General features: G+C 65.1%; 54 protein-coding genes and 1 tRNA gene (2 of these 55 only partly in view). 34 read left to right on the top strand and 21 right to left on the bottom strand.

Annotated elements, in window-relative coordinates:
• The 6 genes from C493_RS23800 to C493_RS08780 form a co-directional block, all read left to right on the top strand.
• Positions 1-50: the 3' portion of a cation:proton antiporter gene (locus C493_RS23800; RefSeq protein WP_241430890.1), read on the top strand. It extends 1051 nt beyond the left edge of the window; only the last 50 of its 1101 coding nucleotides appear in the window; its start codon lies beyond the left edge, outside the window; it ends in the stop codon at positions 48-50.
• A gap of 92 nt (positions 51-142) precedes the next feature.
• Positions 143-649: an NAD-binding protein gene (locus tag C493_RS23805; RefSeq protein WP_241430891.1), complete on the top strand. Its 507-nt coding sequence runs from the start codon at positions 143-145 to the stop codon at positions 647-649.
• Complete coding sequence (locus C493_RS08765) at positions 642-2288, top strand: cation:proton antiporter (RefSeq protein WP_007259070.1); 1647 nt, start codon at positions 642-644, stop codon at positions 2286-2288. The genes C493_RS23805 and C493_RS08765 overlap by 8 nt, the downstream gene beginning before the upstream one ends.
• Before the next feature lie 120 nt (positions 2289-2408).
• Positions 2409-4511: a glycoside hydrolase family 15 protein gene (locus C493_RS08770; protein ID WP_007259071.1), complete on the top strand. Its 2103-nt coding sequence runs from the start codon at positions 2409-2411 to the stop codon at positions 4509-4511.
• A 132-nt stretch (positions 4512-4643) separates the two neighbouring features.
• Positions 4644-6455: a cation:proton antiporter gene (locus tag C493_RS08775; protein WP_007259072.1), complete on the top strand. Its 1812-nt coding sequence runs from the start codon at positions 4644-4646 to the stop codon at positions 6453-6455.
• Complete coding sequence (locus C493_RS08780; protein WP_007259073.1) at positions 6448-8142, top strand: cation:proton antiporter; 1695 nt, start codon at positions 6448-6450, stop codon at positions 8140-8142. Before C493_RS08775 ends, C493_RS08780 begins: the two co-directional genes overlap by 8 nt.
• Before the next feature lie 12 nt (positions 8143-8154).
• Here C493_RS08780 and C493_RS08785 read toward each other — a convergent pair whose 3' ends face one another.
• The 4 genes from C493_RS08785 to C493_RS08800 all read right to left on the bottom strand — a co-directional run bounded on the left by C493_RS08785 (position 8155) and on the right by C493_RS08800 (position 12405).
• On the bottom strand, positions 8155-8598 hold the full coding sequence (locus C493_RS08785) for a universal stress protein (RefSeq protein ID WP_007259074.1): 444 nt from the start codon (positions 8596-8598) through the stop codon (positions 8155-8157).
• A gap of 110 nt (positions 8599-8708) precedes the next feature.
• Positions 8709-8903: a hypothetical protein gene (locus C493_RS08790; RefSeq protein ID WP_049889256.1), complete on the bottom strand. Its 195-nt coding sequence runs from the start codon at positions 8901-8903 to the stop codon at positions 8709-8711.
• Between the two features lie 63 nt (positions 8904-8966).
• Entirely contained in the window at positions 8967-10658 is a 1692-nt protein-coding gene (locus tag C493_RS08795; RefSeq protein WP_049889237.1) for a cation:proton antiporter, read from the bottom strand.
• Positions 10651-12405 carry a cation:proton antiporter gene (locus C493_RS08800; RefSeq protein WP_007259077.1) on the bottom strand — a complete coding sequence of 585 codons (1755 nt, stop codon included), beginning with the start codon at positions 12403-12405 and terminating at the stop codon, positions 10651-10653. Before C493_RS08800 ends, C493_RS08795 begins: the two co-directional genes overlap by 8 nt.
• 216 nt (positions 12406-12621) lie before the next feature.
• Here C493_RS08800 and C493_RS08805 point away from each other — a divergent pair, with 216 nt between their 5' ends.
• The 3 genes from C493_RS08805 to C493_RS08815 all read left to right on the top strand — a co-directional run bounded on the left by C493_RS08805 (position 12622) and on the right by C493_RS08815 (position 16629).
• The gene (locus C493_RS08805) at positions 12622-13089 is read left to right on the top strand and encodes an NAD(P)-binding protein (RefSeq protein WP_007259078.1); all 468 of its coding nucleotides are present in this window, start codon (positions 12622-12624) and stop codon (positions 13087-13089) included.
• 84 nt (positions 13090-13173) lie between these two features.
• The gene (locus C493_RS08810) at positions 13174-13845 is read left to right on the top strand and encodes an HAD family hydrolase (protein ID WP_007259079.1); all 672 of its coding nucleotides are present in this window, start codon (positions 13174-13176) and stop codon (positions 13843-13845) included.
• Between the two features lie 240 nt (positions 13846-14085).
• Positions 14086-16629: a hypothetical protein gene (locus C493_RS08815; protein ID WP_152421122.1), complete on the top strand. Its 2544-nt coding sequence runs from the start codon at positions 14086-14088 to the stop codon at positions 16627-16629.
• 68 nt (positions 16630-16697) lie between these two features.
• On the opposite strand, the gene C493_RS08820 is transcribed toward C493_RS08815, so the two are convergent.
• The 3 genes from C493_RS08820 to C493_RS08830 form a co-directional block, all read right to left on the bottom strand.
• Positions 16698-17090 (bottom strand): hypothetical protein, encoded by a 393-nt coding sequence (locus C493_RS08820; protein ID WP_007259081.1) that lies wholly within the window; start codon positions 17088-17090, stop codon positions 16698-16700.
• Positions 17091-17150: 60 nt separating this feature from the next.
• Positions 17151-17630 (bottom strand): DUF2240 family protein, encoded by a 480-nt coding sequence (locus C493_RS08825; RefSeq protein ID WP_007259082.1) that lies wholly within the window; start codon positions 17628-17630, stop codon positions 17151-17153.
• 85 nt (positions 17631-17715) lie between these two features.
• Complete coding sequence (locus C493_RS08830; protein ID WP_007259083.1) at positions 17716-18360, bottom strand: ribonuclease H family protein; 645 nt, start codon at positions 18358-18360, stop codon at positions 17716-17718.
• Between the two features lie 154 nt (positions 18361-18514).
• On the opposite strand from C493_RS08830, the gene C493_RS08835 reads away from it, so the two are divergent.
• From C493_RS08835 to C493_RS08865, 7 genes are all read left to right on the top strand, one after another.
• Entirely contained in the window at positions 18515-20134 is a 1620-nt protein-coding gene (locus C493_RS08835) for an ABC transporter substrate-binding protein (protein ID WP_007259084.1), read from the top strand.
• A 112-nt stretch (positions 20135-20246) separates the two neighbouring features.
• Positions 20247-21236 (top strand): ABC transporter permease, encoded by a 990-nt coding sequence (locus C493_RS08840; RefSeq protein WP_049889238.1) that lies wholly within the window; start codon positions 20247-20249, stop codon positions 21234-21236.
• Entirely contained in the window at positions 21233-22240 is a 1008-nt protein-coding gene (locus C493_RS08845; RefSeq protein WP_007259086.1) for an ABC transporter permease, read from the top strand. Before C493_RS08840 ends, C493_RS08845 begins: the two co-directional genes overlap by 4 nt.
• 1 nt (position 22241) lies before the next feature.
• Positions 22242-23519 (top strand): ABC transporter ATP-binding protein, encoded by a 1278-nt coding sequence (locus C493_RS08850; RefSeq protein WP_049889239.1) that lies wholly within the window; start codon positions 22242-22244, stop codon positions 23517-23519.
• Positions 23516-25123, top strand: a complete 1608-nt coding sequence (locus C493_RS08855) for an ABC transporter ATP-binding protein (protein ID WP_007259088.1) — start codon at positions 23516-23518, stop codon at positions 25121-25123. Before C493_RS08850 ends, C493_RS08855 begins: the two co-directional genes overlap by 4 nt.
• Before the next feature lie 192 nt (positions 25124-25315).
• Complete coding sequence (locus tag C493_RS08860; protein WP_007259089.1) at positions 25316-25681, top strand: DUF7344 domain-containing protein; 366 nt, start codon at positions 25316-25318, stop codon at positions 25679-25681.
• Between the two features lie 150 nt (positions 25682-25831).
• On the top strand, positions 25832-26758 hold the full coding sequence (locus C493_RS08865) for a DMT family transporter (protein WP_007259090.1): 927 nt from the start codon (positions 25832-25834) through the stop codon (positions 26756-26758).
• A 72-nt stretch (positions 26759-26830) separates the two neighbouring features.
• Here C493_RS08865 and C493_RS08870 read toward each other — a convergent pair whose 3' ends face one another.
• Both C493_RS08870 and C493_RS08875 read right to left on the bottom strand, forming a co-directional pair.
• Positions 26831-27145 carry a hypothetical protein gene (locus C493_RS08870; RefSeq protein ID WP_007259091.1) on the bottom strand — a complete coding sequence of 105 codons (315 nt, stop codon included), beginning with the start codon at positions 27143-27145 and terminating at the stop codon, positions 26831-26833.
• 335 nt (positions 27146-27480) lie between these two features.
• A complete protein-coding gene (locus tag C493_RS08875; RefSeq protein WP_007259092.1) occupies positions 27481-29712 on the bottom strand; it encodes a CDC48 family AAA ATPase in 2232 nt (743 codons plus the stop codon).
• Between the two features lie 363 nt (positions 29713-30075).
• Between C493_RS08875 and larC the strand changes: the two genes are divergently transcribed.
• Positions 30076-31443 (top strand): nickel pincer cofactor biosynthesis protein LarC, encoded by a 1368-nt coding sequence (gene larC, locus C493_RS08880; protein WP_049889240.1) that lies wholly within the window; start codon positions 30076-30078, stop codon positions 31441-31443.
• Between the two features lie 25 nt (positions 31444-31468).
• Here the strand turns inward: larC and C493_RS08885 are convergent, their stop codons facing one another.
• From C493_RS08885 to C493_RS08895, 3 genes are read right to left on the bottom strand one after another with little or no spacing between them, the layout of a single operon-like run.
• On the bottom strand, positions 31469-31789 hold the full coding sequence (locus C493_RS08885) for a hypothetical protein (RefSeq protein WP_007259094.1): 321 nt from the start codon (positions 31787-31789) through the stop codon (positions 31469-31471).
• A gap of 3 nt (positions 31790-31792) precedes the next feature.
• Positions 31793-32125, bottom strand: coding sequence for a hypothetical protein (locus C493_RS08890; protein WP_082681733.1), 333 nt, complete (start codon positions 32123-32125; stop codon positions 31793-31795).
• A gap of 8 nt (positions 32126-32133) precedes the next feature.
• Entirely contained in the window at positions 32134-32451 is a 318-nt protein-coding gene (locus C493_RS08895; protein ID WP_086009960.1) for a hypothetical protein, read from the bottom strand.
• Between the two features lie 574 nt (positions 32452-33025).
• Between C493_RS08895 and C493_RS08900 the strand changes: the two genes are divergently transcribed.
• The gene (locus C493_RS08900; RefSeq protein ID WP_007259097.1) at positions 33026-34474 is read left to right on the top strand and encodes a hypothetical protein; all 1449 of its coding nucleotides are present in this window, start codon (positions 33026-33028) and stop codon (positions 34472-34474) included.
• 222 nt (positions 34475-34696) lie between these two features.
• On the opposite strand, the gene C493_RS08905 is transcribed toward C493_RS08900, so the two are convergent.
• Complete coding sequence (locus C493_RS08905; protein ID WP_007259098.1) at positions 34697-35482, bottom strand: hypothetical protein; 786 nt, start codon at positions 35480-35482, stop codon at positions 34697-34699.
• A gap of 155 nt (positions 35483-35637) precedes the next feature.
• Here C493_RS08905 and C493_RS23030 point away from each other — a divergent pair, with 155 nt between their 5' ends.
• Both C493_RS23030 and radB read left to right on the top strand, forming a co-directional pair.
• Positions 35638-35790, top strand: coding sequence for a hypothetical protein (locus C493_RS23030; protein WP_007259099.1), 153 nt, complete (start codon positions 35638-35640; stop codon positions 35788-35790).
• Between the two features lie 131 nt (positions 35791-35921).
• Complete coding sequence (radB, locus tag C493_RS08910) at positions 35922-36629, top strand: DNA repair and recombination protein RadB (RefSeq protein WP_007259100.1); 708 nt, start codon at positions 35922-35924, stop codon at positions 36627-36629.
• A 126-nt stretch (positions 36630-36755) separates the two neighbouring features.
• Here radB and C493_RS08915 read toward each other — a convergent pair whose 3' ends face one another.
• Positions 36756-37913 carry a CBS domain-containing protein gene (locus tag C493_RS08915; RefSeq protein ID WP_007259101.1) on the bottom strand — a complete coding sequence of 386 codons (1158 nt, stop codon included), beginning with the start codon at positions 37911-37913 and terminating at the stop codon, positions 36756-36758.
• 104 nt (positions 37914-38017) lie between these two features.
• On the opposite strand from C493_RS08915, the gene C493_RS08920 reads away from it, so the two are divergent.
• The 4 genes from C493_RS08920 (at position 38018) to C493_RS08935 (ending at position 41055) form a co-directional block, all read left to right on the top strand.
• Positions 38018-38317: a lycopene cyclase domain-containing protein gene (locus tag C493_RS08920; protein ID WP_007259102.1), complete on the top strand. Its 300-nt coding sequence runs from the start codon at positions 38018-38020 to the stop codon at positions 38315-38317.
• 78 nt (positions 38318-38395) lie between these two features.
• Positions 38396-39199 carry a CAP domain-containing protein gene (locus C493_RS08925; RefSeq protein WP_007259103.1) on the top strand — a complete coding sequence of 268 codons (804 nt, stop codon included), beginning with the start codon at positions 38396-38398 and terminating at the stop codon, positions 39197-39199.
• 130 nt (positions 39200-39329) lie between these two features.
• Positions 39330-40112 carry a YihY/virulence factor BrkB family protein gene (locus C493_RS08930; RefSeq protein WP_007259104.1) on the top strand — a complete coding sequence of 261 codons (783 nt, stop codon included), beginning with the start codon at positions 39330-39332 and terminating at the stop codon, positions 40110-40112.
• A 106-nt stretch (positions 40113-40218) separates the two neighbouring features.
• Positions 40219-41055: a hypothetical protein gene (locus C493_RS08935; RefSeq protein WP_007259105.1), complete on the top strand. Its 837-nt coding sequence runs from the start codon at positions 40219-40221 to the stop codon at positions 41053-41055.
• 90 nt (positions 41056-41145) lie between these two features.
• Here the strand turns inward: C493_RS08935 and C493_RS08940 are convergent, their stop codons facing one another.
• On the bottom strand, positions 41146-41469 hold the full coding sequence (locus C493_RS08940) for a hypothetical protein (protein WP_007259106.1): 324 nt from the start codon (positions 41467-41469) through the stop codon (positions 41146-41148).
• Between the two features lie 444 nt (positions 41470-41913).
• Between C493_RS08940 and C493_RS08945 the strand changes: the two genes are divergently transcribed.
• Both C493_RS08945 and C493_RS08950 read left to right on the top strand, forming a co-directional pair.
• A complete protein-coding gene (locus tag C493_RS08945; RefSeq protein WP_007259107.1) occupies positions 41914-42885 on the top strand; it encodes an HhH-GPD family protein in 972 nt (323 codons plus the stop codon).
• Positions 42886-42975: 90 nt separating this feature from the next.
• The gene (locus tag C493_RS08950; RefSeq protein ID WP_007259108.1) at positions 42976-43629 is read left to right on the top strand and encodes an NADPH-dependent FMN reductase; all 654 of its coding nucleotides are present in this window, start codon (positions 42976-42978) and stop codon (positions 43627-43629) included.
• Between the two features lie 57 nt (positions 43630-43686).
• On the opposite strand, the gene C493_RS08955 is transcribed toward C493_RS08950, so the two are convergent.
• Positions 43687-44331, bottom strand: a complete 645-nt coding sequence (locus C493_RS08955; RefSeq protein ID WP_007259109.1) for a hypothetical protein — start codon at positions 44329-44331, stop codon at positions 43687-43689.
• 466 nt (positions 44332-44797) lie between these two features.
• Here C493_RS08955 and C493_RS08960 point away from each other — a divergent pair, with 466 nt between their 5' ends.
• From C493_RS08960 to C493_RS08980, 6 genes are all read left to right on the top strand, one after another.
• Positions 44798-45475, top strand: coding sequence for a hypothetical protein (locus tag C493_RS08960; RefSeq protein ID WP_007259110.1), 678 nt, complete (start codon positions 44798-44800; stop codon positions 45473-45475).
• A gap of 185 nt (positions 45476-45660) precedes the next feature.
• The gene (locus tag C493_RS08965) at positions 45661-46746 is read left to right on the top strand and encodes a DNA-methyltransferase (RefSeq protein ID WP_007259111.1); all 1086 of its coding nucleotides are present in this window, start codon (positions 45661-45663) and stop codon (positions 46744-46746) included.
• Between the two features lie 56 nt (positions 46747-46802).
• A complete protein-coding gene (locus C493_RS08970; RefSeq protein WP_049889257.1) occupies positions 46803-47132 on the top strand; it encodes a cupin domain-containing protein in 330 nt (109 codons plus the stop codon).
• A 78-nt stretch (positions 47133-47210) separates the two neighbouring features.
• Positions 47211-49898, top strand: coding sequence for a PAS domain-containing protein (locus C493_RS08975; protein WP_338042050.1), 2688 nt, complete (start codon positions 47211-47213; stop codon positions 49896-49898).
• The gene (locus C493_RS24135; protein ID WP_338042052.1) at positions 49823-50269 is read left to right on the top strand and encodes a helix-turn-helix domain-containing protein; all 447 of its coding nucleotides are present in this window, start codon (positions 49823-49825) and stop codon (positions 50267-50269) included. Before C493_RS08975 ends, C493_RS24135 begins: the two co-directional genes overlap by 76 nt.
• A 113-nt stretch (positions 50270-50382) precedes the next feature.
• Positions 50383-50682, top strand: a complete 300-nt coding sequence (locus C493_RS08980) for a HalOD1 output domain-containing protein (RefSeq protein WP_049889244.1) — start codon at positions 50383-50385, stop codon at positions 50680-50682.
• Between the two features lie 434 nt (positions 50683-51116).
• Here the strand turns inward: C493_RS08980 and C493_RS22620 are convergent.
• Positions 51117-51270, bottom strand: a tRNA-Met gene (locus tag C493_RS22620).
• A 102-nt stretch (positions 51271-51372) separates the two neighbouring features.
• Between C493_RS22620 and C493_RS23810 the strand changes: the two genes are divergently transcribed.
• Positions 51373-52899, top strand: a complete 1527-nt coding sequence (locus C493_RS23810; RefSeq protein ID WP_007259114.1) for a DUF7115 domain-containing protein — start codon at positions 51373-51375, stop codon at positions 52897-52899.
• An 86-nt stretch (positions 52900-52985) separates the two neighbouring features.
• On the opposite strand, the gene C493_RS08990 is transcribed toward C493_RS23810, so the two are convergent.
• Complete coding sequence (locus tag C493_RS08990) at positions 52986-53384, bottom strand: DUF5830 family protein (protein WP_007259115.1); 399 nt, start codon at positions 53382-53384, stop codon at positions 52986-52988.
• Between the two features lie 98 nt (positions 53385-53482).
• On the opposite strand from C493_RS08990, the gene C493_RS08995 reads away from it, so the two are divergent.
• Positions 53483-54271 carry a TVP38/TMEM64 family protein gene (locus C493_RS08995; protein ID WP_007259116.1) on the top strand — a complete coding sequence of 263 codons (789 nt, stop codon included), beginning with the start codon at positions 53483-53485 and terminating at the stop codon, positions 54269-54271.
• A gap of 80 nt (positions 54272-54351) precedes the next feature.
• Here C493_RS08995 and C493_RS09000 read toward each other — a convergent pair whose 3' ends face one another.
• The 3 genes from C493_RS09000 to C493_RS09005 all read right to left on the bottom strand — a co-directional run.
• The gene (locus tag C493_RS09000) at positions 54352-54888 is read right to left on the bottom strand and encodes a response regulator (RefSeq protein WP_007259117.1); all 537 of its coding nucleotides are present in this window, start codon (positions 54886-54888) and stop codon (positions 54352-54354) included.
• An 82-nt stretch (positions 54889-54970) separates the two neighbouring features.
• Entirely contained in the window at positions 54971-55144 is a 174-nt protein-coding gene (locus C493_RS23385) for an HVO_2523 family zinc finger protein (protein ID WP_162832290.1), read from the bottom strand.
• A gap of 126 nt (positions 55145-55270) precedes the next feature.
• Positions 55271-57671, bottom strand: partial view of an intein-containing adenosylcobalamin-dependent ribonucleoside-diphosphate reductase gene (locus C493_RS09005; protein WP_007259119.1) — the 3' portion only. 1853 nt of this gene lie beyond the right edge of the window; 2401 of the gene's 4254 nt are visible here — the last part of the coding sequence; the start codon falls outside the window, past its right edge; the stop codon is at positions 55271-55273.

Raw genomic sequence — 57671 nt, forward strand, 5'->3', positions numbered from 1 at the left:
GATCTCGACGTATTACGTCATCTACAACCGACAGATCTACGCGCGCGTAAAGCCCTATCTCGAGCGATTCGAGCGCGAGGATACCATCGACGCCCAGCCCGTTGAGTACGAGGATCACGCCGTCGTCGTCGGCTACAGCCGGTTGACCGGCGAACTCGCGGACGTCCTCGAGCGAGCGGACGCCGTCGACGAGATCGTCTTCGTCGAGGACCGCGCCGAGTACGTCGAGGAACTGAACGACGCCGACGCCGGCTTCATCTTCGGCAACGCCAGACACGGTGACGTCAGACAGGACGCGAACCTCTCCGGCGCCGACGTCGTCGTCAGCGCCGCCGAGCGGACGGACGTCAACCGCCGGCTGCTCGAGGACGCCGAAGACGCCCTCACGATCGTCACGGCGCCGACGGAAGCGGCGGCGACGCGACTCGCCGAAGAGGGCGCCGACTACGTCGTCGTCGGCCGCGGCCTCGTCGGCGCGGAACTCGCCGACCTGCTCGCCGACCTCGACGATCCGGACGCCCTCGAGTCGCGGCTCGCGGCGCTGAACGACCGCGCCCGAAGCGGGTCGCCGCGGCTCGCCGACGAGGCGGCGGGCGATCGCGGAATCGAGGACGAGCGTGAGAGAGACGGAGGTGAGACCGATGTATGAGATCCTGTTCGCGCTGACGTTGATTTTCGTTCTCGCGTCGATCCTGCTGATCGTCGCGGCCCAGAAAGGGCTCCCGGTGATCCCCTTTTACCTGCTCGCGGGGATCGTCGCCGGTGCGGTGATCGACGAGACCGAACTGCTCGACCTGGCCCAGTGGGGGATCGCGTTCCTCGTGTTCCTCTTCGGGGTTCACGTCGATTTCGAATCGGTTCGCGAACGCGGTCGCATCAGCGTCGCGGTCGGGACCGCACAGGCGCTTCTCGTCGGCGCGCTCACGTTCGGCGTCGGAACGCTGCTCGGCCTGGACGCGCTGAACGCGGCGTACGTCGCGATCGCCGCCGCATTGAGTTCGTCGCTCGTGGCGACCAGCTACCTCGACGGAATTCGGTCCGCCCGCCCGACCTACGAACGCCTCGCCGAGTCCATCCACTTCACCGAGGACGTCATCGGCGTCCTCGTCATCCTCGGCCTGAGCGCGTTCGTCTACGCCGAGACGCCGGCCGTCGAGCAGTTCGGCGTCGCGGCCGGCCTCCTCGCGCTCGCGTTGCTGATTCGGTACGTCGTCTTCCACCGCCTGACGGCGAAGCTCCGCGGCGACTCCGAGGTGTTGATGCTCGTCGGCATCTCCTTCGTCGTCGGCTTCATCGCCCTCGCCGAACTCGCGAACCTCTCGATCATCGTGGGTGCGTTCGCCGCGGGGATCGCCGTCGCCGACGACTACCCCCACTCCCTCGAGCTAGTCGACACCGTCGACGACCTGGAGGACTTCTTTACGCCCATCCTCTTCGTCACCGTGGGCGCGTTGCTCACCGTCCCCTCCCCCGAGTCGCTCGGCTACACGGCCGTGTTGCTCGCGGCGGTGCTCGTCGTGAACCCCCTGTTCGTCGCCGCGATCCTCGTCCGGAGCGGCTTCGACGGACGAACGGCGATTCTCACCGGGCTGACCCTCGATCAGCTCAGCGTCTTCTCGCTGTTCGTCGCGATCGAGGCGCTCGCGGCCGAGACGATCGCAAGACCGGTGTTCGACGCGATCGTCCTCGCCGCCGCGGCGACGATGGTCGTCGCGACCTACACCGGTCGTCACGCCGACGTGATCGCCCGCCGGCTTCGCGACCGCGGCGTCGTCGACGCGCTCGGCGAGTCCGTCGACGACCGCGCGCAGGTCGCCGACGGGATTACCGACCACGTGATCGTCGTCGACGTCGAACACGGCGGCTGGAGCGCCCTCGAGGCCTGCGACGCGCTCGACCGACCGGTCGTCGTCATCGAGGACAACCCCGCCACGTTCGAGACGATCCAGGACGAGTGCGACAACTACGTCTACGGCGACGTCGCCGACGAGCGCGTCTGGGAGCTGGCGCGCCTCGAGGAGGCCGCGGCCGTCGTCTCGCTGACGCCCGAACGCGACCGAGCCGAGGCGATTCTCGACCTCGAGACGGACGTCCCGCGGATCGTCCGCGTCGAGGAGACCGACGCGGCCGAGGAGTTCGTAGAACGCGGCGCCGCCGGCGCCATCTACCCCGACGCGATCGCGGCCGAACGCGTCGGCGACGACCTCGAGGCGCTGCTCGCGGGCGAGATCTCCCGCGAGGAGTTCGCGGAGCGCGGTCGGCGACACCTCGAGAGGGCGTCGGAGTAGCGCGATCGAACCGACAGACCGTGTGCTCTCCGGGTCCACTCTTTTGCCGATCCGCGTGGAACGAGACCTACTGGCCGACAGTACGGTGACGACGCCGAATCACGCATCCGTTTCGCATCCATGGACGACGAATTCCTTCCCATCGATTCCTACGGCGTTATCGGAAACGACGACCGCTGTGCCCTCGTCGGGCGCAACGGATCGATCGACTGGTGTTGCTTCCCGCACGTCGAGTCGCCGAGCGTGTTCGCGGCGATCCTCGATCCCGAGGCCGGCGGCCGATTCGCCGTTCGCCCCGCCGGCGAGTACGAGGCGAGCCACGAGTACGTCGAGCGGACGAACGTCCTCGAGACGACGTTCGAGACCGACGACGGTGCGGTGACGGTGACGGACTTCATGCCGATGGCGGGAGCCGAGGCCGTGCGCCACTCGAAGCACGATTCCAACGGCGACGGCGGCGAGGCCGAATCGACCGACGAACGGTTCCAGCACGCGATCTATCGCAAGGTCGAGGCCGTCTCGGGTGCCGTCGAACTGGACGTCGTTTTCGAACCGCGGTTCGGCTACGGACGGTCGACGACCCTCCTCGATCGCACCGACGACGGCGACCTCGTGGCCCTCGAGGACGTGGACGATCGCGAAGATAGGGTGGACGTGCCGAGAAACGGCGACGAGGGCGACTGGGCGCCGACGCCCGAAGACGACCGGACGCAAGATCACGAACGCGGCGTGCTCTACCTCCACTCGACTCCCGCCCTCGACCTCGAGATCGAGTCCGGCGGCGAGGGCGGGACCGAATCCGAAAACGAAGACGACGAGGGCGAGGCGCGAACCGAGCGCGGCGACGGGGTCGCCACGGCGACGGTGACCGTCGAGGACGGAGCGACCGAGTGGCTCTGTCTCCAGTACGGCGCGCCGAACCGGCGGTCTCCGGACGAGTACGAGACGCTGCGCGAGGAGACGATCGAGTTCTGGCGAATGTGGCTCGACAACTGCGAGGAGTCGGCGACGGACATCTTCGAGTTCGAGGAGAAGTGGCGGGACGTCCTCGTCCGCTCGGCGCTCGTGCTCAAGCTGTTGATCCACGACGAGACCGGCTCCATTCCGGCCGCGCCGACGACGTCGCTCCCCGAGGAGATCGGCGGCGAACTCAACTGGGACTACCGGTACAACTGGATCCGGGACGCGAAGTTCACCATTCAGGCGCTCCACAGCGTCGGCCAGACGACGGAGGCCGAGCGCTACTTCGAGTGGTTCCGAGAGATCGGCCACGAGACGCCCGCGGAGATCCAGCCGCTGTACGGCCTCCACGGCGAGTCCGACCTCGAGGAAGAGTACCTCGAGCACCTCTCGGGGTACCGCGACTCGACGCCGGTCCGGATCGGTAACGCCGCCGCGGAACAGAAACAACTCGACATCTACGGGACGATCGTCCAGGGGATCTACGAGACGATCCGCTACGAGAACGGGCTCACCGACTACGACTGGGAGTCGGTCCGCGCGTTAGCCGAGTACGTCTGTGACCACTGGGACGAACGCGGCGAGGGCATCTGGGAGTTCCGAGACCTCAACGAACACTTCGTCCACTCGAAGCTGCTGTGCTGGGTCGCCCTCGACCGCGCGATCCGGCTGGCCGACGAGTACGACCGCGAGGCGCCCCTCGAGCGCTGGCAGCGAGAGCGCGGCGAGATCCGGGACGCGATCGAACAGCGGGGGTACGACGAGGACCGCGAGAGCTTCGTCCAGTTCTTCGGCGCGGACGAGGCGCTGGACGCGACCGCTCTCCTGATTCCGATCTACGACTTCCTCCCGGCCGACGACGAGCGCGTCCAGAACACGATCGATACGATCCTCGAGGAGCTGACGACCGACGACGGGCTCGTGTTCCGGTTCGCGGACAGCCCCGCGCGGCCGCGAGAGCCCGGCGGGTTCGTCCTCTGTTCGTGCTGGCTCGTCGACGCGCTGGTCCTCTCGGGACGGATAGAGGAGGCAAACGAGATCTTCGAGAGCCTCCTCGAGCACACGTCGCCGCTCGGCCTCCTCTCCGAGATGGTCCACGCCGACGACGGCACCCTCCTCGGAAACTACCCGCAGGCGTTCAGCCACATCGGGCTGCTCAACAGCGCGATCTACCTCGCGAGCGCGAACGACACCGACCAGCTTCCACCCGAGGAACTCGAGCGCGGCGCGGCGTCGCCCCTGTTCCAACAACACGGCTCTTGATCGCGCGGTGGACCGGAAATCGAGAGCGAACGTCGCCGCTCGAACCATCGGATGACAACGCCGAACAACCGATTCCGAGAAGACAACGTATAACCGACGGTTGCCCGAACACGAAGAGGAACCCGTTTCTCCATGAGCGAAATCGCCCTCGCGGCCGACTTCGCGATCATCGTCGTCGTGGCGACGCTCATCGGTCTGATCGCCCGTCAGACCGGCCAGCCGACGATCATCGCGTACATCCTCACGGGGATTATCCTCGGCCCGGTCGCGTTCGATATCGTCACCGAAGAGGGACTCGTCGAACTGATGGCCGATCTCGGTTTCGCATTTCTCCTCTTCTTGCTCGGACTGAAGATGCGCTTCGAGGATATCCGCGAGATCCTCCCCGCGGTCACGAACGTCGCGTTCGGACAGACGGTCATGCAGACGGCGCTGGCCTTTCTGGTAGCGTGGGCGCTCGGCTTCGGCACCACCGAGATTCTCGTCATCTCGCTTGCGACCGTTTTCGGCGCGACGCCGATCATCGTCAAGATCCTCACCGACAAAGACGAGATCACCAGCCTCCCCGGAAAGATCGACGTCGGCGTCCTCATCGTCCAGGACATCTACCTCGTGATCGTTCTCGCGCTCTTTGCGGCCGACGACCTCGGCGGCGCGGGCGACATCGCCTCGACGCTCGGCGTCATCCTCGTCATGATGTCCTTTATCGGCATCTTCTCGCTGCTCTCCTCTCGGTACATCCTCCCGAAACTGTTCCGTCGCATCGCCGACAACAAGGACGTCTTCCTCATCGTCGCCATCGCCTGGGCATTCCTCTTCGTCGCCATCGCCGAAGGCGCCGACCTCGATCCGAAAGTCGGCGCCTTCCTCGCGGGCATCAGCATCGCGCAACTGCCCTACAGCAAGGAACTCGAGGATCGAATCACGCCGATCACGGACTTCTTCATCCTCGTGTTCTTCGCCACCATCGGCCTCCAGATCGACGGGCTCTCGAGCCTGCTTGCCTACTGGTGGGAGGCAATCGTCGCCTCGATCGTCCTGATGGTCGGGAACTTCTGGATCATGTTTTACCTCATCGACCGGGAGGGGTTCGACGTCGAGACCTCCTTCCTCGGCTCGCTCAACATGGTCCAGGTCAGCGAGTTCTCGCTGATCGTCGGCGCGCTCGCCATCGACCAGGGCTACATCGGTCCCGACGTGCTCGGCTACCTGAGCCTGATGGCGCTGCTGACGATGAGCGTCTCGACGTACCTCATCGCGTACAACCACGCCATCTACGAGCGCCTCGAGCCGTGGTTCAGTCGGTTCGAGTCCGGCGACGAGAAAGACGCCGAGATCAGCACGCACGAGAACCACGCCATCGCCATCGGCTACGACGAGATCACCGAACGCGCGCTCCCGCTGCTCGAGGAGCTGTACGGCGAGGTCGTCATCATCGACCGCCAGACCGATCACATCGAGGAACTCGAGCGCGAGGGGCGCTACGAGTACGTCTTCGGCGACTTCCGCCACACCGAAGTCCGCAAGGAGGCGAACCTGAAAGGCGCCGACTTCGTGCTCAGCTCGAGCGTCGAGCGCGAGGTGAACGAGGCGCTGCTCCGGGAGGTCGGCGAGGACGCGACCGTCTTCGTCGAGGCCGAGCGGATCGGCGACGCGCGAACGCTCTACGACCGCGGTGCGACCTACGTCATCATGACTTCACACCTGGCCGCCGAGAAGCTAAGCGAGTACATCGAACTGTACGTCTCGGATCGGGCGTCGTTCGACGACGCGGTCGCTCGCGACGTCGAGGGGATCCGGGCGCGGAAACGGGGCGACGACGAGCGATCCGGGGGGACCGAAACGGCCGCCGAAAGCGATTTCGGCCTCGAGCGCGATTTCGGCGTCGATACCGAAACCGGCACGGACGCCGACCGATCGTCCGGAGGTGAGTCCCGTGACTGAGGATCTGGTCATCGCGCTGGCCGTCGTCTTCGTGACGGCCGGCGTGCTATCGCTAATCGCGAATCAGTTCGGTCTCTCGCCGATTCCGTTTTACATCATCGCCGGTCTGATCGCCGGGCGATTCGTCACCGAAGACGAGATCATCATCCTCGCACAGTGGGGGATCGCTTTCCTCGTCTTCGCCTTCGCGATTCGGATCGACTTCAGCGACTTCGAAACCGTGCTTCGGGACGCCGAAGTCGCGGCGCTTACGCAACTGATCGTCGTCGCGCCGGTCGCGTTCGGCGTCGGCTACCTGTTCGGTGACCTCTTTGGCTTCGCCGATCCGGCGCGCAACGCCGTCTACTTCAGCGCAGCCGTCGTCTTGAGCTCCTCGCTGGTCGGCGGCGTCCTCCTCGGAAGCGAAATCCGACAGAACCTCGTTCACGGACGGCTGGCGTCGTCGGTCCACTTCTTCGACGACCTCGTCGCGATCGCGCTACTGTTGATCCTCAGCACCGAGGTCGTCACCGCGGACGCCATCGCCGCCCAGATCGGCTACGGCGTCCTGTTCGTCGTCGCCGGCCTGTTTCTCTACCGGCACGGGTTCCCGCTGCTCGTCCGCCTGGCCGACGGTGACGGCGAACTCGTCCTCGTGGGCAGCATCTCGATCCTGATCGCCTTTATCGCGGCCGCGGAGTACGTCGGCCTCTCGATCGTCGTCGGCGCGTTCGCGGCCGGCGTCGCCGTCCGAAGCGACGGGACGCAAGCCCTCGAGGTGCAAAACGGTATCAGCTCGATCACGGACTTCTTCGTCGCGATCTTCTTCGTGACGGTCGGCGCGCTCGTCGCGATTCCCGAGCCCGAAGTGCTCGTCATTGCGAGCGCGCTGATCGGACTCGTACTCTTCGTGAACCCGCTCGTTCACGTTCTCTCGTTCGTCTACGAGGGATACGACGCCCGAACCGCGTTCCTGGCGGGCTCGAGTCTCAACCAGGTCAGCGAGTTCGCGCTCATCATCGCCATCCAGGCGCTGTTGATGGGGACGATCGCCGACCAGCTCTTCGACGCGATCATCCTCGCCGCCGCCGTGACGATGGTCCTGACGTTCCTCGGTCGGCGGACCGAAGACGTCGTCTACGAGACCGTCGTCGCCAGGCTGTTCCGGGGCCAGCGAACGCGAAAGGTCGACGAGCGCAGTTCAGTCGACGACCTCGCCGATCACGTCGTCGTGGTCGGCTACGGCCGGATCGGCCGCCGGATCGTCGAGAAACTCGAGGAACACGACACGCCGTACGTCGTCATCGAGAACGATCCGGTCCTGTGGGGCGAACTCGACGTCGAGTGTCGCAATTACATCCTCGGCGACGCGCTGGCCGACTATCCCTGGGAGAAAGCGCAGGTCGGAGATGCGGCGCTCGTCTGTGCGACCGTCGACCACCGGCCGGTTTCGGAGACGATCCTCGCCCTCGAGACCGACGCCGACGTCATGCTTCGATCCGAATCGGCCGACGAAGCGAGCGAGTTACTCGAGGCAGGATCGACCCACGTCGCCGTTCCGAACGTTCTCGCCGGCGAGCAACTGGTCGGAACCGTCGAAGAACTCGCCGCGGGCGAGACGACCCCGGAGACACTCGAGCGCGAACAACTGGCGTACTTCCAGACGCTCGAGCGGTACGGGTTCGCGACGCGGGACGAGCGGGTCTGACCGGTGAATGGCCTACGGGCTCTCTTTTCGCTCCTCGACCGGCAGGGCGATGACGGGCCGCCGAGCCCGAGTCACGAGCTTGAGTGACCGATCGCCCGAGAGGAACTGGAGCAGCCGGTTCCCACCACGAGATCGGTACGCGATGGCGGTGGCGTCGACCTCGTCGGCCGCCTCGAAGATCGCTTCGACGACGTTCCTGGCGTAGGCCGTGTGATCGTCGGCGTCCGGAAACACCCTGCGAACGGCGGCGAACGATTCCGCAGCGATCTCCTCGGATTGCTCGACCGGCGTCTTGTCCGGAGCCCCGCCGCCTTTCTCGACGACGTGCAGCGCGGTCACGCCAGTCGGATCGTACGGTTCGAGCGCACGGGCAGTTTTCGCGGCGTCATCCTCGTGTGCGACCGGGAGGAGGACCTTCTCGAGGAGGTCGCTGGATTCGGGAGCTGATCCGTCCATATCGGAACAACCGGGAGCGGTGCCAAAATAGTTCGCCGCCTACAGACGGTGACCGCCTCACAGCTGCGTCGCGAATCCGGAATTGCTGGCAGCGAGCCAGAACGCGTCGTTCACACCGGGCCGCCGAAGTACTCGTGGACGATCAGTACGAGGAGCAGTCCGGCGACGAACAGCGGCGCGGCGACGGCCGTCGAAAGCTCGATCGCGTCCGCGAGACCGAGCGCGGCGACGACGAGCAAACCGACACCGACGGCGTAGATCGCGAGGTTCCGTCCGACGCGAAGAACTCGTTCGGTTTCGAACACGGATACGTCTACGTCTTTCTCGAGCGAGCGCAAAGAACTGCTGCTTCGAGCACCCGTCGCCGCTCAGCGCCGGTGCTGGAACTCGGGGTGGTCGATCGAGTTCAGTTCGGTCAGTTGCTCCTCGCGGAGGGCTTCCGGCGTCAGTTCGTCGTCGAGCACGCGACGAATCCGGGAGACCAGCTGCTTCCCGGCGAGGACGTCCGGCTGACTGACGTACAGCGCGCCCGCCTCGAGCAGTTCGAGGGCGATCGTCCGGTCGCTCGCTCGCAGCGTGAGATCCGCGTCGAACTCGAACGACAGGAGCCGTCGCGAGACGGGATCGGAATCGATCGTCGAGACGACGAGGCTCGCGTCGTCGACGTTCGCCTTCTCCCAGGTGTATTGCTCCATCGCGTCGCCGAAGACGTAGGCGTCACACTCCGCGACGACGGCCTCTCGACGGGCCGGGTCGTTCTCGATGACGACGTACGGCGTGTCGTCCGCGTCGCAGGCCTCGACCAGCTTCTGCCCGTGTCGACCGTAGCCAACGATGATGACGTGATCCACGAGCGGTCCCGTCACGTCGCTCAGTTCGTCGACCTTCCCGTGGTTGGCCGGGAGCAACCCGCGGTCGGCCAGCACGCGGTAGATCCGTTCGTCGTAGCGCTTCGTGAGACTCGAGACGATCATCGTCACCGCGGCGGCGAGGATGATCGCGTCGAAGACGGACTGGGTCAGCAGGCCGAGCACCAGCGCTTCGATCGCGATGATGAGCGCGAACTCGCTGACCTGGTCGCTGCTGAGACTTGCCAGCGTCGCCGACCGCGGTTCGTAGCCGCGGTAGAGCAGGATCGCCGTCGTAATCGCCGGCTTCACCACGACGGTCAAGAGAGCGAGTCCGCCCGCGAGGACCAGCTTTTCGACCGATTCGGACCAGCCGATCTCGACGAACGGCAGGACGACGAGCGCGCCGACCGTCAGGAAGAAGATCGCGACGAAGAAGTCCTTGATCGACTCGAGGCCGTTGAACAGACCCAGATATTCGACGGGATCGTGACGGACCGCGAGTCCGGCGGCGAACGCGCCGACGGCGACCGAGACGCCGGCGTACTCGGCCGCGCCGACGAACACGGCGAGCAGCGAGACGACCCCGAGGATCATGAGTTCGTCCGAGTCGCCGGCGAGTCGACCGATAGCGTCGAAGAGGTACCGGTTGACGAGGACGGCGGCGACGAGCAACGCCAGACCGGAGCCGAGCATCGTTGTGACGGGACCGGCGTCGAGGGTTTCGGCGCTCAAAACGAGCACGAACAGGATCGCGAGCAGGTCCTGGATGAAGTGGATCGACTGAGCCAACCGCCCCTGCAGGAGGTTCATGGTGATCTCCGTCCGCAACAGCGCGGTCCCGACGAGCGTCGACGAGAGCGCCGCCGCGACGCCGAGGAACAGCGCCTCCTCGAGCGGAACCCCGAGAGCCAGGCCGAGCCCGACGCCGAGCGAGCCGACGACGGCGATCTGGGCGAGCGCGGCGACCTCGCTGTCGCGGATCACCGATCGAACGGCCGAGAGGTCGATGTCGACGCCGAAGGAGAACACGAGCAGCGCGATGCCGTACTGGGCGAGTTCGAGCGTGAGCGCTTCGTCGATGAAAAAGCCGACGATGGTCCCCGCGATCACCAACAGCGGCACCGTCGGAAGATCGAAGCGGTTGGCCACCAGCAGGAACGGCCCCGCCACGATGAACATGATCGAAATCGTGGTGAGCAGCTCAGTCATCGAGATCACCTCCAAGTCGCTCGTACGTGTTCGGGAACGGATCCGAACTCTCGAGCAGTTCGACGTCGTCGTTGATCGCGTCCACGAACCGTTCGTCCTCCGCGAGGTACGCCCGGAGGTAGGACGCGAGTCTGTCGCCCGCGAGGTACGGGGTCATGATCACGCAGTGGGCGCCCCTGTCGTAGAGGTCGTGTGCGTCGTCGACGCGCTCGGCCTCGACGAAGACGGTCGCGTCCTCGCCGACCTCCCGGAGCAGCGCCTTGTTCACCGCGGGTTCGACCGACGACGAGAGCGCGAAGTCCGCCTTCTTTACGGCCGCATCCTTCCGGATCGTCGAGTTCCGGAAATCGCCGTAGATGGCGTCGTACCCTTCCTCCTCGAGGGTGTCGATGTGCTCGACCGTCCGGTCGACGACGACGACGTCCTCGTAGTGATCCGCGAGCAACGGCAGGGCGTTTCGCGTTACCTCGTCGTAGCCGATGACGACCGCGTGGTCGCGGTACTCCCGCTTGCCGCCCTCGAATTCGCCTTCGGACATCCACTTCGACAGCGTCGGCTCGACGCGCTCGAACAGCGGGTGGCTGAACTCGATGAAGTACACCGAGACGGCCATCGTGAAGATGGCGAGCAGCGTCATGAAGCCGAGCACCTCCGCGTCGATGAAGCCGCCCTCGAACGCGACGGCGGCGACGATGATGCCGAACTCGCTGACCTGGATCATGTTGATGCTGCCGAGGAACGTCGTCTCCGTGTCGAAGCCCTGCCAGTCGAGCAGATAGAGGAAGACGAGAAACTTGACCGGCATCAACACGAGCGCGGCGATCATTGCCTCCTGCCAGTATTCCAACAGCTGGGTCGCCTCGAGGTCGAGCGCGACGGAGACGAAAAACACCATGACGAACAGGTCGGTCAGCGGATTGACCCGGTCCTGGAGTTCTTTGCTGTAGGGCAACTGTGCGATGGCCAGCCCGGCCATGAACGCCCCCATTTCGATCGAGAGGTAGGCTTCGATGCCGAGCGGGGCCAGAAAGAGGTTGATGTTGTCGGAGACGAAGACGAACAGGAACGCCCAGGAGATGGCGATGAGGAAAAAGACCTCCTTGTTGTCGGCGATTCGTCGGAAGACGACAGGCAACACGGTCTGTGAAGCGACGACCGCCGCGACGGTGACGAGCGCGACGAGAACGAGCACGACGGCGAGCGTCGTCGCGACGTCGGCGAGTCCGTCAGGTCGTCCGGCGGCAAGCACCGCCAGGATAATGACGACGACGATGTCCTGGACGAGCAAGACGCCGACGTCGATCTTGCCGTGCAGCGAGGTCGCCTCGTCCTTGTCGGTGAGCATTTTGATAACGACGGCGGTGGAGCTGTACATCACGGCGAGACCGATCAGAAACGACTCGAGGGGATCGAAACCGAGCGCCAGCGAGAGACCAGCACCCGCAAGAAAGATCGCCGCCATCTGCGGAATCGAGATCTTGGCGATCGGCACGAGAATGTGCTGGATATCGTCGAGTCGCATCTTGATTCCGAGCAAGAAGAGCAAGAACGCGAGACCGAGTTCGGAGAGCAATTCGGTGAGTTCGCTGACTTCGACGACCCCGAGGGCCGCCGGGCCGAGCACCACCCCCGCCAGAATGTAGGCGATAATCGTCGGCTGGCCCGTCTGTTTCGCGACGAAGCCGGCGAGGGTCGCCCCCAGCAAAATAATCGCAAAGTCGACGGTGAGCACTATCTCGGAGACCATTCGTTCGAATCTTCTGTCGAATTCGATTAAGGGTACCGAAAGCGGTTCCGGTCTGGGGATCGGAGTCGGCGGGAACGGGGCGCGTCTGTGACTGCCAGGTCCGAACGCGTGTCGGTGCTGTCCGGACGGTCACGGCTACGCGATCGGCGAGGACAGGACGGGACGCTCCGCAGCGAGCGAGATTTACGTCGGGCCGCCGTAGCGACACGAACACCGATGGAAGACGCTCGGACGACCGACCTCACCGATCACGTTCTCCTCCTTGGGACCAGCGAGTTGACGACCATTATCGCCGACGAACTCGAGTCGACGACGCCGTTTCTGATCGTCGCGAACGACGGCGCACAGTCGATCGATCTCGAGTCGTCCGCACCCGTCCTGACGGGTGATCCGGGAAGTCGAGAGACGCTCGAGCGCGCGGGCATCCACGACGCGGCGGCCGCGATCGCCGCGGCCGAGAGCGACGCGCGCGACGCGATGTCGGTGCTGACGGCCCGCAAGACCAACCCCTCGATTCGGATCGCCGCGGCCGCGAGCAACGACGAGAACGTCGCCAAACTGGAGCGGGCCGGCGCCGACGTCGTGATCAGCCCGAACACGCTCGGCGGCCACCTGCTGGTCAAATCCGCCCTCACCGGAGCGTCGGCCGAAGCGGTGATGGACGGCTTCCTCGAGACCGATTGACCACCGGGCGGACCGAGACGGACTCGAGTCAGTCGGTCGACGAAAAGGGATACCTTCAATCTTCTCGAGTCCCCCGTGACGTGTATGCCACAGGCGGTCGTCTTCGACCTCGATTACACCCTCGCCGTACCCACGCGCGACCGGGCGACGATTCTCCGGGAGGCGACGGCCGCCGCCGACGCGCCCGCCCTCTCCCGCGAGGAGTATCTCGACGCACACCGTCGAAACCTCACGCGACAGAGTCGCGAGCCGATTTTCGCCGACCTCCTCGACGATCGGGAGACCGACGCGGATCCGTCGGCCGTCGCCGACGCCTACCGCGAGACGATCGCGGAGACCCTCGAGCCGTTGCCGGGCGTCGAGTCGATGCTCGCGGAGCTCAGAGGCGAGTACCGCGTCGGCCTGCTCACCAACGGTCCCATCCGCGCCCAGCGAGACAAACTCGCGACGCTCGGCTGGGAGGACGCCTTCGACGCCGCGCTCGTGACGGGCGAACTCGAGGCCGGCAAGCCGGACCGTCGCGCCTTCGAGGCGATTCTCGCGGAGCTGAACGTCCCGGCCGAGGAAGCCGTCTACGTCGGCGACGAGGTCGAAGCGGACGTCCGCGGAGCGACCAACACGGGGATTGACGCCGTCCAGGTCCTCCTCGAGGACGGCCCAGCTCCCGATCCGCGGGCCGTCGACCACGTCGAGCAGTCGGCGATCGCAGCCGAACTGCCGGCGATCGTCGCCGGACTCGAGCGCGACGACCCGTAGCGCCCGCTGTTGGCGGGCCGTCGAGACCGGGCTGAGCCGCTTCTGGACTGTTCTGGTTTGAGACACACTCTCCCGTCTCGCTCGCAGTGCTGTGCCGCCGAACGCCAGGCGACGTATAAATTATAGTGGCTATTTTACCACTCAAAATTATACGTATAGTCACGAAATACAGAACATCTGTTTATTTTATTCATTTTATAGGGGAAAGCTTATATCGGAAACAGGGAATTACAGGATCGTATGGCACGCGATACTGCGGTACCGGATGATGGCAAAAGCGGTGGGAACAGCCCTCGAGCAGGGGATAACGCGGATAATAACACGATAATTGACCGTCGGTCGTACCTGAAGCTAGCGGGTGCGACGACCGCGGCGGCGGCCAGCGCGGTCGGCGTCGCAAGCGCCGGCGGCGACGGCTACGACGTGATCACGACCCGCGGACAGACGATCAGACTCGGCAACGAGACCTGGGAGAACAAACTCATCGACTGCCGGAACGGTCGCGGAATCACGATCGTCGTCGAGGGAGCGGCGACCATCCGAAACGTCGGCCTGAAGGGGCTCTTCCGTGGTGGGAGCTTCATCTTCTCGATTACGAACACCGGCGGCACGGTCACGTTCGAGAACGTCTACCTCGGCGACGGAGCCAACAAGTCCGGCGAGAGCTTCGTCCACGGCCCGGGTGCGGTGTTCTACCACCGCTCGGCGAACTGCCGCGTCGAGTTCAAGCGGATGAACGTCCAGGGCTTCCCGAACAACGGCTTCTACTGTTCCAACACCGCCCACGGCGGCAGCGTCCACTGGGAGGACTGTTACGGCAAGAACAACGGCGTCTCGACGTTCCGGTGTGCCGGTCGCAACGACAGCCTGAAAAACTGTGTTGCGTACAACGACGGCACCGACTACTCGACGAGCAACGGCAGCTGGGGTAACTACAGCGAATCCCACGGCCGTCCGCTGTGGGTCTGGTCGCCCGGGACGACGAACGTCGAGGACTGTCACTTCGACGCCGGCTCGTACCCGAGTGCGGTCATCACGCACAGCGGCGGGTCGGTCACGCTCAACGGCGGCGCCGTCTCCGGCGGCACCCAGGGCAGCGTCCGCCAGAACGGCGTCGGCTCCAACCCCGACCTCTCGGTTCCCGAGGGCGTCCCGACGTCGGCCGAGGAGGCCGCCGGCGGCGAACCCTACGTCGAGCCGTGGACCGACCAGTACGGCGTCGAGTACATCTACGAGGTCGAAAACACCAGCGACGAACCCGTCGACTACTACCTCCAGGTCAGCGAAGGCGGCTTCCAGCGTCTCGACTACGAGGGCGCGGTCGTCGACGAGGACCTGACGTGGACCGGCGACGACAAGGCCGCCGGCCGCGTCGAACCCGGCGACACCCACTGCTGGGGGCTCGACGAGTGGCTCGTCGACGTGACGATCGAGGACGCGGCGAACGCGGACGCCCGCGTCAACGAGTCCGCGTCCAGCCTCGAGTGGTACCCCCGCGACGGCGCGGACGGCGACGAGTGGAAGAACCTCGAAGCGTTACTCGGCCTCGAGGAAGAGACGGACGAAGACGAGGACGAAGACGAAGAGAAACCGCCGGAGTTCACGTACGAAGTCGAGGCTAACGAGGACGACGTCGAATACTTCCTCGAGGCCAAGGAGGGCGCCGATTTCCGCCACGACGAAAACTCCGAACTGATCTACGTCTCCGAGGACGGCACCCGCGCCGCCGGCCTCCTCGAGGAGGGTGAAACGCACGCGTTCACGGGCTACAACGTCGACGCGCCCGCGATGCTCGACGTGACCATCCGCGGCGACGGCGCCGGCTACGTCAACGACGAGGAGTCTGCCCTCGGCTGGTATCCGCGTCCGGACGCCTCCGGCGACGACTGGAAGGACCTCGACGAACTGCTCGACCTCGACGATCAGCCGAAGTTTACCTACGCCGTCGAGGCCAACGAGGACGACGTCGAATACTTCCTCGAGGCCAAGGAAGGCGCTGACTTCCGCCACGACGAGGACTGCGAACGACGCTACGTCTCCGAGGACGGCACCCGCGCCGCCGGCCTCCTCCGGGAGGGTGAAACGCACGAATTCACCGGTAACAACGTCGACGCGCCCGCGATGCTCGACGTGACCATCCGCGGCGACGGCGCCGGCTACGTCGACGGCGAGGAGTCAGCTCTCGGCTGGTACCCGCGTCCGGACGCCTCCGGCGACGGCTGGAAGGATCTCGACGAACTACTTGAGGAACCCGACCGCGAGAACACGATCCTGATCGACGGCGTCGGCGCCCGCGGCGAAACGAAATACGAGTTCCGCGTCAGCGGCTCCATCGAGTCGACGTCGAAACAGGGCGCCTCGATCGACGGCGACACCGAGATCAACGGCGACACCGCCAGTGGCTACCTCAAGGGCTGGCGAGACGCCTTCGCGTTCAGCGGCGACCTCGAGTCGGTCACGGTCGACGGCGAGGCGAGCGTCTCCGTCAACGGCGAGGAGATCGACCCCAGCGAGTACGGCGACGAACACGACCACGTCCTGACGCTCGTCGGCGACGGCTCGGAGACGGACTACGAGATCAGCGTCGACGGACACATCGAGACGATCGCCTGGGACGCTTCCTTCCGTAACGCCTCGATCGAAGGCGATCAGACGGCGGTCGGCTCGATCGAATCCGGCTACCAGCGGTTCCGCTACAGCGGCTCGATCACGGAACTCTCGTTCGAGAACGGCTCGCCGTCGGTGTACGCCGACCGCGAGCGCCTCGATCCCGACGACTACTAACGTCGACCGGTCGCTCGATCGCGCCACCGTTTCGGGTTCGATTCTGCGTTCGCTTTTCACCGATCGGGTCAGTCCGTCCGCGCCTCGAGCGACCGAGCGACGGCTGCGACGACGTCCGAGGCCCGTTTGACCGCGGCACCGCTCTCGACGAAAACGAGCGTCCGTGGCGGCTCGGTCGCCGTCGGACGAACGCGCAACTCGCCGTCCGCTGCGGTCTCCGCGGCGACGTCTTCCGCGGCGGTGACCTCGAGTCGGGCGCGTTCCTCGTGGACGAACACCTGCGCGACGACGTCACCATCGTATTGTACATCGTACGCGCGCGAGCCGTCGACGGTCGGCTCGACGTCGCGGTCGGCGTTCGTGACGGCGATCGACGCGAGGCCGCCGTCCTCGCGGCCGTCGAGTTCCGAGGCCAGCAGTTCGGCGATCCGTCGACCGTCGGTGATCCGAGATTCGACCATACGCTCACTCGAGTCGCCGGGGCCTAACGCGCTTCGACTCGGACCGCGTCAGAAGGCGGACTACGCCGGGTTACCGTCGTCGCCGTCGCCGTCGCCGTCGACGATCGCCGAGCGAGCGACGGGAGCGAGGTCGTCCACCTCGAGTCCCTGCCGGCGGGCGTAGACGACCGCGGCCGTCTCGATCGTGACGCCGAGTTCGCCCTGCAACGCGTTGATCGCGCCGACCGCCTCGTGTTTCTCCATACCCTCCGCGACGAGCGCGTCGAGCACCCGTTCGAACGCCGACCGCTCCCGCAAGAGGTCTTCGTCCGGGACGAACTCCTCGGGAACCGTCACGTCGGCCGGGTCGAACGTCGCCGCCAGGGCGCCGTCGGACCGCTCGAGGAGCCCCTCGCGGGTCGCGACGTCGATCAGGCGTTTCGCCTGGTCGGGCGAGAACCAGTCCCGGTCGAGCGAGAGCGCGACGACGAACTCGTTTTCCTGTAGCTGGCGGGTTCCACTCTGGATGAACGGGGCGGCGACGGCGACGCGGAGGCTCATCGAATGTGGATGACCGACGACGGCGAGATAACGGTGGCGGTTCGCTCGCCGTCGGGGGTCCACGAAACCGACGCCCGGACCAGCGTCAGTCCGAGGCGCGGCCGCTACCGCCGTTTCGGTCGGCTCGAGACGGCGGCGGGAACTCCGCGGGGGTCGGGTCCGGCTCCGGCCGCTCGGGAAGGACACACCGTGGGGCTTCGCGGTTGACGTGGCGGTAGCGCTCGGGTTCGTTCGCGAGCGGGTGGGCCGGATTCTGGCTGCTGTCGATCCGCGCGGCTCTGACGGCGCCGAAGCCGCTGAGCCGGGCCTGAATGCCGCGCCAGTGATACCGCGACGCTTGCGGGATCGAGACGGGGCGAGGCGGCGTTCCGTCCGGGTGGTTCGCCGCGAGAATGGTGCTGTTGACGTTGCTGGCGAGCGCGTCGTGGTCGATGAGGACCCCGACGCGGGCGTCTCGCGGTGCGCGGGCTGCCAGTACGTCGAGCCCGAGGTGCAGCGCCCGGTACTCGGCAACGTTGTTGTCCGGCGGCGTGTCTGTAGTCGCGACGCGGGCGACGCGCGTCCCGTCGCGCGTTTCGATCACGGCGCCCAGTCCACCGCCCGACTCCCGAAAGGACCCGTCGGTAGCGACGTAGAAGTCCCGATGATGAGTTCGCGGGGGATGAGCGATGTGTGGGGTGGGCGACTCGTCGAACAGATCCCGCAGTGCGGACCGGCCGTGAGCGGCCATACGGCCGACTAAGTGATTGTCCAACTTAACTATTCTGTCCGTGATAACAACCAACACATTACTGGCCAGAATGGTTTACATCCTTTAGATTGGTGTTCGCATGGAAAATGTGATCCACTAGTTTTATAACATACTGGATTATTTTCTATGTGGTATGAAGGGTGTTACCAGCGGACGGATCGATCGACGAACGCTCCTACGGCTTACTGGTGGGGCGGGAGCGACGGCAGGGCTCGGTGCGCTTGCCGGCTGTCTCAGCGATCCCGACGGCGACGACGATGATAACGGCGACGAACTCGACCTGGATACGCTGACGATCACGCAGGGCGAGTTCCCGGACGTCGAGGACCCGAACGACCACATTACGGGACCGTACTTCAACGTCTACGACCACGTTTACGAACCCCTCTTCGACGTTACGCCGGGCGAAGAACCCGAGGGACGCATCGTCGAAGACTGGGAACACGACGAAGACGAGCGGACGGTCGAACTCTCGATCCGCGACGACGTCGTGTTCCACCAGGGACAGGAGCTGACTGCCGACGACATCGCGTTTACCCTCGAGCGCCAGATCGATGGCGACGTCCCGCCGGCCTCGGATCAGGTTGCGGGGCTCGGCTCCATCGAAGGCGCCGAAGCGATCGACGACACGACCCTCGAGCTGTCGTACGCCGGTGCGCCACAGCTCGCCGAATTCGAGTTCGGCAACTACCTCCGGGCGGTCAGCCAGGGGTGGTTCGAAAACGACGCCCCGACGGTCGACGGCGTCATCTCCGGAGACGACGAGGAGGCCTTCAACGGCACCGGTCCGCTCCAGGTCGTCGAGTACAACCCTGGACAGAACCAAATCGTCATGGAACCGTTCGACGATTACTGGGGCGAGGTGCCGAACGTCAACGAGGTTATCTTCGAAGGCGAATCCGACGACGGCGGTCGCGTGAACTCGCTGTTAGCCGACGAAACGAACTTCATCGACAACATCCAGCCCAATCAGGTCGGAAACGTCGACGAAGAGGACGACTATCGAGTCGAGCGGGTGGTCTCGTTCCGCAACATCTTCCTCGCGATGAAAAGCGAGATCGAACCGTTCGACAGCCAGGAGTTCCGGCAGGCGATGAACTACGCCGTCGATAACGAGAATATCATCGACGAGATCCTCAACGGGCTGGGATCACCGATGTCACAGCCGACGCCACCCGAAGTCAACGGTCACAACCCAGATCTCGAGCCGTACGACCACGACCTGGACGAGGCGGAGTCGCTCGTCGAGGACGCCGGCTACACCGAGGACGATCCAGCCGAAATCACGCTTACTGCGCCCGAAGGGCGATACTTAAATGACACACAGGTCGGCGAACGCGCGGCCAGCCAGATCGACGAACTCCCCAACGTCGAGTGTGACTTCGAGGCCGTCCCGTTCGACGTGGTCTCCGATGCGAACTCCACCGGGCCCGACACGGACGACATTCCGTTCTTCCTCATCGGATGGGGCGTGATCACCGGCGACGCGGACTACGGCATGTTCGGCTTCTTCCACGACGACGGCGGCGTCCAGAACATCCGCGACGATGAGCTTCAGACCGCGCTCGAGGAGTCACAGGTCGAAGAGGATCCCGAGACCCGAGAGGAAATGCTCCAGGATCTCAACGAACTCGCACGAGAGAAAGCGCCCTGGGTGTTCCTCCATCAACAGGAGAACGTCTACGGGATCGACGCCGACATCGAGTGGGAGCCCCGCGAGGACGAGAGCGTTTTCGTCTGGGAGATGAGCTAACCTCCGGAGAGACACGGAACTAACTTAACTTTGAACGCGAGATTCGAACGTGAGAGACGATGACACTCGTAATCGACAGAGGAGAACGACGTAACTGCGATACGTGAGTTGAATGTCTTCTGGAAAATTCTTCGTACGACGGCTCCTTCAGGGAGTGTTCGTCGTGTGGGGTGTAGTCACCATCACCTTCGCTTTGCGGGCGCTCTCCCCGGGCGATCCGGTAAATCTGATCGCGGGACAGGTTCCCGACCAGGCGACGCGAGATCAGATCGAACAGGATCTCGGGCTCGATCAACCGATATACGTCCAGTATTTCGACTATCTGGGTGATCTGCTGACGGGGAGCCTGGGCTATTCGTACAACCAGCGACGAGCGGTCTCGGATATCGTCGCCCAACACTTCGCGGCGACCGTCGAACTCGCCGTGGCGGCGACGGTCGTCGCGCTCGTTATCGCGATTCCACTGGGCGTCGTCAGCGCGACGCGCCGCAATCAACCAGCGGATTACGGCGCAACGTTTGGATCGCTCATCGGGATCAGCACCCCGAACTTCTGGCTCGGGATCATGCTGATCCTGATCGTGGCCACGCAGGTCGGCTTCATTCCCACGTCGGGCCGCGGAATCGCGTTCCACGAGGCGGTGTACTCGATCTTCCGGTACGGATACGTCGGCCACCTCTTCGAGTGGTTCACCTATATCATCCTGCCGGCGATCACGCTCGGAACGTACTTCACGGCGCTGATCACGCGGCTGACCCGAAGCGGCATGGTCGACGAACTCGGGAAACCGTACGTGACGGCGACGGAAGCGAAGGGGCTGCCGAAAACGCTGGTCCGGTACAAACACGTCCTTCGGAACACGCTGATCCCGATTATCACGGTGCTGGGGCTCCAGCTCGGAACGTTGATGGGCGGCGCGGTGATTACCGAAGAGGTGTTCAACTGGCCCGGATTAGGCCAGACGTTCATCACGGCGCTCAGAAACGGTGACTGGCCGGTCGTCCAGGGTATCGTCCTGTTCATCGCGGTCGCGTTCGTGGTGATCAACATCTTCGTCGACGCGCTCTACGCGCGGCTGAATCCGCAGGTGAGTGACGAATGATTTCCGATCGAATCAAGGCAAATCTGACGAGCGAGTTTCGACAGAGCGTGCTCGCGAAACTGGGGGTCGTGCTCCTCCTTTCGATCCTGCTCATGGGACTGTTCGCGCCGGTGTTAGCGACGCACAACCCCCACGAGCAGGGCCACACCAACGACGCTGGCGCTTCGTACCCGCCGTATGGTCTCTCCGACGAAGTACCGATGTTCGAGGACGGTGACATCACGTACCACTCCGTCGACGGAACCAGCGAACACCTCCTCGGGACGAACGATATCGGACAGGATATCTACTCCCGGTTCCTCTACGGCGCCCGGACGTCGCTGCTCGTCGGTCTCTCCGGGACCCTTCTCGCGACTGCGATGGGCGTTCCCGTCGGACTGGTAGCGGGCTACTTCGGTGGCCGCGTCGACGACGGTCTCATGCGGGTTGCGGACGTCATGCTGGCGTTCCCGTCGCTCGTCCTCGCACTGGCGTTGATGGGCGCGTTCGGCCGCGGAACGATCGGCATTCCCGATCCGATCGTACTGGCAGGGTTTGCCGATGGAATGCCCGAAACAGCGACGTTCCCGGGGATGGTCGTGGTGGTGGTCGCGCTCGTTACCTGGGTCTGGTTCGCACGCGTCGCCCGCGGCGAGGCGATGGCGATACGCAACGAAGAGTACGTCAAAGCGGCGCGGTCGCTCGGTGCGAGCCACGCCACGATCATGCGAAGGCACGTCCTACCGAACAGTCTCACGCCGATCATCGTGCTCGCGACGATCCAGGTGGCGGCGATTATCCTCCTCGAGAGTTCGCTCTCGTATCTCGGATTCTCGGGAACGACGCTCTCGTGGGGGTACGAGATTCAGCGCGGGTACGATTATCTGCCCAACCAGTGGTGGATTGCCACCATTCCGGGAATTGGCATCGTCCTCGCCGTGATCGGCGTCAACCTGATCGGCGACTGGCTACGGGATGCTCTCGACCCGAACATCGAGGGCGAAGGCGGCGGAGGTGCTGGCTGACATGACTGAAGAGATTCTTCGAGTCGAGGGGCTGAAGACCAGGTTCTTCACCGACGAAGGGCAGGTGAACGCAGTAGACGGCGTCGATATCGCCATCGAGCGCGGCGACACGTACGGTATCGTCGGCGAGAGCGGGAGCGGAAAGAGCGTCACCGCTCGCTCGATCATCGATCTGATCGAGTCACCCGGCGAGATCACCGACGGCCGGATCTTGTATCGAAACCAGGAGTTCGCCGACGGAATCCGGGACGACAACCCGGATGCGGTCGACGGTGCGTGGGTCGATCTCCGCGGCGTCTCGTCGTCGGTCCGACGCTCGCTCCGCGGATCGAACTTCAGCATGATCTTCCAGGATCCACAGAGCAGCTTCAACCCGACGATCACCGTCGGCGAGCAGATCGCGGAGGCCGTGGAGGTTCAGCGCCGCGCGAGCGCGAACCCGCGGTCGACGCGAGCCCGCTCGAAGGAGTACACGCTGACCTCGCTGGCTCTCGGGACCATCCTCCCGTCGAAACGGTACGTCACGCCGGCCAGTCGCGAGCGCGCGATCGAACTGCTCGAGTTAGTCGGCATCCCCGACCCCGTCGAGCGCGCCGACGAGTATCCCCACGAGTACTCCGGCGGGATGCTCCAGCGGGCGATGATCGCGCAAGCGCTCGCCGGCGAGCCGGACGTGCTGGTCGCCGACGAGCCGACGACGGCCCTCGACGTGACGATCCAGGCCCAGATTCTGGATCTGCTCGACGATCTGCAGGAGGAACTGGGAATGACGATCCTCCTGATCACCCATAACCTCGGCGTCGTCGCCCGGATGTGCGATCGCGTCGGCGTGATGTACGCCGGTGAAATCGTCGAACGGGGGACCCTCGAGGACGTCTTCGACGATCACGTCCATCCGTACACCCGGGGACTCCTCGGCTCCGTTCCCGATCTCGAGGGGGCGAGCGACCGCCTCCAGCCGATTCCGGGGAACGTCCCGAGCCTGCTCGACCACGAGATGAACCGTCGCTGTCACTTCGCCGACCGCTGTCCGAAGGCCATGGAGGCGTGTCTCGAGCATCCATCGGAGCATTCGGCTCGCGGCAGCGATCACCACGCCGCTCGCTGCGTGCTCACCCGGACGGAGTACGACGAAGCGAGGGCGCTGGCCGACGGGTACTTCGACGAGGCGGACCGTCCCGCCGGCGACAAGCACGTCGGTCCGGACGAGCGCGACGAGACGCTCGACGAGGACCGGCAACATCCGCCGGCCGAGACTACCGGAGGTGAACACCAGTGAGCGCCGACGACCCCCTCGTTCGCGTCGACGGCCTCCAGAAGTACTTCTGGGAGAACGACTCGCTGCTCGACCGCCTGTTCGGTGACGATCCAGTCCCGGTGCGGGCCGTCGACGGCGTGAGCTTCGACATTCGCGAGGGCGAGACGCTCGGGCTGGTCGGCGAGTCCGGCTGTGGCAAGTCGACGACCGGCGAGACGCTGCTGGGACTCCAGGATCCGACCGACGGCCGCGTCGAGTTCGAGGGCGAGAACGTCTACGACCTCTCGGGCGACGATCTGACCGACTTCCGGCGCAGCGCGCAGGTGGTCTTTCAGGACCCGTTCTCGAGTCTCGACCCGCGGATGACGATCGGCGACATCGTCACCCAACCGCTCTCGATTCACGACTGGCCGTGGACCGACGGCGACGTCGAGACGACAGTCGACGTCCGAACCGACGGCATCTCGAGGGACATCGTCACCGCCACCGCGGCCGACGACATCGACACGGTCGTCGATCCGGTCGACGGCGTCGCGACGGCTCACGTGACGGTGCGAGCGATCGACGACGAAAGCGCGGCCGACGTCGACGCGGACGGCCGGTCCGTCGACCTCGCGAGCGGCGTCGTCGCCGAAGTCGAGGAGGACCTCGCCGTCGCGGTCGACCGCGACGACGGAATCGTCGTTCGCGTCTCCGTCGACCGCTCGACGGCGCAGCTTCGACGGGACCGCGTGACCGATCTCGTAGAGCGCGTCGGACTCTCGGCCGACCAGCTCGATCGGTACCCCCACGAGTTCTCCGGCGGGCAGCGCCAGCGGATCGGCATCGCCCGCGCGCTGGCACTGGAACCGGAGTTCGTCGTCCTCGACGAGCCAACCTCGGCGCTCGACGTCTCGGTGCAGGCCCAGGTGTTGAACTTGCTCGACGACCTGCAAGCCGAGTTCGACCTCACCTACCTGCTGATCAGTCACGACCTCTCGGTCATCCGCCACGTCTGTGACCGCGTCGCCGTGATGTACCTCGGCGAAATCGTCGAGGTCGGCCCCGTCGACGACCTGTTCGAGGACCCGAAACATCCCTACACGAACGCGTTGCTCGAGAGCGTCCCCCGCGCCTCAACCGACGAGCGCGACCGCGACCGGGAGACCCTGAGCGGCGACGTTCCCTCGCCGCGGGACCCGCCCAGCGGCTGTCGGTTCCGGACGCGGTGTCCGAAGGTGATTCCACCCGAGGACCTCGAGATCGAACAGGAGACCTACCGCGACCTGATGAGCCTGCGCGAACGCGTCGAGCGACGCGACGTCTCGCTCGAGTCGGTCGGCGACGACGGACAGTTCGACCTCGAAGACGGCGTTTCGGACGAGAAGCGCCCGGCGTTTGTCGCGGCGTTGAAAGATCGGTTGCTCGAGCGCGACCTTCCGGCGCGCCACGACGAAATCGTCGAGACGGCTCTCGCCGAACTGGCTACCGAAGATTGGGACGCCGCCGCGGCGCGTCTTCGGGAGCACTACGAGAGCGTCTGCGAACGGAAACAGCCGCACCTCGGGAACGGTCATCATCCGGTCGCCTGTCACCTGTACGGGGAGGCGAGCGAACGAACCGAGACGCCGCGTTCGGACCCCTGACCACTTCGTACTCGCCACCGAATACGACCGTCACCGTGATCGCGTTCATCACCCGGTAGTATTCTCGGTGGTACCACTGAAGAATACGCCACTATCGGTCGAATTCGGGTATCTAGAGCCGTGACTGTCCGCTCGAGTTGGCCAATCTGTATTGGCAGCAGGTGTAATATCGGCAGGTTCCTTGACTGGGATATGACCGACGCGACCGCAGCCCGGATGGCGGACGCCTGCTCGCTGCTTTCCGAGTCCGAACGGCGGTTCTTGCTCTATCAACTCGCCGAGCGCCGCGACGCGAACCTCGAGGACGTCGTCACTCAGATCGCCGCCTGGGAGCACGACGCTCACCCGATCGAGATCGACAAGGAGGTTCGCCAGCGCGTCTACGTCTCGCTAGTACACAACCACCTGCCGCGGCTTCAGGACTACGGTATCATCGAGTACGATCTCCGAAGCGGCGACATCGTGCTCGACGACGGATTCGAGGATATCAAGCCGCTGTTAGAGCAGTTCAGGCAGACCGAAGAAGAATCCGAAATTCGCAAGCTTCCGTCGCTGTGAGCGCGAGTCATCGATAGTTTCGTCCGCTGATCGCGTCGTCCGCACATCGGGGCTGTTCCCGTTCTCGCTTCTCGGCTGATTCGTTCCACATAGCGCGCCGTCTCGCCGGCAAATCGAAAGACGCAGGGTCTCGCCGGCGAACACGTCGCTGTGACCCGCTTTCGGAACGTCGGGCTGTTTCTCGTCCTCGCGGCCCTCTGGGGATCGGCGTTCGTCGCGATCAGGGCCGGCCTCGAGTACTTCCCGCCCGTCCTGTTCGCCGCCCTGCGCTACGACGTCGCGGGCGTACTCATGCTCGCGTACGCCGTCGCCACCGTCGACCGCTGGCGGCCGCGAGACCGCGGCGAGTTGCTGCTGGTCGCCGTCGGCGCCACGCTGTTGATCGCCGCCTACCACGCGTTTCTCTTCGTCGGCCAGCAACACGCGACGGCGGCCGCGGCAGCCATCGTCGTGAGCCTCTCGCCCGTCCTCACGACCGGGTTTGCGCGAGCGTTGCTCCCCGCCGACGCGCTCTCTCCGGTAGGCGTGGCCGGATTGCTCGTCGGATTGGCCGGCGTCGCCGTCATCGCCCGCCCCGATCCGTCGAATCTGTTGGCGACCGACAGCGTCGCCATCTTGCTCGTCTTCTGTGCCGCCGTCGCGTTCGCGCTCGGGAGCGTCCTCACGCGGACCCTCGAGGCCTCGCTGCCGATCGAAACGCTCGAAGCGTGGTCGATGCTCGGCGGGGCGGCGCTCCTCCACGTCGTCAGCATCGCGCTCGGCGAACCGCTCGAGCCGTCGGCGTGGATCCACCCCGAGGCCGTCGGCGCGCTCGCCTACCTGGCACTCGGTGCGAGCGCGATCGGCTTTCTGCTCTACTTCGACCTGCTCGAGCGGCTGGGCGCCGTCGAGATCAACATGGTCTCGTACGTCGCGCCGGTGTTTACCGCGATCACGGGCTGGCTCTATCTCGGCGAGGTGATCGACGCGGCAACCGTCGTCGGCTTCGCCCTCATCGCCGTCGGCTTCGTCCTCGTCAAACGCCGGGCGCTGTCGCGCGAACTGCGCCACGGCTGGCGTCGACTCTCGAGCGATTGATTCGGTCTGCGGCGTCGATCCGTCCGAACGGAAAACGCTGGTCGTCGATCGTCGATCGCCGACCGCCGACCGTTACGTCCGGTCGTCTCGACGGTGTGCGTGACCCACGTACAGCGCGAGGAGGTGGACCGTGACGAGGACGAGGAAGACGACGAGCAGGAACGACGAGGAGAGCCCGTAGGCTAGAAGCGGCAGATACGCGATCGGCAACACGATCGCTCCCCAGAATCCGGTCTTGCGAATTCCCGCCGCGTGCTGGGGCAGGACCTGCTCGAGCGTGTACCCGAGTCCGACGTCGCGCTCTCGCTGTTCGGCGGGCGGTTCGGGAGGCGCTTCGTCGTGCTGATCGCCCTTGGTCTGCTCACCAGCGGGAGATGGATTCGACATCGGTTCGAAGTCTGGAAGATACGTTCGACCGCCACTACATATAGTGGCTCGAGCGTTTCGAACAGATGGGGCGAGTTATGTCGGATTCTAGCTCGGCGAACGACGCGACGATCGATTCACTCGAGCATACTGCCGATTGCTCGAGAGAGAACGGCGAGTCAAGTGCCTGGTACCGTTGCTAACCACATCTTACGGCGCGTTCAATCTGGGGATTCGAGTCGTTGGCACCGAACGAGTTCGGGACGGATAACCGGTGTGTCGAGTTACGGATTAGCTCCGAACGACCGATGCGAAAACGGAAAGGAAACTGGAGGGTTGCGAGCGAAGTGCGAGCGTTACTGGAAGCCGATCCGGCTGTCGCGACGGCCCGTCGGACCGGGGCCGCCCGAGCCACCGCCCTGGAACTCCTCTTCGATCTGCTCGTAGTAGTCCAGGATGTCGTCGGTGATCGTCGGCCGGACGTTCTCCATCGCCTGCCGGAAGTGGCGCATCTCGACGACGTCGGCCTCGTGGTCCTCACGGAGGGCTTCGATGGCCGCCTCGCGGGCGATCGACTCGAGGTCGCTGCCGACGTAGCCGTCCGTGATCTCGGCGATCTCGCGCAGCGTGACGTCCGCGGCCAGCGGCGTATCCTGCGTGTGGATATCGAGGATCCGTTCGCGACCCTCGACGTCGGGTTCGCCGATCATGACGAGCCGGTCGAATCGACCCGAGCGCAACAGTGCGGGGTCGATCATGTCCGGTCGGTTCGTGGCGCCGATGACCATCACGTTCTCCATCTCCTCGAGCCCGTCCAGTTCGGTCAGCAGCTGGTTGACGACCCGCTCGGAGACGTTCGAGCCGGTCTCGCCGCCGCGACCCGGTGCGAGCGCGTCGAGTTCGTCGAAGAATATCACCGTCGGCGAGACCTGCCGTGCCTTGCGGAAGGTCTGACGGATGGCCTTCTCGGACTCGCCGACCCACTTGCTGAGCAGTTGCGGGCCACGCACCGAGATGAAGTTCGCGTTGGTCTCGTTGGCGACGGCTTTCGCCATCAACGTCTTCCCGGTCCCCGGCGGTCCGTACAGCAAGACGCCGGCCGGCGGGTCGACGCCGAGCCGGTCGAACCGCTCGGGATTGTTCAGCGGCCACTCGACGGACTCCTGGACCTGCTCTTTGGCGGTGTGGAGGCCGCCGACGTCGTCCCAGGAGATCTTCGGCAGTTCGACGAGGACCTCCCGCATCGCCGACGGTTCGACCTCGTTCAGAGCGCCACGGAAGTCCTCGCGCTTGACGATCATCCGATCGATCAGGCTCGGCGGGATGTCCTCCTCGTCGAGATCGATCTCGGGGAGGTACCGTCGCAGGGCCTTCATCGCGGCCTCTTTCGTCAGGCTCTCGATGTCAGCGCCGACGAAGCCGTGGGTCTCGTCGGCCAGGTGGGAGAGATCGACGTCGTCGGAGAGGGGCATCCCGCGGGTGTGAATCTGCAGGATCTCCTCGCGGCCGACCTCGTCCGGCACGCCGATCTCGATCTCGCGGTCGAAGCGGCCGGGACGTCGGAGCGCAGGGTCGACGGAATCGACGCGGTTCGTCGCCGCGATGACGATGACCTGCCCCCGGGCCTCGAGGCCGTCCATCATGGTCAGCAACTGGGCGACGACGCGGCGTTCGACCTCGCCGGTGACGTCCTCGCGTTTGGGGGCGATGGAGTCGAGTTCGTCGATGAAGATGATCGCCGGCGACTCCTCGCTTGCGTCCTCGAAGATCTCCCTGAGTTGTTGTTCGGACTCGCCGTAGTACTTCGAGATGATCTCCGGCCCCGCGATAGAGAAGAAACTCGCGGAGGTCTCGTTGGCGACCGCCTTGGCGAGTAGCGTCTTCCCGGTGCCCGGCGGGCCGTGGAGCAAGACGCCCTGTGGGGGCTCGATCCCCAGTTTCTTGAAGATCTGGGGGTGTTTCATCGGCAGTTCGACCATCTCGCGGACCCGCTGGATCTCGCCTTGAAGGCCGCCGATGTCTTCGTACGTAATTCCGCCGCCGGTCTTTTCGAAGCCGCTGATCGGCTCCTCGCGCAGTTCGACGTCGGTGTCCTCGGTGACGAGAACGACGCCCTCAGGCTCGGTTTCGACGGCGATCAGGGGGATCGCCTGTCCCGGCGAGCGCATGAAGGGATGGTTCGTCGAGGACATGACGGGGACGATGTCGCGTCCGACGACCGGCCGCTTGAGAATCTGGCGTTTGACCATGCCGGCGGCGTCGGAACCGAACTGAACCGACGCCTCCTCCGGCGGCGCCAGGGTGAGCGAATCGGCCTTCGTGGCCTCGGCTTTCCTGATCGTTACCCGCTCGCCGATCCCCACGTCGGCGTTCTGTCGGGTGAAACCGTCGATGCGGACCGTATCCGTGTTCCAGTCCTGCCGGTCGGCCCGCCAGACCTTCGCGGCGGTGGTGTCCGCGCCTTCGATTTCGATGATGTCGCCCGGACTCAGCTTCAGATGCAACAGCGTGTCCGGGTCGAGTCGGGCGATACCACGACCCGAGTCGTTCGGGTATGCCTTCGCAACCTCCAGTTGAACTTCGTTCATGATTCGGAATGGACGGCGATGTCTGTCACTCCGCTACGTGAGCGGATAGTTTTTTTGCTAGCCCTCATCGTTACCTGTGCTAGGTGCTACCACATCAATCTCCGTGAGGCGGACACATAGCTGTACCGGCATCGGTCGGTTTTGGTGGTACCGACACCGAATCTCAGAATCGATACTCGGCCGGCGGCGCTAGTGGCGGTCCAAGCCTGAACTGATGGGGCGAATCACGTGGTGTGATCCGATTCGTCCCATCAGTCGACGGTTGGAACGGGACTAGACCGAGCGACAATTCGAGCCGATCCCACCGCTCGAGGCACTCGCTCGGTCGAAACCCTTCAGTGAGAACCGCCCGTCCGTACGGTCATGCGTACACTCGCGTTCGACGGCCGGATGGGTGCCAGCGGCGACATGATCCTCGCCGCCCTGCTCGATGCCGGCGCCGACCCCGACGCCCTCGAGCCCGTCACCGACGCCCTCGAGGTGGAGTACCGAATCGACGAGACGGTCAAGAGCGGCATCTCGGCGACGACGGTCGACGTCTTCCTGACTGGTGGCGACGCACGTGACTATCGTCACGCCCGAGACAGTCCGCACGGTCACGGCCACGACGACCACAGCCACGACCACGACCACGATCACGATCACGACCATGACCATGACCACGATCACGGCCGCGACCCCAATGCAGACGCCGTCCACGCCGAGGGCCACGGCCCCCACCGCAGCTACCTCGAGGTCCGCGACATCGTCGAATCGATGGCCCTCGAGCCGCCCGTCGAAGCCGACGCGCTCGCTATTTTCGACCTGCTCGGCGAGGCCGAGGCGAGCGTCCACGGCAAGTCACTCGAGGACATTCACTTCCACGAGGTCGGCGCCGACGACGCCATCGCCGACGTCGTCGGAGCCGCCCTGCTGATCCACGACCTCGAGCCCGACGAGATCGTCACCACGCCGCTGTCGACCGGCGGCGGATCGGTCTCGATGAGCCACGGCGAGTACCCCGTTCCGACGCCGGCGGTCGTCGAGATCGCCGAACGCGCCGACTGGTCGCTTCGCGGCGGCCCCGTCGACGCCGAACTGCTGACGCCGACGGGTGCGGCCGTTCTCGGGCACTTCGCGGACGGCGCGGAATCCCTGCCGTCGCTCTCCCTCGAGTGCTCCGGCTACGGGGCCGGCGGCTACGACCTCGATCCCCACCCGAACGTCCTCCGAGTGCTGGTCGGCGACGATGGCGACCGCAGCGCGCTCGCGACAGACGATATCGCCGTCCTCGAGACGAACCTCGACGACGCCACGCCGGAGGTGCTCGGCAGCCTGCAGGAAACGCTCTCACACGCGGGCGCGCGTGACGTTTCGATTCTCCCGGCCACGATGAAGAAGTCCCGGCCGGGCCACCTCGTGAAGGTGATCTGCAAGCCCGCGGATCGAGAACGGGTGGCTCGAGCGCTGATCGAGGAGACGGGAACGCTGGGCGTTCGCGATACGGGAACGACGCGTCGCTGGATCGCCCGCCGGGAGTTCGAGACCGTCGAACTGGACCTCGAGGGCGACACCTACGAGGTGACGGTGAAAGTCGCCAGCGACAGCGACGGCGTGGTCTACGACGTGAGCGCGGAGTACGACGACGCGCTGGCGGTGGCTCGGTCGACGGCCCTTCCGGTTCGCGAGGTTCTCCAGCGAGCAGAAACGAGTGTCGCTGATTCGTTTGCGGGTAACGAACGCCAAGTCTGATAAAAAATCCGTGGGAGCGGCCCCGTTAGGTGCCGACACCGAGGACGAACAGGTCCTCGAAGTTAGTGTTCGTTTGCTCGACCGTTGTGTTCTGCGTATTCGTGGTGTCCTGCGTTACGGAGCTCCCGGTGTTGGCCTCGGCATCGTCACCGACGGCTACCGCGAAGCTCCCGTCGCTCGAGGACGTTGCTTCTTGCGTGACGGTTTGGCTCTGGCTCACGCCGGCAGTGTTCGACTGCTCGTCACCGTTGTCGGCCACGCCAGCGGCGGCCGTTCCGGCGAACCCCATGAACATGAGGCTACCGACCAGCGCAACTGTCAACAGCATCGAGAACGCTCGATTCATCGCTTAGATCCCTCCGAAGTCGAGGAACAGCGAGTCTTCGACGTTCTCGTTAGTTTGGGTGACTTCTCCGGTCTGTTCGTTCGTGGCGTTCTGGGTCACCGAGTTGCCGGTGTTAGCGACGGGACCATCGTCGTTGTCGTTATCGTTGTCGTCGAAATCGAGCGCTATCGCGAAGCTATCGTCGCTCGACGCTTCGGCGACTTGAGTGGTTGACTGATCCTGATCGAGTTCGGCGTGGTTCGACTGATCGCTCGCTGCTGCTGTTCCGGCAAACCCCATAAACACGAGGCTACCGACCAATGCGACGGTCAACAGTACTGAGAGTGTACGATTCATCGTATCACCTAGATGCCGAGGTCCAGGAAGATGGAGTCCGCGATGTTGGTGTTATCCTGGTCAACAGTCGCGTCCTGGGTGTTCTCGCTGGTTTGTTCGACCGAATTACCAGTGTTAGCAGTGGCATCGTCGCCAAACGCTAGCGCGACGCTGCCGTCACTGGAAGCGGAGGCGCCCTGTTCAACCTTCTGTGTCTGGTCAACTATCGCGGTGTTCGACTGTCCGTCGTCTTTGTGGTCCGCTGCAGCTGCTGTTCCGGCAAACCCCATAAACATGAGGCTGCCGACCATTGCAATCGTCAGTAGCATCGAGAGTGCACGGTTCATGGTTTGATATTCGCGTGTGGGCACCCACGAACGCCACGGACGACCCACACTGTGTCGTCGCCCCGCCAGTAGCTCATCATCTCCGCGGCGTCTTGCCCGGTCGTTCCTGTCACTGGTTGCCCATTTCAACCCATGAATCCGTTTCATACCGAATTACGGCACTAGGCTGGTTGAGGGACCCCCTATCAGCACTAGCCAGATTATTTATTGAGGTATAACGGAAAACTATCCGAGAGAGAGGACCTTATCTTGTTCTATCCAGTTGTTGTTTTGGCAACAAAACAATATCTCAAACAGGCCAGCCGGTCGACGCACTCGGGCGAGGCTTTCAAGCCTCCCTGGGCATGGTAGTAGGTGATTTCTCTCCCGAAGTGGCTGCATTCCGCTGAGTAGCCGCTTTCATACTTCATTCAACCTGTTGATAACAAAGGTGATAATCGAGATAGAGTCGTTCGCGTTGAACCGTTCAACAACAAACACAGTCAGCACACGAAATCAGAGATACATGACAGACACAGCCAGCAGACGATCACGCTATACGACACTCTTAGTGGCCTGTATCGTTTCCATATCAATGCTCGCCGGCGCGCCAGCGGCGATGGCCGGCGGCGCCGACGACGTCCAGGCAGACTCAGTCCACGCGCTCGAGAACGGCGAGGACCTCTACCTGGCGTTCGGTGCCGACCTCGAGGACCAGTCACTCGATGAATTCATCGAGGCCCACGCACACGGTGACATCGAGCAAGAGAGCAACGCCGAAGTCGTCCAACACCAGGACGTCGATCAGGTCAACATCAACGAGCAAGGGGATGCGGTCTCGATCTCGATCGATGGCGGTGAAGCGACCGCTGTCCAGGAGTCGAACCAGCTCAACGCCAACGATCAGACCGGAACGGTCTCCGCAGAAAACGAAGTCGCGACCGCCTACGAGACGCAGTTCGAGGACGTCGGTAACGTCTACCTCATCGTCGGCAACGGCGACAGCCAGCAGTACGACGGCTGGGGCGTCACCGACGAGAAAGGCGACAAAGAGACGGTGACGCAGTCGGCCGAAGCCGTCGTGACGCAGAGTCAGGACGTCGCACAGGCGAACGTCAACGAACAGAGCACGGCCCTCGCGATCGCGAACAACGGCAGCGAGGCGACGGCCATCCAGCAAACCGACCAGTACAACGAGAACCGCCAGGAAGGTGCCGCCGAGTCGACCAACGTCTACGCCGGCGGCGGCGACTACGTCGAACAGAGCGCGAGCGCCTTCCTCGGACAGGAGCAGGTCGTCGAACAGACGAACGTCAACGAACAGGGTGCAGCGGTCGCCATCGCCGTCGGCGAGGACTCGGTCGCAACGGCGATTCAGGTCACCGACCAGACGAACGTCAACGAGCAACTCGGCGCCGCCGAAGCCGCGAACGTCTACGCCGGCATGCCCGGCATGAACGTCGCAACCGCGGGCGACGACGTCGAGAGCAGCACCGTCGAGACGCAGGTGCCGAGCGACGACAAGAAAGACGACAAGGACGAGGGGCAGACGGCGACCTCGAGCGTCGACCAGGAGCAGTCCGTCGAACAGCTCAACGTCAACCTGCAAAACAGCGCGGTCGCACTCGCCGACAACGGCAGCGAGGCCAGCGCGGTCCAGCTGGCCCACCAGCACAACTACAACGCCCAGATCGGCTCCGCTGCCGCGCTCAACGTCTACGCAGGACCGAGCCTCGACTTCGACAGCGAGGCCATGACGTCGAGTACGACCGTCACTATCGGCGGCGACGACCTCGAGGACGCACCGGGCGTCTCCTACGACTACGACACGAACGCCGAGCAGACCAGCGACGTGACCCAGGATGCGACGGCCGCACTCGAGCAGTCGCAGTTCGTGACCCAGAACAACGTCAACGAACAGCACTCCGCGATCGCCATCGCCGAAGACGGCGGCGACGCGAGCGCGACGCAGGTCTCCATGCAGGAGAACGAGAACGTCCAGATCAGCGCCGTCGCGGCGACGAACGTCTGGATCGATGCGTAACGCTGTTTCATAACCGATCGCTTTTTCTCTTCGTCCGCGGTGACGGTCGCATCGTCGATTAGGTGTGGGTCAAGAAGTAGCGTCAGTTCAGCGCGCACTCGACAACGGACTGCGTCCGTGGATAGATTCTCCGTGGATTGATACGCTCGTGAATTCGTACAGTGGACGAACCACTACGTCGAGAGCACAGTACCAACGACCACGACCCACGAGTGGACCGAACTACTCCGGATCGTCGTTTCGACGCTGTCGTGTCGCGCCGTCGTCTTCGTCCGTCGACCCGTCGTTTCGATGCGCCGACAGCGCCTCGTCGATCGTCAACTCTCCCGCCGCGACGCGGCGAGCCAGCACCTCGTCGATGGCCCGATTTTTCTCGCTTCGCTCGCGCGAGCGGTCCTTGATCACCTGTAACTCGCCCGCGGTCGGCTCGATGTCGCGGGAGTCGACGACCTCGCCCTCGAGTCGGGCGATGTTTACGGCCGCGAGCACGTCGCCCATCCCTCGAGAGCCCGTGCCCAGATAGGGCGTCGTCCCCGTCTCGTCGACGAGTTCGACCGTGACGTCCTCGAGGTCGTTGACCAGCGTCGCGCCCTCGAGTCGGGAGCCGTCGCCGATCCGAACCACCGGGTTCGCGGCTTCGTCGGCCTCGCGCTGGATCGCCTCGACGGCGTCCGTGAGCGGGACCTGAAACGCGGCGACGATCATCTCGCCCGCGAGAACGGCGATGCCGGGTTTGTGTCCCGGATCGACGCCGATGACAGTTCGGCCGCCGTCGCCGCGGACGGCCGCCAGCGCCTGATCGACCGCTCGTCGGGGGGCGTCGGGATCGGCGACGATCGTCGTCGCGCTCGCGAAGTCGTCGGCGTGGTCGGCGTCGGTAACGACGACCGCGGTTCGTTCGGGAAGCGTCGCGTCGGGTTCGACGGTGGTAAACTCCGTTCCCCGGTCGCGAAGCTCGTTGACGACGCCGTGGTACACCTCGAAGTCTGACGTGGCGACGACGATCACGCGTCGACGTTCGTTCCCGGGCGGAATAAACGGTACGCGAACTCGCAGGACGTCGCTCGGGCACTCGTCGTGACTCGGCGTCCGAAACCGTCGTCACTCAGCGCCCGAAATCGACTCAAGCTATACGGCGGTCGATCGGGAAGTCTCCGGTATCGATGATTCCGCGCGAGATCGAGTACTGTCCCTTCTGCGGGAGCGACGAAATAGAGCGGGCCGAAACGGTGACTCGAGGCCCCGAAACCTACTACGACTGTCCGACCTGCGGCCGGGTCGGAACGACCGGGATCGGCGTCCAGCCCTCCAGCTGAGCGGGAGTCACGCTGAAAATCGATAGCTGAACCCAGGGTAGACGCTCACCAGAGACTCGGTCTCGCCGGCCCGCTTCGACCGTCCGAACCGGTTCCGGGGCCTTTTTGCCCGCAACCTGCCAACTCCGAGCGTGAACGACGAGGCGATCCCGACCGGCTGTAGCCCGGTCGACGAGTTACTCGGCGGGGGGTTCGACCGCGGGACCGTCACGCAGCTGTACGGTCCGCCGGCGGCCGGCAAGACGAACCTCGCGCTCTCGGCGGCCGTCGAGGCGGCCGTCGGCGGCGGTACCGCGGTCTACATCGACACCGAGGGCGTCTCGGTCGACCGCTTTCAACAACTGCTCTCGGCTCGCGTCGAGGAGGACGACGTCGAGGCCGTCGCCTCTCGAATCGTCATCGAGGACGCGCTCGACTTCGAGGAACAGGCCGAAGCCGTCCGCGACGCCGAGGAGTTCGCCGAACGGGCGGATCTGATCGTCCTCGACAGCGCGACCGGCTTCTATCGCCTCGAGCGAACGGGCGACTCCGACGGCGGCGAAGCCCTGCGACGCGTCACCCGGCAGGTGACCCACCTGCTCTCGCTGGCCCGCAAACACGACCTCGCGGTCGTCCTGACGAACCAGGTGTTCTCGGATCCGGACGCCGACCGCACGCGCGCGCTCGGCGGCAATACCCTGGAGCACTGGACCGGCGTCGTGCTCCGCCTCGAGCGCTTTCGTGGCGGCAACCGTCGGGCGACCCTCGAGAAACACCGCTCGAAGCCGGCCGGGGACTCGGTCCAGTTCCGGATCACGGACCGCGGGCTCGAGGGGGGCGAAGACGGGCCGAGACCCTGAGACGATTTACTGTACGTCAGTTCCGGCGCAACCGCGACCCGGGCGGCGGTTGCGCCGGGACATCGGTACAGCAATCCGAATGAGACGACGCAGTACGGGTGAAACGAAAACGGACGGCGACGCTCGCTACAGTTCGTTCAGCTTCCGCAGGAGCTGGCCGCGGTACTCCTCGTCGCTGGTGACGCCCTTGACCTCTAAGACGTTGCGCTCGAGTTTGTCGACGGCGACGCGGAAGGCGTTCTCGGCGCCGTAGCCCTCGCCGGTGCCGGCGACCTGGCCTTTGTTCGTCCGGAGGCGGATCTGGCAGTGAACCAGCGGCGTTCCGCGGAGTTTCTCCTGGTGTTCTTTGAACCGGACGTGAGCGTGCATCACCTGCATGTCCTGGTACTTATCGGAGACGCTCTGGATGCTCTCGACGATCGACTCCCGGGTGATCGTATCGAGCATCGAGATGTTGGTAATCTGGACGTCCATGTGCTCTTCTTCGGTAAACGTCAGCGCCCGCAGCACGTCGGTTTTGGTGACGACGCCGATGACGACGCGGTCGTCGTCCTCGGGCGTGACCATCAGCCCGGCGTAGTCGAGGTCGAGCATCTGCTCGACGGCGTCCTGGGCCGTGGCCCCGAGCGTCGTCGTCTCGACGGGGCTGTTCATGATGTCGTAGACGGGCACGTCGAGCATCCGCTCGTTGTCGCCGACGCGGTCGCCGGTGGTCATCCGCTCGTTCTCGCGGATGACGAAGTCCGCGATGTCGTGCGTGGTGACGACACCCGTGAGGTAGCCGTTCTCGTTCAAGACCGGGAGACGGGAGATACCGTTCTCGCGAAGCTTGTTGATCACCCGCCCGATCCCGTCGTCTTCCTGCACCGTGACGGGATCGTCCGAGTAGACGTCCTCGACGGTGAGCGTATCGAGGTTCTCGAGGACGGCCTCGAGGATCGCGTCGTCGCTGATGACTCCCCAGAGATCGCCGTGTTCGAAGACCGGCGCGACCTTCGCGTTGCTCTCGATGAGCATTCGTGCGGTCTCGCGGACGTCCTCGTCGCGATCGATCTTCGGGGCCGGCGAGCTCCGACTGGGTTTGATCAGCGCCGACACCTTGGCGTCGTCCTCGACGTGGGACTGGAGGACCTCCCGCTCGCTGATGACGCCCTCGTACTCCCCGTCGTCCATGACGATAATTCCCTTCGGGTTACCGTCCTCGAACGTAGAACGGACCTTCCCCATGCGCTGACCGACGTCGACTTCGATGAACTCCTTGGTGGCGATATCAGCGATATTCATCCTTCTATGGCTGTATACTGCGGCCGGGCTTTTGAACATACCGCACGTTTTAGCCGGGTGGGTGCAGGGGCGGCCTTTAGGGTGCGGGCGTGGTATCGCGCGATATGCGACCCGACATCAGCGTCTTCGGGCGATACACGTACCTCCTCACCGAACTGTTCTGGGGCACCGTCGCCGCCGTTCTCCTCCATCGGGCCGGCGCCCTTCGAAAGGCCGCCGTCACGATCCTCGCGCTGTACCCGATCGCCTACGTCTGGGACCGCTACACCCTCGCCGTCGGCGTCTTCGATATCAAACTCCGGACCGGCATCGAAATCGCGGGCATCCCGCTCGAGGAACACCTCTTCATGGCGGTCGTCCCCGGACTCGTCATTGGCTTTCACGAAACTATCTTTGGAGAGTGAGTATCAGCCGATTTGAGGGGTGTCAGCTGCTGCAATCGACCACGAGCGTCTTATTTCTCACGCCCGTTCGTCGGGACGATGGACGACCGCCGCTCCAGCGCCGCAGCGCGCGACGATCGTACCGACCGTACCGATCGTGCCGTGTTGCGGTCGCTCTTGCGTCTGCTCACCATCGTCGCCCTGATCGGCGTCCTCGCGTTCGGCACCGCGATGATCGCCCCGTCGATCCTCGAAGACGCCGGCATCGACGGCGACGGATTCGAAGGACCGGGCGGCATCGACGGCGGCTCGAGTCCGCCCCCGAGTTCCGAGTCGCCGTCGGTCGGCGACCGCGAGCCGAACGTCACCGATCCAGACGATCCCGGCGCCTCGAGGTACGAGACCGACGTCGAGACGATCGACTCCGAGACGGTCGAGGAGTTCGTCCACGCCGAAGTCAACGACCGCCGGGCCGACCACGACGACGACCTCGAGGCCCTCGAGTGGGACGGCACGGTCGCGTCGGTCGCTCGAGCCCACAGTGGCGACATGGCCGAGCAGGACTACTTCGATCACGTCAACCAGGAGGGCGACGCCCCGATGGAGCGATTCCAGGACGTCGACGACTACTGCCGGGGGTACGGCGAGAACATCGCTCTGACCTACGTCGACCGGACCGTCCAGGACTCGGCGTCGGACGGCACCGTCCACTATCAGACCGCGGAAGAACTCGCGGAGGGGCTCGTCAACCAGTGGATGAACTCGACGTCACACCGCGAGGCGATCCTCGAGGAAGGCAGCGTTCCCGACTGGGATCGCGGCGGCGTCGGCGTCTACCTCACCGACGACGGTTCGGTCTACGCGTCGCACAATTTCTGTCAGGAGCGAACGGGGCTGTTCTGACGCTCGGTTCGACGCTGACGCTCGGTTCGACGACTCGAGTCCGAAACCGTGCTCGGTTCACGACTGGTTCGGTATCCAGACGATGAGAGAAATTGATAGCCATTTAGGCGAGGCTCGTGTGCGTGATCGTATGGACGCTCGCGAGACGCTCGTCTCGGTCTACCGAACGGCGAGCGACCGTGATATCTCCTTTCTGGCGGCCGCCTTCGCCTACTACGCGTTCGTCTCGCTGATCCCGCTGGTGTTGCTCGCGCTCGTCGTCGGCTCCCTGCTCGGCGGCGAAGACGTCGCCGAACGGTTGGTGCTGGTCGCCGGCGATTTCCTGCCGGAAGCCGGCGAAGACCTCGTCGCCGAGGCGCTGACGACCGAATCAGGGCGAACGCAGGCGACCGCCGTCGCACTCGCCGTCTCGGCGTGGGGCGCGCTGAAGGTCTTTCGCGGCCTCAGCCTCGCCTTCGACAAGGTCTACGACGAGGTCGCCGAAACGACGCTCGTCGGCGAGCTTCGAAACGGCGTCGTCGTCATCGTCGCCGGCGTGGTGGCGATCGTGCTGATGGTCGTCGTCGGGACGATTCTCGGACTCGCTGCCGACGTCGTTCCGTTCGCCGGCCTCCTGAGCTGGATCACGCTGTTGATCGGCCTCGTTCTCGTCTTCCTGCCGATTTACTACGTGTTGCCGCCGATTCCGGTCACCGTCGCCGAGATCCTCCCCGGCGCTGCGTTCGCTGCCGTCGGCTGGACCGTGCTGCAGATCGGCTTCCAGATCTACGCCGCCAACGCCGGTCAGTACGAGGCCTACGGCGCCGTCGGCGCCGTTATTCTGTTCGTCACCTGGCTCTACTTCGCCGGGATGCTCATCTGCTTCGGCGCGGTACTCAACGTCGTTCTCTCGGCCGAGTCGCTGGCCGAGTAGGGGGACCCGTGCGACCAGTTGCTCGCTGCTCTCGTTACCCGCCCCACGACCGTAGCCTGCACACATTGGAGAAAGATTATGTTCTCGGCACGGCCAGCCCTCCACAATGAGCGACGAGTCTTCGAACCAAACCGCGCCGGGCGCCGGCGAGTCGACGGACGCGACTGACGCCGACGCCGACACCGGCGACTCGAGTGGTCCATCCGAACCGGGTGGCGGGCCCCGACGCGTCGTCTCCGAGCAGAGCGTCGACGACATTCTCGACTCGCTGGGGGAGACGAAGGCCGCGGCCGAAGCGAACGCGGATTCGGGTGCGGACGATTCGCAACCACGGGCACAGACACGATCGCGGTCGAATTCGGAGACCGGTGCCGACGCCGAATCCGGCGCCGAACCGTCAGCCGACACCGACGGCGTGACGACCGAGTTCGACGAGCGCGACGTGCCCTCGAGCGACGGCCTGGACGACGCCGAGACCAACGCCGACAGTGACGATGGTAGCGACGGGGTCGGTGTCGGGGGCAGCGACGGAGACGGTGGCGAGAATAGCGAGGGTATCAGGGACGGCGACACGACCCCGACAATCGACGACGCCGCGTCGTCGCTCCCCGACGTGGACGACGACGCCTCCCTCGAGGACCTCGCCGCGCGCGTCGAAGACGGCGCCGTCACCGGCGCCGACGTTCGGGCCGCCGAGGCCGGCACGGGCCGCGAGTCGACGCCCGAGGTCGACGAGATCGAGCTCTCGATGGACGACCTCGAGGCAACACAATCGAGCAGCGGTCCCGACGGTAGCACGGGGGTCGGCGACGACGCCGGCCCGCTGGCGGGGTCGATCGGCGCTGACGCCGACGCGGGCGCTGGCGACGACTCGGACGAGGACGAGACCGACGCCGACTCGCCGGGGCTGCTCGGTCGGATCAAGCGCTTTTTCGGCGGGTAGAACGGGTACGGCTCGAAGATTTCGACAACAACACGGATTGACCGTGATTCTCGAGGCTTCGGACTCGAGTCCCCGGTTCGAGTCGCGGGCTCAGAACTGGTAGCGTCGCTCGTCGTCCATCGTCGGGTACTGGTCGGCGCCGGTCATCTCCTCGAAGGTCATCCCCGAGAGATACTCGTCGTAGGTGACGTCGTAGCCCGAGCGCAACTGGAAGTCGAGCTTGCCGGTGTCGACCGTCGACTGGAACAGCATGTGGATCGCCCGCCGAACGAGTTCGTCCGTCTCCTCGGGCTCGAGGGCGGCATCGAGCAGGGCGAGTTCGTTTCTGGTCTCCCGATCGAGCGAGATCGAGAGTTCGTCGTCCAGGTCGCCGTAGGCGTCCGTCAGGTCGTCGTTGAGATCGTCGAGACTCATACGGGAGGGGACTCGAGCCGAGGGGATAGGGCTTTCGTGGTCGACTCGTCGCTCGTCGCCCGTCGCTCGTCGATGCTACGGCGTTCGATTCTGAGACGAGCGCGTTGGAGAGACGCGTGGCGATTGAAATTGGAGATCTGCGTGGCGATTGAGATGGTCGTACAACGCACGCTGGTCGAAATGGTTGTGCGCTGACGCTGGCAGCGAGGGTTTCCACATCCTCCCCAGCCGATTCGCTCGCTTCCCTCGCTCATCCCTCGCGCGTCGGAATCGGACGTCCTCGCTTCCGCTCGGCCGACCGACAGCGCGCGCCACAGCGCATGACTCGGCAACTGCATCGCGGAACCGCGCCAACTGCATCGCAGAAATGCGCGCTTCGTCGCTGACGTCGTCGGCCGGTCGCGAACCGCCACCAGTAAGACGCCCCGTTCGCTAGGACGACCGATGAGTGAGAGCGATGGCGACGGCGGCGCCGGCGCCGACACCGACGGGGGCGAGGAGTGGACGCTCCCCGACGACCTCGAGTCGGTCCAGGAGGCCCTGATCGCGTGGTACGAGGGCGACCACCGCGAGTTCCCGTGGCGTCGGACGGACGATCCCTACGAGATCCTCGTCAGCGAAGTGATGAGCCAGCAGACCCAGCTGGATCGCGTCGTCTCGGCCTGGGAAGCATTCCTCGAGCGCTGGCCCACCACGGCCGAGCTCGCCGACGCGGACCGGGCGGACGTCGTCGGGTTCTGGACCGACCACAGCCTCGGGTACAACAATCGGGCGAAGTACCTGCACGAAGCGGCCGCGCAGGTGGAAACGGAGTACGACGGCGAGTTCCCGACCGAACCCGACGAACTACAGGAGCTCATGGGCGTCGGCCCCTACACCGCAAACGCCGTCGCGAGCTTCGCGTTCAACAACGGCGACGCGGTCGTCGACACGAACGTCAAACGCGTCACCTACCGCACGTTCTCGATCCCGGACGACGATGCGGCCTTCGAGTCGGCCGCGAACGACCTCATGCCCGACGGCGAGTCGCGCGTCTGGAACAACGCGATCATGGAACTGGGCGGCGTCGCCTGTACGCAGACGCCCCGCTGCGACGAGGTCGGCTGCCCCTGGCGCGAGTGGTGTGGCGCCTACGCCAGCGGCGATTTCACCGCGCCCGACGTCCCCACGCAGCCGAGCTTCGAGGGCAGCCGCCGCCAGTTTCGCGGCCGCGTGATCGGTACCCTGCGGGAGTACGACGAACTCGAACTGGACACCCTCGGTCACCGGATCCGCGTCGACTACGCGCCCGGCGGCGAGTACGGCCGCGAGTGGCTCACCGGCTTGCTCACCGACCTCGAGGACGACGGACTCGTCGATATCGACGACCCCGAATCGGGCGCCGAGGACGAACTCGTCGCCCGACTCCGTCGGTAACGGTCGACTCGAGCGCTCGAGTCCGCGCGACGAAGCGCCGGCCGTGGCGCTTGGCCCGCTTATTTGACGCCCGCTGTCGTCGGTGTGGGCATGGCAGACTCCGACAGCGGTTCCGACTCCGCCGGCGGCGACGTCGATACCGACGCCGGTGTCGCCGCGGACCCCGTCCGCGTCGTCGCCGTCTGTGGCAGCCTCCGGGAAGAGAGCACGACGTGCGTCGGGCTGGAGCGCGTCCTCGAGGCCGCCGACCGCGCCGGCGCCGAAACCGAGTTGCTCGACCTGCGCGAGTTCGAGTTACCGACCTTCGACGCCGACCGCGACCGCGAGGACGCCGGCGACGCCGAAGCGTTGGCGGCCCGTCTGCGCGGAGCCGACTCGATCGTCCTCGGCTCGCCGATGTACCACGGCTCTTACTCCTCGCCGCTGAAGACCGCCATCGACTACTGCGGGTTCGACGAGTTCCGCGACAAGACGGTCGGCTTGCTCGCGGTTTCGGGCGGCGCCTTCCCGGTGACCACCCTCGAGCACATGCGCTCGGTCTGTCGCGCGCTGAACGCGTGGGTGATCCCCCACGAGGCCGCGGTTCCGAACGCCGGCTCTGCCGTCGCGGACGGCGAGTTCGTCGACGACAAACTCGAGGAGCGCGTCGCGACGCTCGGCCGGCGCGCGGTGCAGTACGCGACGATCGAGCCGGATCCGGACTCCTTCGAGAGCGACCAGAACGTCGGCGCCGAAGGGAAGTAGCGACTGAGAGGCGACCACGATCCGTTGTCACGGTCGGTCACGGCCGGTCGCTCACGCTCAGGGCTCGAGCAGCCGTTCGAACCGCCGCTGATGGGCGAGGAAGGCGAACAGTCCGAACAGGACGAGTCCGACGTGGAGGGCGTCGACCCGGAGGACGACCGTCGTCGCCTCGAGGGGGATCGGCGGCGTCGCGAGGGTGACGTCGACGAACCAGACGGCGGCCAGCAGCGCCGACGCGCCGGCTGCCAGCAGGCAGCCGGGGACGAGGGGCGTGCGGGTCGTCAGATACGTCGAGCGGAGACAGAAGACGCGGCGTTCGACGAACAGCTGTGCGGTGAGCGCGCCGGCGAGCACCACGCCGGCGACGACGATGCCGCCGACGCCGCCGATCAGTTCGGCGACCAGCAGCCAGACGAGCCAGCTGCCCGTCAGGAGCAGCGCCGCCGAGAGCCGCTCGGGCTTGAGGAGGTCGCCGACCTCGTTGACCGTCGCGCCGAAGACGATCGCGCGCACCAACGCGCCACAGAAGAGGATACCGAGTCCGGCCAGCGCCGTCGAAGTCGTCCGAGAGCCGGCGACGAGGGAAAACCAGACGCCGACGGCGACGGCTTCGACGGTGGCGGCCGAGAGCGCCGCGGTCACGCCGACCACCCGCCGCCGAGCCGTGCGGCCGAGGATGCCGGGTTGCCGAATGACGCTCATACCACACCCCCTCACACGCAAGGGGCTTCGTTATGGAAGTCATTATCTCACACGGTAACGGTCGCGTACAGCGCCGATTCTTCGAGTCGGTGGGCGGAAACAGCTAATATTCTGTTTCAGCGACCGTTTTTCGCCGCCCAGAGACGTGAAGAACGGTCGATCTCTCAATAGATTGTAGGTCGTTCTCGTTCAGTACGGAACCGAGACGTGTGTCTCGAGCGTTCACTGCCGAACGAGTCGACACGCGGTCAGTTTCAGTGCGAGAGACGACGGCGGCCGATTCGAAAACGAGCGATCAGAGCGCGACAATCGTCCGTCTCGAGGGCCTCGAGCGGTCGGTCGCGTCGTAAGTGGTGGCTACAAGACCGTTCGATGGCTCGTAGTCAGTCCGTAACTGTCGAGAGACCGATTCGAATACTGGAAACGTTGGACAGAATTATTTACGCGGGTGTGGACGTGGCCGATTATGGCCGAAAGCGAGCAACAGGAGCAGACGTTGTCGGAGCTGGTCGTCAAGGAAGCGGTCGGAATCGGGATGGAATCGCCGCTGCGCGACTCCATCCTCGAGGCCGTCGAGGAGTCCGAAGGGACCGCCTCGAGCGGGTCGCGCCTGCCGCTTGCCGGCGCGCTCTTCGGAATCGGCGCCGCGGTCGGCTTCCTCGCGGGACGGCAATCCGAGGCGCTCGAGGACACGTCGCTCGACGACGTCGAGGAACCGGAGATCATCGAAGACGTCATGGACGGTCGCGGCGAGGAGATCGGGTCGACCGCCGAGGAGGCCGTCTCGTCGGTCACCGGGGACGACGACAGCGAGACCGACGCCGACGCCGGCACGGCCGCCGAGTCCGAAGCCGAGCCGGAAGTCGACGTCGAGGACGAGGGCGGCTCGAGTCGACTCCCGAAGCTCCTGTTGCTGGTTGGTGCCGTCGCCGCGATCGCGGTCGCCCGGCGCCGCTTCGCCGGCGGCGAAGAAGAGGAGTGGGAGCCGATCGAAGAGTTCGAACCAGCGGCGACCGACGACCTCGAGGACAGCGAGACGGACGAGTTGACGACCGGCGGCGCCGAAGCGGAGACGGACGACGAGGACGACGAGGACGACGAGAGCGACGAAGCTGATGCGGACGCGGAAGCGAAAGGCGAGTAACGGGACGGACGCCGTACGTTTCGATCTCGGACCCCGTCGATCAGTTTCGGATCGGTTGTGACGACGACCGCGAGCGACTGCGCTACCGATTCGATCGACTCGGCGGCGACGGGGAGCGGACGGGTCACCCATCGCGGGCGCTCCCGACGAAGGAGCTAAGGGGTCGTCGCCGCCACAGTCATCCAATGGAGACGACCCACCGCGTCTTCGTCGGCGACTCCCGAGACCTCGGGGCGGTCGACGACGCGTCAGTCGAACTCGTCGTCACGTCCCCGCCGTATCCCATGATCGAGATGTGGGACGACCTCTTTACCCGTCTCGACCCCGCGATCGGCGACGCGCTCGAGTCGGGCGACGGTCGCGAGGCCTTCGACGCGATGCACGCCCAGCTCGAGCAGGTCTGGGACGAGATCCAGCGCGTGCTCGTCGACGGCGGCATCGCCTGTATCAACGTCGGCGACGCGACCCGGTCCGTCGACGACAGCTTCCGGGTGTACGCCAACCACGCCCGCGTCCTCGAGGCCTTCGAGTCCCGCGGGTTCGACCCGCTGCCCGATATCCTCTGGCGCAAGCCGGCCAACAGCGCCGCGAAGTTCATGGGCAGCGGGATGATCCCGCCCAACGCCTACGTCACCTTAGAACACGAGTACGTGCTCGTCTTCCGGAAGGGCGCGGACAGCCGGTCGTTCGAGCCGGGGGCCGACCACCGCTACGAGGCCGCCTACTTCTGGGAGGAACGCAACCGCTGGTTCTCTGACGTCTGGACCGACGTGCAGGGTGAGCTACAGGCGCTCGCCGGCGACGACCTGCGGGATCGATCCGCGGCCTACCCTCTCGAGATTCCCTACCGACTGATCTGTATGTACTCCGCCTACGGCGACACCGTCCTCGACCCCTTCTGGGGGACCGGAACCACGTCGCTCGCCGCGATGTGTGCCGGCCGAGACTCCGTCGGGGCGGAACTCGAGCCCTCGTTCGTCGAGGTGTTCGACGACCGGACCGACGAGGTTCCCGGGCTGTCTCGATCGATCGGCCGGCGGCGACTCGAGCGCCACCGGGAGTTCGTCAGCCGTCGCCGCGAGGAGGGGAAGTCCTTCGACTACGAGGCCGCCCACTACGATACGCCCGTCGTAACGAAGATGGAACGTGACCTCCGCCTGCGCGAGGTAACCGACGTCGCGGACGTCGGCGCCGACGTCGACTACGCCGACGCGACCGAAGACACCGAGTACGCCTATCGGACGACCCACGAGCCGCTGGCGCCCGAGTGATTCGAGAGACGACCATCGACTCGAGATTTATGACGTCGCGCGACGAAACGGCGCCCATGACGCTCGACGAATATCCCGCAGCGGTCGACGACCTGGATCCCGCGGAAGGCGCGGTCGAAACGGCGGAGTTAGTCGTCACCGACGACGTGCTCGTCAAAGCGTTCGCGCTTGGTCCGGACGCCGAACTCGAGCCCCACGACCATCCGAACAGCACGAACGTCTTCCACGTCCTCGAGGGGACCGTCACGGTCGTCCGAGGCGACGACAGCGAGTCGGTCGAGGCGCCGGGAGTCGTCCACCACGAGCGCGGAGACGTCCACGGGGCGCGAAACGAGACCGACGAGCGAGTCGTGTTTACGGCGAGTCTTTGCCCGTTGCCGTCGTAGAACGGATTCCGTCCGAAACGACGGGACGTTTCGACTTTTTTGCACGACATTTTTATCCGTACCCGTTCACCGAGGGGTATGCATCGCGGTCTCGAAGTTCCTGATACCACGGCGATTCGAGCGCTCGCCGTCGGTTCGTCGGCGTGGTTGCAGACGACGGTAACGGAGTTCGACGACGGCGACGTCGCACTCCGCGGACCGATCGATCCGACGACCGAACTCGAACCGATCGACCTCGATTCGTTCGACTGCGTACTCGCCGACGACTGCGCGGCGCTCGACGCGATCGACGCGATCGACGCGTGTCCGGTCGTCGTCGCGATCGACGCCGCTTCGTCCGACTGTGACCGCGTCGAGGACCTCTGTGACGCCGGGGCGCTCGACGTCGTCGGTCAGCCACCGGCCGAACGTCCGTCGTTGCTCGCCCACCGACTGCAACGAACCGTTCGAGCGGAGCGCGAGCGGCGGACGACCCGGCAACGGGACGAGTGGTACCGAACGCTGCTCGAGCACACCTCGGATCTGGTGCTCGTCGTCGACGCCGACGGCACGATCACGTTCGTCGGGCCATCGACCGGGCCGACCGGCGGGTACGACGACGAGGCGCTGCTCGGAACGCACGTCCTCGAGTACGTCCACCCCGACGACGTGGCGACGGTCCGGACGACGTTCGAGACCCTCCGCGCCGACGGCCCCGGTACGACCGCGACGGTCGAATACCGGTGTCGCCACGCTGACGGAGCCTGGTACGTCCACCGAGCCGTCCTCACTAATCGACTCGCCGACGGAACCGAACGGTCTGCCGACGGGATCGGCGGCATCGTCGCGTCGATTCGCGACGTGACGGCCTCCCATCGGGCCGAGCAGAAACTCGAATCGTCGCTCGAACGGATCAGCGACGCGTTCTACGCGCTCGATTCGGACGGTCGGTTTACCTACGTCAACGAACAGGCGGCCGACCGTCTCGATATCGATCCCTCGGCTGCCCTCGGTCGCCGCATCGTCGACCTCTTCCCGGCTCTTCGGGAAACGCCCTTCCACGACGCGGCGCTGGAGGCGTTGCGAACCGGCGACCCGAGGACGGTCGAACACTACTACGAACCGACCGACCGCTGGTATCACGTCCGCCTGTATCCGTCCGACTCGGGGCTCTCGGTGTACTTTCGGGACGTCACCGAGCGCGTCGACCGCGAACGAGCGCTCGAGAAACGAACCGAACGACTGGAGACGCTGGTACGGAACGTCCCCGTCGCCCTCTTCGTCCTCGACGGCGACGGGACGATCACGCTCGCCGAAGGACACGTCCTCGATCGGATCGATCGGTTCGCCGACGGCGTCGTCGGCGAGTCGGTGTTCGACGTCTTCGCCGACCACCGGCCGATCCGCGCGGACTCGAGGGCGGCACTGGCCGGCCAGCGGATTCACTCCTCGGTAACGCTCGCGGATCGCGTCTTCGAATCCTGGTACCGTCCGATCGTCGAAGACGGCGCGGTCGAGCGCGTGATCGGCATCGCCGTCGACGTCACCGAGCGCGCCCAGTACCAGGAGACGCTGAACACGCTCCACGAGGCGACGAGCCACCTACTGACCGTCGAGTCCGAGCAGGCCGCCTGCGAGTACATGGTCGACGTCGCAGCCGACGTCCTGGACCTCGAGGCGGTCGTCTATCGCTACGACGAACGCCGGAACGAACTCGTGCCGACGGCCTACTCGCCGGCGCTCGAGTCGATCGTCGGGCACCCCTCGCGCCTCCAGCCGGACGGAAACACTGTCTGGCGGGCGTTCGTCGACGAAACGGCCGTTCGATTCGACAACGTCCAAGCGGTCTCGCGGGCGTTCGATCGACCCGCGAACGCCGAGAGCGCGCTGTACGTCCCGATCGGAGAACACGGATTGCTAGCCGCGTACGATCCCGAACCGGGTCGGTACGACGACGAGACACTCGAGTTGGCGACCCTGTTCGCCCGAACCGCCGAAGCCGCCCTCGACCGAATCTCTCGGACGCGACGACTCCACGGCCACGAATGGGAACTCGAACGACAGAACGCCCACCTCGAGCAGCTCCACGAGGCCAGCCAGGTGCGCCAGAACGTCGAGGAGTTACTGCTGATGGCCGACTCCCGCGACGAAATCGAGCGCGGCATCTGCGAGTTGCTCACCGATCTCGAGGTCTGTTCGTTCGCCTGGCTGGGCGAACCGGATCCGGGCGGGAGTCAGCTCCGTCCGCAGGCTACTGCCGGCCAGGAACGGGGATATCTGGACGCGGTCACGGTGACGGCCGTCGACGACTCCGCCGCGGAACCCGCCGGACGAGCCGCACACACCAGCGACCCGGTTTCGGTCGCGAACGTCGGCGAGTCGATCCGCGACGGCGCGTGGCGCGGCGCCGCCCTCTCGCGAAACTTTCAGTCGGTCTACGCCGTTCCCCTGGTCTACGAGGGGTTCCTCTACGGCGTCTTGACCCTCTACAGCGACGATCGAGACGCGTTCGACGATCCACTCCGCTCGATGCTGTCGGAACTCGGCGAAACCGTCGGCTACGCCATCGACGCGGTCAAGCGAAAGGGAGCGATGGAGAACGACCGATCGATGGTCGAACTCGAGTTCGGACTCGAGGCGGCGACGCCGCTCGCTCGGCTCGCCGACCACCTCGACGCGCGCGTCGAACTCGAGGGGGCGACGACGAGACGCTGCTCCAACTCCGGTATACGGCGCAGTTCCTCGGGAGCGTCATCGATGCCCACGGCGGCGTGCTTCGGTCGCTGATCGGCGACGGCGACGAGACGCGAGCGATCGCCGCCGTCCCGGAAACGGTCGAAGTGCGCGAACTGCTGGAGGAACTCGACCGTCGCGGATTCGCGGTGTCGCTCGTCGCCCGTCGCGAGCGGACGACCGACACCGAACCGACGATCGACGTCGCCACCCGCAACGGCCTCCTCGAGGAGCTGACGGAGAGACAGCGGGAGGTCGTTCGAACCGCCTACCACGGCGGCTTCTTCGAGTGGCCCCGACGGGCGACCGGGGAATCGATCGCCGAAACGCTGGGGATTTCGTCGCCAGCCTTCCACAAGCACGTGAGAGCGGCCGAGAACAAGCTTTTCACAGCGCTGTTCGGCGGAACTTCGGATCGGGGTTAACTGTATAACCGTTTCCAAGCGGTATAGTTAACACGTTAACAATCAGCTTCTTTACTCGGAACCGTGAAAGGCACTTGTCTTTCAACGGATAGCACTGGGGGGGCGCAAAAGACATGACAGAAATGACTTCACGATCTTCGTCCGCACAAACGGCGGACACACACGTTGTGCAGTACGATCGCCTCGATGCCGAACCACTGAGCGTCGCCGTCGTCAACGCCGTTGCGACGTTCAGCGACGAACCTGTGACCGATCTCGAGCCGCTTCACTACACCATCGATACCGACGCGCTCGAGCGACTGTTCGAGCCGCGTGCGGACGGCGTTCGAGCCGGCGGTTCGGTTACCTTCGAGTACACCGAGTGCCTGATAACCGTCTCTGCCGACGGGCAGATCCGGGTCGAATCGGCCTAACTGGACGCGTCATACTACGTTCTTTCTTGGATCGTCCTCGATAGCGATAGTAGCCACTGAACCGATTTCCAGCCGATCGCGACGCCGCCCTGCGACCAGGAGTACGTCGGCTTCCAGTGGCGACGATGGGCGACGATCCCAACCAGCACAGCCCTCACGAGTGGACCGCCCGAACGATGAACTCGCCGCTCGGTTCGTCGTCGGTACTCGCCGTTCCGTCCTCTGGCGCGCGATAGCCATCGCGACCGGAGCGGAGACTCGAGGCGCGATGGACCGGACTCGAGAACTTGCAGGGAGGCCTCCGAACCACGGAAATCCCTCCGGGATTTCCTGCCTCACGCTCGCTGGCGCTCGCGTGAGACCTACCGGGTTCTCCGCCTCCCTGGGTATTTTCGGCGTTGCCACTCGTCTTCGACTCGTGGCGTCTTCGAAAATGCCCGGGGAGGGCTCCGAACCCTCGATCTCCGCATGTCCCAGGTCCGAGGCTCGGCAGAGTCCTCGAGGGGACACGGAGGCTTCCAAGGCGAAACCGCACCGAATCTCTGAACCCTATGAGTGCGGCGCTATGTCCAGCTAAGCCACCCGGGCTCACTCTCCGGTAGTCGCCTGTCTTTCTTTAACCTTCTCATTCCCGACGGGCGTGTAATCCCGACCCACGGATTTATCATACGGCCTTCCCAACACCCGCGCATGAGCGTTCCCGGCATCGTCCACTCTACTCTCGACGGCGACGAAATCGCGGCTCGAGTCTCTCTGGGCGGCGACGACGAACTTTTCATCACCCCGTCAGCCACACTCGTCTATCGCTCGGACGGGCTCTTGAGCGACGAATCGGTCGACGAGTTCCCCCACGAAGCCGAGCGGCTGACCCTCTCGGAAGGGCGACGGAAGACCAAACTCACCCTCGAGTATCCGCTCGAGGGGACGAAACAGTTCTCGATCCCCGGCGACAAGACCGACGACGTCCTCCACCCCGTGCTGGCCGGCGTCCTCAACGGCAACGGGATCACCGACCCCGGAGAAACCGTCGTCAAGACCTACCGCTTCAGCGAGCTGACGCTGATCGTCACGAGCGACCGTCTGGTCAAGCACATCGGCGCGGCGGTCTGGGACGGCGACTACGAGGAGTACCACTTCGAGGACGTGACGCAACTCGCCTTCGAGGACGGCAGCGTCGCCACCCAGATCGTCCTCACGGTCGACGGCCGCCCGCAGCGGATCAAAGCCCCTAACGAGGAGGCGAACGACCTCCGCGAACGACTCAAGCGCGCGCTCTGTTCCTATCACGACGTCGCCTCGCTCGAGGAACTCAACCGCACGCTCGGAACTGACGAGGACGACGGCCGCAGCCGCGGCGCCGTCGACTTCGGCGACGGCGTCGACCCGCTCGACGCTAACCCGCCGGAGCTGGACGCCGACGAGACATCCGAATCCGACGCAACCGGCGATACGACCCGGACGCCCGGGCACGGAGGCGATCCGCTGGCTGCCGGAGAACCGACCGACTCGCGTCCAGCGAACGCGAACGGAGACCGAACGGCGACCGATCCGTCGGCCGGGACCGAGGCCGAGGCCGAGGTCGCACAGTCCGAACGGGAAGGGGAACGAAAACAGAACATCGAACAGAAACAGGACCTCGAGCAGTCCTCCGCTCGGTCGACTCATCGATCCGAAGCCGACCAGCAGTCGGCCCAGTCACGGTCCCAGCCGCAGTCGCAGTCTCACACCCACTCTCAGTCTCAGTCTCGACAGTCAGCTACGCGGGACACACAGCAGACGGCACAACAAGGCGGGTCGCAATCTACCGCTCACAACCGCCGTGACGGGAACTCGCACTCGAGCGCGACAACAGAGACGCTCGATACGGAAGCCGGCGGCGACGCGGCGTCTACTGCGGTCGACGACGTCGAAACCGCGCTCGACGAAACACAAGCGGCGGCGGAGTCGACGGGAGCGACGAGTAAGACGCCCGAGACAACACCGGAAGACGACGCCCTCGACTACGGAGCTGCCGGCGCTGCGCCGGTCACCGACGAGTCCGGCGCCCTCGAGCCAGGTAGTGATGAAGACGTTGATCGGGAGGCAACGCCGACCGATTCCGAACTCCTCGAGCGGGTCGAATCCCTCGAGGCCGCCGTCGACAGGCAGACCGAACTCATCGAAAAACAGCAGGCGACGATCGAGCAGTTAGTGTCCGAACTCCGTTCGAACCGCTGACGCGCGACAAACGGACGACCACCACCGATTGCCCACGTCTCGTCTTCGACCGCCCCGGCGTCGACGCCGCTCTCGTTCCCGTCCGATCAGTCGTCCCGCCCCGTCACCTTCCGAATACACGACGAGCCGAACGGCCCCAGTTCGCCGGCGTCGAGATTGATGAAGTGACCCGTCGAGAGACTCGAGCCACAGCGCCGGCAGGTAAACTCGCCTTCCTTGGTGATCACGTCCTGTTCGAAGCTGACGTACTGGCGACTCTTCGGGCGGATAATCCCGTCCTCGCGGTCGATGATCCCGCGGAGTTCCGCCTCGTCGAGAATCGTCCGCGTCACGGCGGGATCGCTCGTCACCGTCTCGATCCGATCGACGACGTCGGGCAGTTCGAGTGACTCGTGTTCCAGGCGCTCGAGCAGCGCCAGACCGAGCGCAACTCGGTCGTCGTCGGCGTCGACGGCCGTCGCCATTCGTCGCTCCTCGCGGTCCATCGGTGAGTGGTGCCCGTTCCGGCCGAATAAACGTTCCGTCCCGATTCAGTCGAGACAGAAAAGTTTCAACGCTGGAGGGGAAACGGCGATCGAAACCGATGTCGCTTCCGTCGGCGCGAACGCGAGCGCTGCTCGCCGTCACCGTGATCGGCGCGATCCTCGCTGCGGGCGCGCTCATCTCGCCGTCGTCGCTGCTGGGCCGACTGGAGGCGACGGCGGCCGATCCCGCGCTGTTCGCGCTTGTCGTCGCCGGCCTCTATCTCGCCCGGCCGCTGTTCGCGCTTCCGACGACGCCGCTCGCCGTCGTCGTCGGCTACGGCTTCGGCGTCGCACTCGGCGTTCCGATCGCGTTGCTCGGCGTCGTCGTCACCGTGATCCCCGTCTTCCTCGCCGCTCGCTGGATCGCGGGGGCCGAACCCCAGCCGACGGCAGAACGCGACCCGGGCGCGACGTCACGCGCCTCGAGTTCCGCGTCCGCAGCGTCTACACCGCGTACATCGCTCGGGCCGCTCGATACCGTTCTCGAGCAGGCGAGCGACGCCGTCGACCGATACTACGAGACGGCGGGGCCGACCCGCGGCGTCGTCGCCTCGCGGCTGGCACCGATCCCCTCGGACGTCTCAACGTGTGCGGCCGCGACGGCCAGCGGCGTTCGTCTGCGCCATCTCGTTCTCGGAACGGCGATCGGCGAACTGCCGTGGACGGTCGCCGGCGTCGTCGTCGGCGCGTCGGCCGCGACGATCCGAACCGACGGCCTGGGAGACCTCGGATTCGCGCTCACCGCCGCGTGTCTGTTCGCCGCCGCCGTCCTCCTGGCCGGACCGGCCTACCGACTCGTTCGAACGCGACGCGGCGCTCGAGCGGGTGGACAGATGACGGACCGATAGCGCGGAGAGAACGTCGCACGTCGAACACCAGCTGCCGGACGGTAAACGCCGACCGCGGACCGCCGAGCAACAAGATGCGCTCAGCGAGGCCGATGTGGCGCCGGCTCGGCGTCGACCAGCGAATCGCTCAGTTCCGTGAGATCGTCCTCGAGTTCCTGGTAGGCCGCCGACTCCTCGACGTTCTCGAGGGGCGCCTCGTCTTCCAGCGTCTCCATCTTGTTCGAGAGCGCGGCCAGCTCCCGGCGGCCGTCGCCGGCGTACCGCGACTGGACGCGAAGGTTTTCGATGATACGGGTCAGTTGCGCCCTCGAGACCGGCTTCGTCACGTAGTCGTCGATGTCCAGTTCGACGATATCGAGCCCGGGATCGACCGCCGTCACCATGATTACCCAACAGTCGTGACCCGCCGCTCGAATCCGCTCGAGCACCTCGTCGCCGTTGAGGTCCGGCATGTGGCGATCGAGCAGGACGACGTCGACCGCGGCGCTCATTTGCTCGAGCGCCGAGCGGCCGTCGTAGGCGGTCAGTACGTCGTAATCCTCGTCGACCCACGTCGCATAGAGATCAGTGAGTTGACGCTCGTCGTCGACGACGAGGATCGTCGGTTTCGAAGACATGCGATTGCTGGCCGAAAACAGACGCTATCGGGTTGTATCAGTACCGGGAGACTCACGGGCTGAGTCGGGCGGTGAGTCGCCGCTAGCGGAACGGATCGCTACAATCGATTATCGGTCCGTGTTGCGGACAGACGTACTTGCAGTGGCGTTTGTACAGCGGTGCCTCGCAGTGCGGACAGGTCGGGGCACCACTCGAGGCGGTGTCCACTGTCGATTCGCTCGCTCCCGTCCCACTGTCCTCGTCGTCAGCGGCCATGGGACTGCTATCGGCCGACCGCGGCTAAGTTCTGGTGGTCGGACTCGAGTGTCACGTCGGTCGTCGCGAATCGAGAAATGAAATCGAAAAGTCCCAAAACGGGAGACTACGCGCTTCTACCGTCGCTCAACATTCGCTCCAGCCACAGGACTCACAGGTTTTGCACCCTTCCGAGAAGTACAGCGACATCGAACCGCAGTCGGGACACTCCGGCGACTCGCCGGCGTCGATGAGGTCCTGCGTCGCGTCGCTGTCGGCGTCGGTGGCGCCCCCGCTCTGGGCTGCCGCGCCGCCGTCTGTCTGCGGGCCGTCGTACTCGACCTCGGCGTCTGCCTCGGTCTCAGCCGACTCCTCGAGCGTCTGCTGTTTCGGGTACGGCTTGTCGATCTCGCCTTCGAGGTAGCGACGCATCGCGGTGCCGATGGCGTCCGGGATGGACTGGATCTGTTCGCCTTTGTCCCAGGCGACCTTCGGACTGCGCGTGCCACAGAGTTCGTCGACGATCTCCTCGGGATCGACGCCCGAGCGCAGCGAGGTCGAGATGACCTTCGCGAGCGCCTCGGTAAAGGAGTTCGTGAAGCCACCGGAGTGGCCGATGTTCGCGAACAGTTCGAACGGCTGGCCGGTCTCGGGGTCCTCGTTGATCGTCACGTAGACCTTGCCGTAGCCGGTATCGATGCGCTGGCTAACGCCCTGCAAGGCGTCGGGTCGCTCGCGCTTCTCGGTGAAGTCGACCTGAACGGGCTCGGTGACGTCGTCCTCGGCGACCAGCGAACCGACATCCGCCTCGAGGACGTCCTGGACCTCCTCGCTCTCGAGGAAGGCCTCGAGACCGCCGAAGATCTCGTCGATCTGGTCGGCGAGCGCTTCCGCGGCTTCGGTCTCGTCGGCGAAGTCGGCGTTGTCGGCGCGGGTGGTCAGCACCTGCTTCGAGCGGGTGCCGTCGCGGTAGTAGGTGACGCCCTTGCCACCGTGCTCGTAGACCCACTCGAAGACTTCCTTGGCGTCCTCGAGCGTGGAGTCGTTGGGCGCGTTGACCGTCTTCGAGATGGCGGAGTCGACGCCCTCCTGGCAGGCACACTGGACGGCGGCGTGTTGTTTCGCCGAGAGATCCGACGTGATGACGAACAGTTCGCCGATCGAGTCGGGGACCGTCGAGAGCCCCTCGACGCCGTCGAACTGGTTGGTCGCCATCTGCTCTTGGGCCTCCTCCTTGACGGCGTCGACGTCGATGTCGTTGTCCTCCAGGACGCGCAGGAAGTAGTCGTCGAACTCGACTAACATCTCGTCGCCCTGAACGTCGTCGGTGACGTTCTTGTAGTAGGCGACGTTGTAGATGGGTTCGCAGCCGCCCGTGGTGTTGCCGACCATCGACGTCGTGCCGGTCGGGGCGATGGTCGTCACGTTGTGGTTGCGAATCGGGTAGCCGTCCGCCCAGTCGTCGGCGTCCTCGCCGGTCTGTTTCTCGAACCACTCGCGGTACTCCGTCGGCTCGGCGTACTTCGAGTCCTCCCAGTCGGCGAACGAGCCTCGCTCCGTCGCGAGCTCGTGGCTCTTTGCTTTCGCACCGTTGTTGATGTGGGTCATCAGCTGGCGGGCGACCTCGTTGCCCTCCTCGCTGCCGTACTTGATGCCCAGCTGGATGTACAGCTGTGCGAGACCCATGACGCCGAGGCCGATCTTGCGCATCTCCCGGACCTTCTGCTCGATCTCGGGGACCGGGAAGTCGCTCATCGTGACGACGTTCTCGAGGAAGCGCGTGCCGTACTCGATGCGATCGTCGAATTCCTCGTAGTCGATAGCCTCCGCTAAGAAGGCGTCGACGGCGTCTTCGAAGGAATCGTACTCGTCGGCGTGCTCCTCGGACCAGACGCGCCAGTCGGGTGCGCTCCGGTCGGCGAGCGTCGAGAGGTTGATGTGGCCGAGGTTACAGGCCTCGTGCTCCTCGAGGGGCTGTTCCCCGCAGTTGTGAACGATGAGACCGTTCGCGACGAACGAGTGCGTATCTGGCTCTGTTAGGTCGTAAACGGATTCGTGTCCATCGTGCTCGACGGTGTGAACAGTGGCCTCGAATCGCTCGCTGTACGGGCCACGGTCGTACTCCGAGAGACGCTGCTCGAGCGCTTCGCTCTTGTAATCGAGCAGGAACCCAATCTCGTCGGCGAACCGCTCGAGGTTGTCTTTGACGATAACGAGTTCGTGTTGTGCTTTCGTCTCGTACTCTTTTGTCCCGCCACGGCCATCGGAGAGCTCCCGACTGCCAGCTTCCTTACGGTCTTTGTAGATCTTGCTTGCGATGCCGAAGTTGAGGAGTAACTGCTGAACTTCGCCGAGAAGATCGGAATCGGAACTCCACAGACGAACCGAGACGCCCTTTTCGACGTTGCCCTGAACGCAACCATCCGCAGTGAACAGCGACTGAAGGAAACCGCGCGCCATCTCCTCGCTGCCGCGCATCACTTCATCGGGAACCTGAAGCTTGTTTTCCGTCAGACCGACTTCTTCGGCGTACTCGTACAGACGAGTC

The organism is Natronolimnohabitans innermongolicus JCM 12255 (genome assembly GCF_000337215.1).
GTDB lineage: Archaea > Halobacteriota > Halobacteria > Halobacteriales > Natrialbaceae > Natronolimnohabitans > Natronolimnohabitans innermongolicus.

Coding starts and splice junctions, on each gene's coding strand:
- C493_RS08765 (WP_007259070.1), top strand. CDS start 642: ATGTATGAGATCCTGTTCGCGCTGACGTTGATTTTCGTTCTCGCGTCG.
- C493_RS08770 (WP_007259071.1), top strand. CDS start 2,409: ATGGACGACGAATTCCTTCCCATCGATTCCTACGGCGTTATCGGAAAC.
- C493_RS08775 (WP_007259072.1), top strand. CDS start 4,644: ATGAGCGAAATCGCCCTCGCGGCCGACTTCGCGATCATCGTCGTCGTG.
- C493_RS08785 (WP_007259074.1), bottom strand. CDS start 8,598: ATGGACGGATCAGCTCCCGAATCCAGCGACCTCCTCGAGAAGGTCCTC.
- C493_RS08795 (WP_049889237.1), bottom strand. CDS start 10,658: ATGACTGAGCTGCTCACCACGATTTCGATCATGTTCATCGTGGCGGGG.
- C493_RS08800 (WP_007259077.1), bottom strand. CDS start 12,405: ATGGTCTCCGAGATAGTGCTCACCGTCGACTTTGCGATTATTTTGCTG.
- C493_RS08805 (WP_007259078.1), top strand. CDS start 12,622: ATGGAAGACGCTCGGACGACCGACCTCACCGATCACGTTCTCCTCCTT.
- C493_RS08810 (WP_007259079.1), top strand. CDS start 13,174: ATGCCACAGGCGGTCGTCTTCGACCTCGATTACACCCTCGCCGTACCC.
- C493_RS08815 (WP_152421122.1), top strand. CDS start 14,086: ATGGCACGCGATACTGCGGTACCGGATGATGGCAAAAGCGGTGGGAAC.
- C493_RS08820 (WP_007259081.1), bottom strand. CDS start 17,090: ATGGTCGAATCTCGGATCACCGACGGTCGACGGATCGCCGAACTGCTG.
- C493_RS08825 (WP_007259082.1), bottom strand. CDS start 17,630: ATGAGCCTCCGCGTCGCCGTCGCCGCCCCGTTCATCCAGAGTGGAACC.
- C493_RS08830 (WP_007259083.1), bottom strand. CDS start 18,360: ATGGCCGCTCACGGCCGGTCCGCACTGCGGGATCTGTTCGACGAGTCG.
- C493_RS08835 (WP_007259084.1), top strand. CDS start 18,515: ATGAAGGGTGTTACCAGCGGACGGATCGATCGACGAACGCTCCTACGG.
- C493_RS08840 (WP_049889238.1), top strand. CDS start 20,247: ATGTCTTCTGGAAAATTCTTCGTACGACGGCTCCTTCAGGGAGTGTTC.
- C493_RS08845 (WP_007259086.1), top strand. CDS start 21,233: ATGATTTCCGATCGAATCAAGGCAAATCTGACGAGCGAGTTTCGACAG.
- C493_RS08850 (WP_049889239.1), top strand. CDS start 22,242: ATGACTGAAGAGATTCTTCGAGTCGAGGGGCTGAAGACCAGGTTCTTC.
- C493_RS08860 (WP_007259089.1), top strand. CDS start 25,316: ATGACCGACGCGACCGCAGCCCGGATGGCGGACGCCTGCTCGCTGCTT.
- C493_RS08870 (WP_007259091.1), bottom strand. CDS start 27,145: ATGTCGAATCCATCTCCCGCTGGTGAGCAGACCAAGGGCGATCAGCAC.
- C493_RS08875 (WP_007259092.1), bottom strand. CDS start 29,712: ATGAACGAAGTTCAACTGGAGGTTGCGAAGGCATACCCGAACGACTCG.
- larC (WP_049889240.1), top strand. CDS start 30,076: ATGCGTACACTCGCGTTCGACGGCCGGATGGGTGCCAGCGGCGACATG.
- C493_RS08885 (WP_007259094.1), bottom strand. CDS start 31,789: ATGAATCGAGCGTTCTCGATGCTGTTGACAGTTGCGCTGGTCGGTAGC.
- C493_RS08890 (WP_082681733.1), bottom strand. CDS start 32,125: ATGAATCGTACACTCTCAGTACTGTTGACCGTCGCATTGGTCGGTAGC.
- C493_RS08895 (WP_086009960.1), bottom strand. CDS start 32,451: ATGAACCGTGCACTCTCGATGCTACTGACGATTGCAATGGTCGGCAGC.
- C493_RS08900 (WP_007259097.1), top strand. CDS start 33,026: ATGCTCGCCGGCGCGCCAGCGGCGATGGCCGGCGGCGCCGACGACGTC.
- C493_RS23030 (WP_007259099.1), top strand. CDS start 35,638: ATGATTCCGCGCGAGATCGAGTACTGTCCCTTCTGCGGGAGCGACGAA.
- C493_RS08915 (WP_007259101.1), bottom strand. CDS start 37,913: ATGAATATCGCTGATATCGCCACCAAGGAGTTCATCGAAGTCGACGTC.
- C493_RS08920 (WP_007259102.1), top strand. CDS start 38,018: ATGCGACCCGACATCAGCGTCTTCGGGCGATACACGTACCTCCTCACC.
- C493_RS08925 (WP_007259103.1), top strand. CDS start 38,396: ATGGACGACCGCCGCTCCAGCGCCGCAGCGCGCGACGATCGTACCGAC.
- C493_RS08930 (WP_007259104.1), top strand. CDS start 39,330: ATGGACGCTCGCGAGACGCTCGTCTCGGTCTACCGAACGGCGAGCGAC.
- C493_RS08935 (WP_007259105.1), top strand. CDS start 40,219: ATGAGCGACGAGTCTTCGAACCAAACCGCGCCGGGCGCCGGCGAGTCG.
- C493_RS08940 (WP_007259106.1), bottom strand. CDS start 41,469: ATGAGTCTCGACGATCTCAACGACGACCTGACGGACGCCTACGGCGAC.
- C493_RS08945 (WP_007259107.1), top strand. CDS start 41,914: ATGAGTGAGAGCGATGGCGACGGCGGCGCCGGCGCCGACACCGACGGG.
- C493_RS08950 (WP_007259108.1), top strand. CDS start 42,976: ATGGCAGACTCCGACAGCGGTTCCGACTCCGCCGGCGGCGACGTCGAT.
- C493_RS08955 (WP_007259109.1), bottom strand. CDS start 44,331: ATGAGCGTCATTCGGCAACCCGGCATCCTCGGCCGCACGGCTCGGCGG.
- C493_RS08960 (WP_007259110.1), top strand. CDS start 44,798: ATGGCCGAAAGCGAGCAACAGGAGCAGACGTTGTCGGAGCTGGTCGTC.
- C493_RS08965 (WP_007259111.1), top strand. CDS start 45,661: ATGGAGACGACCCACCGCGTCTTCGTCGGCGACTCCCGAGACCTCGGG.
- C493_RS08970 (WP_049889257.1), top strand. CDS start 46,803: ATGACGCTCGACGAATATCCCGCAGCGGTCGACGACCTGGATCCCGCG.
- C493_RS08975 (WP_338042050.1), top strand. CDS start 47,211: ATGCATCGCGGTCTCGAAGTTCCTGATACCACGGCGATTCGAGCGCTC.
- C493_RS08980 (WP_049889244.1), top strand. CDS start 50,383: ATGACAGAAATGACTTCACGATCTTCGTCCGCACAAACGGCGGACACA.
- C493_RS23810 (WP_007259114.1), top strand. CDS start 51,373: ATGAGCGTTCCCGGCATCGTCCACTCTACTCTCGACGGCGACGAAATC.
- C493_RS08990 (WP_007259115.1), bottom strand. CDS start 53,384: ATGGACCGCGAGGAGCGACGAATGGCGACGGCCGTCGACGCCGACGAC.
- C493_RS08995 (WP_007259116.1), top strand. CDS start 53,483: ATGTCGCTTCCGTCGGCGCGAACGCGAGCGCTGCTCGCCGTCACCGTG.
- C493_RS09000 (WP_007259117.1), bottom strand. CDS start 54,888: ATGTCTTCGAAACCGACGATCCTCGTCGTCGACGACGAGCGTCAACTC.
- C493_RS23385 (WP_162832290.1), bottom strand. CDS start 55,144: ATGGCCGCTGACGACGAGGACAGTGGGACGGGAGCGAGCGAATCGACA.